51 protein-coding genes, 1 tRNA gene and 4 other annotated features (1 of these 56 only partly in view) are annotated in these 57,671 nt (G+C 48.3%); of the genes, 2 read left to right on the top strand and 50 right to left on the bottom strand.

Features of this window, described 5'->3' with window-relative positions; translation table 11 throughout:
• Positions 1-15: 15 nt before the first annotated feature.
• From radC to G548_RS0105425, 34 genes are all read right to left on the bottom strand, one after another.
• Positions 16-699, bottom strand: coding sequence for a RadC family protein (gene radC / locus G548_RS0105605; protein WP_022793168.1), 684 nt, complete (start codon positions 697-699; stop codon positions 16-18).
• Between the two features lie 43 nt (positions 700-742).
• Positions 743-1,498: a prepilin peptidase gene (locus G548_RS0105600; RefSeq protein WP_022793167.1), complete on the bottom strand. Its 756-nt coding sequence runs from the start codon at positions 1,496-1,498 to the stop codon at positions 743-745.
• A 105-nt stretch (positions 1,499-1,603) separates the two neighbouring features.
• Positions 1,604-2,896: a bifunctional folylpolyglutamate synthase/dihydrofolate synthase gene (locus G548_RS0105590; RefSeq protein ID WP_022793166.1), complete on the bottom strand. Its 1,293-nt coding sequence runs from the start codon at positions 2,894-2,896 to the stop codon at positions 1,604-1,606.
• A 58-nt stretch (positions 2,897-2,954) separates the two neighbouring features.
• Positions 2,955-5,594, bottom strand: coding sequence for a valine--tRNA ligase (locus G548_RS0105585; RefSeq protein WP_022793165.1), 2,640 nt, complete (start codon positions 5,592-5,594; stop codon positions 2,955-2,957).
• A gap of 40 nt (positions 5,595-5,634) precedes the next feature.
• Positions 5,635-5,850, bottom strand: a binding site (T-box leader).
• Positions 5,851-5,899: 49 nt separating this feature from the next.
• Positions 5,900-7,213, bottom strand: a complete 1,314-nt coding sequence (hemL, locus tag G548_RS0105580) for a glutamate-1-semialdehyde 2,1-aminomutase (RefSeq protein WP_022793164.1) — start codon at positions 7,211-7,213, stop codon at positions 5,900-5,902.
• Positions 7,214-7,315: 102 nt separating this feature from the next.
• The gene (gene hemB / locus G548_RS0105575) at positions 7,316-8,308 is read right to left on the bottom strand and encodes a porphobilinogen synthase (protein ID WP_022793163.1); all 993 of its coding nucleotides are present in this window, start codon (positions 8,306-8,308) and stop codon (positions 7,316-7,318) included.
• A gap of 11 nt (positions 8,309-8,319) precedes the next feature.
• Positions 8,320-9,066: a uroporphyrinogen-III synthase gene (locus G548_RS0105570; protein WP_022793162.1), complete on the bottom strand. Its 747-nt coding sequence runs from the start codon at positions 9,064-9,066 to the stop codon at positions 8,320-8,322.
• Positions 9,066-10,001: a hydroxymethylbilane synthase gene (gene hemC / locus G548_RS0105565; protein WP_022793161.1), complete on the bottom strand. Its 936-nt coding sequence runs from the start codon at positions 9,999-10,001 to the stop codon at positions 9,066-9,068. The genes G548_RS0105570 and hemC overlap by 1 nt, the downstream gene beginning before the upstream one ends.
• A 35-nt stretch (positions 10,002-10,036) precedes the next feature.
• Positions 10,037-10,867, bottom strand: coding sequence for a cytochrome C assembly family protein (locus G548_RS0105560; RefSeq protein WP_022793160.1), 831 nt, complete (start codon positions 10,865-10,867; stop codon positions 10,037-10,039).
• A 15-nt stretch (positions 10,868-10,882) separates the two neighbouring features.
• Positions 10,883-12,283 carry a glutamyl-tRNA reductase gene (gene hemA, locus G548_RS0105555; RefSeq protein WP_022793159.1) on the bottom strand — a complete coding sequence of 467 codons (1,401 nt, stop codon included), beginning with the start codon at positions 12,281-12,283 and terminating at the stop codon, positions 10,883-10,885.
• A gap of 211 nt (positions 12,284-12,494) precedes the next feature.
• Complete coding sequence (gene yihA / locus G548_RS0105550; RefSeq protein ID WP_022793158.1) at positions 12,495-13,076, bottom strand: ribosome biogenesis GTP-binding protein YihA/YsxC; 582 nt, start codon at positions 13,074-13,076, stop codon at positions 12,495-12,497.
• A complete protein-coding gene (gene lon, locus G548_RS0105545; RefSeq protein WP_022793157.1) occupies positions 13,063-15,396 on the bottom strand; it encodes an endopeptidase La in 2,334 nt (777 codons plus the stop codon). The genes yihA and lon overlap by 14 nt, the downstream gene beginning before the upstream one ends.
• A 235-nt stretch (positions 15,397-15,631) precedes the next feature.
• The gene (gene clpX / locus G548_RS0105540) at positions 15,632-16,906 is read right to left on the bottom strand and encodes an ATP-dependent protease ATP-binding subunit ClpX (protein ID WP_022793156.1); all 1,275 of its coding nucleotides are present in this window, start codon (positions 16,904-16,906) and stop codon (positions 15,632-15,634) included.
• Positions 16,907-17,232: 326 nt separating this feature from the next.
• Positions 17,233-18,570, bottom strand: a complete 1,338-nt coding sequence (gene tig / locus G548_RS0105535; RefSeq protein ID WP_022793155.1) for a trigger factor — start codon at positions 18,568-18,570, stop codon at positions 17,233-17,235.
• Positions 18,571-18,714: 144 nt separating this feature from the next.
• Entirely contained in the window at positions 18,715-19,734 is a 1,020-nt protein-coding gene (locus G548_RS0105530) for a tetratricopeptide repeat protein (protein WP_022793154.1), read from the bottom strand.
• 149 nt (positions 19,735-19,883) lie between these two features.
• Entirely contained in the window at positions 19,884-20,474 is a 591-nt protein-coding gene (gene leuD / locus G548_RS0105525; protein ID WP_022793153.1) for a 3-isopropylmalate dehydratase small subunit, read from the bottom strand.
• A 12-nt stretch (positions 20,475-20,486) separates the two neighbouring features.
• The gene (leuC, locus tag G548_RS0105520) at positions 20,487-21,902 is read right to left on the bottom strand and encodes a 3-isopropylmalate dehydratase large subunit (RefSeq protein WP_022793152.1); all 1,416 of its coding nucleotides are present in this window, start codon (positions 21,900-21,902) and stop codon (positions 20,487-20,489) included.
• 17 nt (positions 21,903-21,919) lie between these two features.
• The gene (leuB, locus tag G548_RS0105515; RefSeq protein WP_022793151.1) at positions 21,920-23,008 is read right to left on the bottom strand and encodes a 3-isopropylmalate dehydrogenase; all 1,089 of its coding nucleotides are present in this window, start codon (positions 23,006-23,008) and stop codon (positions 21,920-21,922) included.
• Positions 23,009-23,045: 37 nt separating this feature from the next.
• Entirely contained in the window at positions 23,046-24,599 is a 1,554-nt protein-coding gene (locus G548_RS0105510; protein ID WP_022793150.1) for a 2-isopropylmalate synthase, read from the bottom strand.
• A gap of 4 nt (positions 24,600-24,603) precedes the next feature.
• Positions 24,604-25,608 (bottom strand): ketol-acid reductoisomerase, encoded by a 1,005-nt coding sequence (gene ilvC, locus G548_RS0105505; protein ID WP_022793149.1) that lies wholly within the window; start codon positions 25,606-25,608, stop codon positions 24,604-24,606.
• 30 nt (positions 25,609-25,638) lie between these two features.
• Positions 25,639-26,157, bottom strand: a complete 519-nt coding sequence (gene ilvN / locus G548_RS0105500; RefSeq protein ID WP_022793148.1) for an acetolactate synthase small subunit — start codon at positions 26,155-26,157, stop codon at positions 25,639-25,641.
• Positions 26,154-27,881 (bottom strand): acetolactate synthase large subunit, encoded by a 1,728-nt coding sequence (gene ilvB / locus G548_RS0105495; protein ID WP_022793147.1) that lies wholly within the window; start codon positions 27,879-27,881, stop codon positions 26,154-26,156. The genes ilvN and ilvB overlap by 4 nt, the downstream gene beginning before the upstream one ends.
• 128 nt (positions 27,882-28,009) lie before the next feature.
• Positions 28,010-28,261: a binding site (T-box leader), on the bottom strand.
• A 37-nt stretch (positions 28,262-28,298) separates the two neighbouring features.
• Entirely contained in the window at positions 28,299-29,204 is a 906-nt protein-coding gene (gene ilvE, locus G548_RS0105485; protein WP_027847230.1) for a branched-chain-amino-acid transaminase, read from the bottom strand.
• 378 nt (positions 29,205-29,582) lie between these two features.
• Positions 29,583-29,659, bottom strand: a tRNA-Arg gene (locus G548_RS0105480).
• A gap of 72 nt (positions 29,660-29,731) precedes the next feature.
• Positions 29,732-30,262, bottom strand: coding sequence for a metallophosphoesterase (locus G548_RS0105475; RefSeq protein WP_022793144.1), 531 nt, complete (start codon positions 30,260-30,262; stop codon positions 29,732-29,734).
• 41 nt (positions 30,263-30,303) lie between these two features.
• Positions 30,304-30,900, bottom strand: a complete 597-nt coding sequence (locus tag G548_RS0105470) for an XTP/dITP diphosphatase (RefSeq protein ID WP_022793143.1) — start codon at positions 30,898-30,900, stop codon at positions 30,304-30,306.
• On the bottom strand, positions 30,900-31,676 hold the full coding sequence (gene rph / locus G548_RS17415) for a ribonuclease PH (RefSeq protein WP_022793142.1): 777 nt from the start codon (positions 31,674-31,676) through the stop codon (positions 30,900-30,902). The genes G548_RS0105470 and rph overlap by 1 nt, the downstream gene beginning before the upstream one ends.
• On the bottom strand, positions 31,645-32,514 hold the full coding sequence (racE, locus tag G548_RS17410) for a glutamate racemase (RefSeq protein ID WP_022793141.1): 870 nt from the start codon (positions 32,512-32,514) through the stop codon (positions 31,645-31,647). Before racE ends, rph begins: the two co-directional genes overlap by 32 nt.
• A 233-nt stretch (positions 32,515-32,747) precedes the next feature.
• Entirely contained in the window at positions 32,748-34,469 is a 1,722-nt protein-coding gene (gene ptsP, locus G548_RS0105455; protein WP_022793140.1) for a phosphoenolpyruvate--protein phosphotransferase, read from the bottom strand.
• Entirely contained in the window at positions 34,469-34,732 is a 264-nt protein-coding gene (locus tag G548_RS0105450; RefSeq protein ID WP_022793139.1) for a phosphocarrier protein HPr, read from the bottom strand. The genes ptsP and G548_RS0105450 overlap by 1 nt, the downstream gene beginning before the upstream one ends.
• 345 nt (positions 34,733-35,077) lie before the next feature.
• The gene (sdhB, locus tag G548_RS0105445; protein ID WP_022793138.1) at positions 35,078-35,875 is read right to left on the bottom strand and encodes a succinate dehydrogenase iron-sulfur subunit; all 798 of its coding nucleotides are present in this window, start codon (positions 35,873-35,875) and stop codon (positions 35,078-35,080) included.
• Complete coding sequence (sdhA, locus tag G548_RS0105440; RefSeq protein WP_022793137.1) at positions 35,875-37,653, bottom strand: succinate dehydrogenase flavoprotein subunit; 1,779 nt, start codon at positions 37,651-37,653, stop codon at positions 35,875-35,877. The genes sdhB and sdhA overlap by 1 nt, the downstream gene beginning before the upstream one ends.
• Positions 37,654-37,692: 39 nt before the next feature.
• Positions 37,693-38,304 carry a succinate dehydrogenase cytochrome b558 subunit gene (locus G548_RS0105435; protein ID WP_022793136.1) on the bottom strand — a complete coding sequence of 204 codons (612 nt, stop codon included), beginning with the start codon at positions 38,302-38,304 and terminating at the stop codon, positions 37,693-37,695.
• A gap of 388 nt (positions 38,305-38,692) precedes the next feature.
• Positions 38,693-40,042: a TrkH family potassium uptake protein gene (locus G548_RS0105425; protein ID WP_022793135.1), complete on the bottom strand. Its 1,350-nt coding sequence runs from the start codon at positions 40,040-40,042 to the stop codon at positions 38,693-38,695.
• Positions 40,043-40,133: 91 nt separating this feature from the next.
• On the opposite strand from G548_RS0105425, the gene G548_RS0105420 reads away from it, so the two are divergent.
• Positions 40,134-40,535, top strand: a complete 402-nt coding sequence (locus G548_RS0105420; protein ID WP_051143840.1) for a DUF2507 domain-containing protein — start codon at positions 40,134-40,136, stop codon at positions 40,533-40,535.
• A 54-nt stretch (positions 40,536-40,589) separates the two neighbouring features.
• On the opposite strand, the gene uvrC is transcribed toward G548_RS0105420, so the two are convergent.
• From uvrC to G548_RS0105360, 12 genes are all read right to left on the bottom strand, one after another.
• Positions 40,590-42,377 carry an excinuclease ABC subunit UvrC gene (gene uvrC / locus G548_RS0105415; protein WP_022793133.1) on the bottom strand — a complete coding sequence of 596 codons (1,788 nt, stop codon included), beginning with the start codon at positions 42,375-42,377 and terminating at the stop codon, positions 40,590-40,592.
• A 99-nt stretch (positions 42,378-42,476) separates the two neighbouring features.
• A complete protein-coding gene (gene trxA / locus G548_RS0105410; protein WP_022793132.1) occupies positions 42,477-42,791 on the bottom strand; it encodes a thioredoxin in 315 nt (104 codons plus the stop codon).
• Positions 42,792-42,902: 111 nt separating this feature from the next.
• A complete protein-coding gene (locus G548_RS0105405) occupies positions 42,903-43,493 on the bottom strand; it encodes a TetR/AcrR family transcriptional regulator (RefSeq protein WP_022793131.1) in 591 nt (196 codons plus the stop codon).
• 251 nt (positions 43,494-43,744) lie between these two features.
• A complete protein-coding gene (locus G548_RS0105400) occupies positions 43,745-44,143 on the bottom strand; it encodes a DUF350 domain-containing protein (RefSeq protein WP_084687291.1) in 399 nt (132 codons plus the stop codon).
• Between the two features lie 26 nt (positions 44,144-44,169).
• Positions 44,170-46,527: an endonuclease MutS2 gene (locus G548_RS0105395; RefSeq protein ID WP_022793129.1), complete on the bottom strand. Its 2,358-nt coding sequence runs from the start codon at positions 46,525-46,527 to the stop codon at positions 44,170-44,172.
• A 23-nt stretch (positions 46,528-46,550) separates the two neighbouring features.
• Positions 46,551-48,266, bottom strand: a complete 1,716-nt coding sequence (gene polX, locus G548_RS0105390; protein WP_027847228.1) for a DNA polymerase/3'-5' exonuclease PolX — start codon at positions 48,264-48,266, stop codon at positions 46,551-46,553.
• A 137-nt stretch (positions 48,267-48,403) separates the two neighbouring features.
• Positions 48,404-48,976, bottom strand: coding sequence for a CvpA family protein (locus G548_RS17405; RefSeq protein WP_022793127.1), 573 nt, complete (start codon positions 48,974-48,976; stop codon positions 48,404-48,406).
• Between the two features lie 5 nt (positions 48,977-48,981).
• The gene (zapA, locus tag G548_RS0105380; RefSeq protein ID WP_022793126.1) at positions 48,982-49,233 is read right to left on the bottom strand and encodes a cell division protein ZapA; all 252 of its coding nucleotides are present in this window, start codon (positions 49,231-49,233) and stop codon (positions 48,982-48,984) included.
• 117 nt (positions 49,234-49,350) lie between these two features.
• Complete coding sequence (gene pheT / locus G548_RS0105375; protein WP_022793125.1) at positions 49,351-51,774, bottom strand: phenylalanine--tRNA ligase subunit beta; 2,424 nt, start codon at positions 51,772-51,774, stop codon at positions 49,351-49,353.
• 15 nt (positions 51,775-51,789) lie between these two features.
• Positions 51,790-52,824 carry a phenylalanine--tRNA ligase subunit alpha gene (gene pheS / locus G548_RS0105370; RefSeq protein ID WP_022793124.1) on the bottom strand — a complete coding sequence of 345 codons (1,035 nt, stop codon included), beginning with the start codon at positions 52,822-52,824 and terminating at the stop codon, positions 51,790-51,792.
• Between the two features lie 48 nt (positions 52,825-52,872).
• Positions 52,873-53,091, bottom strand: a binding site (T-box leader).
• Positions 53,092-53,146: 55 nt separating this feature from the next.
• Positions 53,147-53,914, bottom strand: coding sequence for a TrmH family RNA methyltransferase (locus G548_RS0105365; RefSeq protein ID WP_022793123.1), 768 nt, complete (start codon positions 53,912-53,914; stop codon positions 53,147-53,149).
• Positions 53,915-54,019: 105 nt separating this feature from the next.
• Positions 54,020-55,108, bottom strand: coding sequence for a M42 family metallopeptidase (locus G548_RS0105360; protein ID WP_022793122.1), 1,089 nt, complete (start codon positions 55,106-55,108; stop codon positions 54,020-54,022).
• Between the two features lie 266 nt (positions 55,109-55,374).
• Between G548_RS0105360 and G548_RS0105355 the strand changes: the two genes are divergently transcribed.
• A complete protein-coding gene (locus G548_RS0105355; protein WP_022793121.1) occupies positions 55,375-55,782 on the top strand; it encodes a hypothetical protein in 408 nt (135 codons plus the stop codon).
• Between the two features lie 44 nt (positions 55,783-55,826).
• On the opposite strand, the gene rplT is transcribed toward G548_RS0105355, so the two are convergent.
• The 4 genes from rplT to thrS all read right to left on the bottom strand — a co-directional run.
• Positions 55,827-56,180: a 50S ribosomal protein L20 gene (rplT, locus tag G548_RS0105350; protein WP_022793120.1), complete on the bottom strand. Its 354-nt coding sequence runs from the start codon at positions 56,178-56,180 to the stop codon at positions 55,827-55,829.
• A gap of 41 nt (positions 56,181-56,221) precedes the next feature.
• Positions 56,222-56,425 carry a 50S ribosomal protein L35 gene (rpmI, locus tag G548_RS0105345; protein WP_022793119.1) on the bottom strand — a complete coding sequence of 68 codons (204 nt, stop codon included), beginning with the start codon at positions 56,423-56,425 and terminating at the stop codon, positions 56,222-56,224.
• 43 nt (positions 56,426-56,468) lie between these two features.
• Entirely contained in the window at positions 56,469-57,083 is a 615-nt protein-coding gene (gene infC / locus G548_RS17400) for a translation initiation factor IF-3 (RefSeq protein WP_245558588.1), read from the bottom strand.
• Positions 57,082-57,224 (bottom strand) — a sequence feature (ribosomal protein L20 leader region). It overlaps the preceding gene by 2 nt.
• 56 nt (positions 57,225-57,280) lie before the next feature.
• Positions 57,281-57,671 carry the end of a threonine--tRNA ligase gene (gene thrS, locus G548_RS0105335; RefSeq protein ID WP_027847227.1) on the bottom strand. Its footprint extends 1,550 nt past the window's final position, so the window shows 391 of its 1,941 coding nt (coding positions 1,551-1,941); the start codon falls outside the window, past its right edge — the gene reads right to left on this strand; the stop codon is at positions 57,281-57,283.

Below are 57,671 nucleotides of genomic sequence, written 5' to 3'. Positions count from 1 at the left end.
TAACATCTTCCTCTTTTACATGAATCCCTGCTCTTTCATGCTCTCAAAGCACTGATCGCCAACAATTACATGGTCGAGCAGTTCGATGCCAAGAAGCCTGCCGCATTCTGCCACCCTTTTTGTCACCTGAATATCCTCGCTGCTCGGAGCAGGATCGCCGGATGGATGATTATGAAGGCAGATAATTGACGCTGCAGATCGCCGCAGCGCTTCCTTGAACAGTTCCCTTGGATGGACAATGCTTGAATTCAGACTGCCGATAAATAACGTCTGCTTATGAATGATTTGATTTTTAGTATTCAGACACAGTACGACAAAATGCTCCTGCTGTAAAAACCTCAAGTCTTCCATCATGTACTCCGCTGCATCTTCAGGGGAACGCACAACGTATCTGTCCGGATACGAATAGCGGAAGATGCGCTTTCCCAATTCGAGTGCTGCCTGCAGCTCCAGGGCTTTTGCTTTTCCAATACCCGGAATTTCCATCAGTTCTTCTCTGGTGGCTTCTTTCAGCAATGGCAGAGCATCGAAACGCTCCATCACCTGTGCAGCCACGTTCAGCACCGGTGCCTGCTTTGTACCTGTGCGAAGAAGCACTGCCAGCAGCTCCTGTTCTGTCAGTGCCTCCGCTCCTTTTTGTTCCATTTTCTCGCGGGGGCGGAACAGCTCTGTCCCGGCGGGGATTACAGTCGTTTTCATCAATGATCGTCTCCTTTATGTGTGGGGGAATTGAAGCGGGGAATTACAAAAATGACAGGTACCATTTCAGGCAGGCTTCTCCGGCAAATAAAGTAAATAAGCTGCCGGCCGCGATGGCAGGTGCAAATGGGAACGGTACTCCTTTTTTGAAAATACCAAATGGATATAGAGCAAAAACAACGATAGAAGCGGTGAACACAGCAGCTATAAAGTTTACGGCAAAAAGGTGCGGTCCAAAGAAAAATCCGAGAACAGTAAATATTTTCAGGTCGCCGCCGCCCATCCCTCCCCTCGTGGCCAGAATAATGGCTGCCAAAAGAAAAAAACCGGCGAGTGCACCTATAAAGCTTTCGTCCCAGGCAGGCTCCTCCAGCCAGAAAAATTTTAAAAGTATGGCTCCAAGAAAAAACAAAAGTGACACCCGGCCCGGGATAAGCATGGCTGTAATATCGCTGATGGTAATAATGAATAGGTAGGAAATAAGAAGTAAAGCTGCAGCGAATTCTGCAGTTAGTCCGAAGCGGACATAAGCGAGGAAAAACAAGACACCACCGGCGCCTTCCATAAGAGGATAAATCGCGGAAATACGGTTTTTGCAGAAGCGGCATTTACCGCCCAGATACAGATACGAACAGCAGGGGACTAAATCTCTTTTTTTAATCGTATGGGTACATACCGGGCAGCTTGACGGGGGCATCCATACGGACCCGCCAACAGCCAGTCGCATCCCTGCGGCATTACAGAAGGAGCTTACTATCATCCCTGCTGCTGTAAAATATACAGCGAGCAATATGTTCATCACAACACCTCTTCCATTTTTTTCTTATTATAGCATGGTTTTCCGATAATTAGCTTAAAAATATAACAAAAAAGCAGAAGCATACGGCTTCTGCTTATCGCTTTCTTATTGACTCCACTCCTGCGTCAACTGGGAGATGAAATACAGGGAGCCGGCAAACACGATCACGTCTTCCTGATCCCGGGCTGTATCTGCTTTTTCCCATGCCTCCTGCCAGCTTGCTGCTTTTTGAACGTCGGCTGTATTCGCTTCAGCAATATCCTCCGGTGCGGCTGCCTGCGGAAAATCAAACGGCACCGCCATGATGGATTCTATCTCCAGGCCGTCCAGCTGATCGAGCACCGGCGCTTGTAATTTGTCCGTTTTCATTCCGACAATAAAATGAAACCGGCTGTTTGGATAATGCTTGGCCAACGCTTCTTTGAGGCTTTTCATCCCCTCTTCATTATGCGCACCGTCGAAAAGAACATATTCTTTGCCAGGCGCTTTTTCAAGCCTCCCCGGCCAGGCTGCTTTTTTCAGACCAGCACGGATGTGCTCGTCCTCTGCGGGCAGTGCGTAATACATTTTCAGGTAACGCGTTGTGATTACTGCTGCTGCCGCATTCTCCACCTGATGCTCCCCGAGCATGGAGACCTCGAGATCCTCCATATCCCCCAACAGGGAATAAAAGGAAAAACGAGTTCCTGACTCTGACGGCTCAAGACGGCGGACATGAAACTGACGACCAAGCTGATAAAATTTCGAGCGCTGATAATCGGCAGCCTCCTCAAAAATGCCGGCAAGCTCCTCATTCTGTTCGCATGTCACCACAGGAACCCCGCCTTTAATAATGCCGGCTTTTTCCCGGGCTACTTCTTCGAGCGTGTCCCCGAGGATCCCCTGATGGTCGTGACCAATGTTTGTGATAATGCTCACCATGGGGTGAATGGCGTTTGTAGCGTCCAGACGGCCGCCAAGGCCAACCTCCCATATTACTACGTCCGGAAACGTTTTTCTGGCAAAATACATTGCCGCGATAACAGTAATCACTTCAAACTCCGTCGGTGATCCAAACGGCGTGCGGGCGATGCTTTCCACTACCGGACGAAGAACGGCAGCCAGCTCCAGAAAATCCTCTTCGCTGATCGGCTCTCCGTCTGTGGCAATCCGCTCACGGAAATGGTGAATATACGGTGATGTGAATGATCCGCAGACAATACCTGCTTCTGTCATAATATTTCTCGTAAATGCCGCGGTGGATCCTTTGCCGTTCGTTCCGCCAATATGAATGCCTTTCAGCCGGCGTTCCGGGTTGCCGACAGCTTCAAGCATCATGTTCATCCGGTCAAGTCCCGGGCGGATACCGAACGTTTCGAGTGAGTGCACCCATGCTTCTGCTTCCTTGTATGTGTGCAAAGTAGACCTCCCTTTAAACAGCCATGCAGCAGGCCCCCTGCCCGGGGGCGTCTTGTGCCTAGCTTTTTTGCAGTTCTTCCATTCTCGCTGTTACTTTTTCTCTTTTTTGTTCGTAATCCTTCTGTTTTTCCTTTTCTTCCTCGACGACGTGTGCGGGAGCTTTGCTGACAAACCCTTCGTTGTTCAGCTTTTTCGTGACCCGTTCCACTTCTTTATCGAGCTTGTCTTTTTCCCGCTGCAGCCGCTCTATTTCTTCGTCTATATTAATCAGGCCTTCAAGCGGCAGAAAGATCTCCGCCCCGCTCAATACGTGGGATATGGATTTTTCCGGAGCCTCCATCGCTGCATCAATCGTCAGCGTTTCCGGATTTCCAAACCGTACAATATAGTCACGCCCCCGTTCGAGTCGTTCCGAAGCCTGGCTGTGGGACGGCTTCAGACTCATCGGCACCGCTTTGCTCGGTGGAACGTTCATTTCCGCCCGCGTATTCCGGACCGAACGAATAACCTCCTGGATTAATTCCATATCGCGTACCGCTTCCTCGTCAAACAGCTGCGAATCCGCTATCGGCCAGGAAGCACTCATGATTGACGTTCCTTCGTGAGGGAGATGCTGCCAGATTTCCTCCGTGATAAACGGCATCATCGGGTGAAGCATGCGCATCGTCTGATCAAACACATGAACAAGCACAGACTGGGCCATGCGTTTTGGCTGTTCATCTTCACCGTACAGCGGCAGTTTGGCCATTTCAATATACCAGTCACAAAGATCATCCCAAATAAAGTTATAAAGCGTCCTTCCGGCTTCCCCAAACTCGTATTTTTCCATCAGCTGGGTGGCATTCTGCTTTGTTTCCTGCAGCCGGTGTAAAATCCAGCGGTCCGCAATCGTTTTTGCGCCTTCAAGCTCGATGTCTTCTGCCGTTACCCCTTCCACATTCATCAGCGTAAACCGGGCGGCATTCCAAATTTTATTGCCGAAATTCCAGTTGGCCTCTACTTTTTCCCACTGGAAACGGATATCGTTGCCCGGGGTTGTACCTGTAGCGAGCAGAAAACGCAGAGCATCCGCACCGTACTGATCGATGACATCCATCGGGTCCACCCCGTTGCCGAGGGATTTACTCATTTTCCGTCCTTCACTGTCACGTACCAGGCCGTGAATAAGCACGTCCTCAAACGGGCGTTCGCCGGTGAATTCCAGTCCCTGAAAAATCATCCGCGACACCCAGAAGAAAATAATATCGTAGCCGGTGACAAGCGCACTGGTCGGGTAGTAGCGCGCATAGTCCGCGCTTTCTTCCGGCCAGCCCATGGTCGAAAACGGCCATAAAGCCGAGCTGAACCATGTATCAAGCACGTCCTCGTCCTGTTTCCATTCCTCCGGATTTTCCGGTGCCGTGCGTCCGACATAAATTTCGCCTGTTTCTTTATGGTACCAGGCTGGGATACGGTGCCCCCACCACAGCTGCCGGGAAATACACCAGTCCCGGATATTTTCCATCCACTGCAGATACGTCTTTTCAAAACGTTCCGGCACAAAGGTAACCTTTTCTTCCTTCTGCTGAAGCTCTACCGCCTGCTTTGCAAGCGGCCCCATGTGTACAAACCACTGCGTGGAAAGATAAGGCTCAACTACCGCGCCACTCCGCTCGGAATGGCCGACAGAGTGCATATGTTCTTCAATATCAAACAGAATGCCCTCTGCCTGCAGATCCTTTGTCAGCTGCCGGCGGCAGGCAAAGCGGTCCATGCCTTCGTAAATTCCGGCATTTTCATTCATGCTGCCGTCTTCATTCATCACAAGCACGCGCGGCAGGTCATGACGGTTGCCCATTTCAAAATCATTTGGATCATGCGCAGGCGTAATTTTTACTGCCCCGGAACCAAAATCCATGTCCACATAGTCGTCTGCGATGATTGGAATTTCTCTTCCGATGACCGGGAGCACGGCTGTTTTCCCGATAAGATGCTTATAGCGCCCGTCCTCCGGATGTACTGCGACTGCCGTGTCACCGAGCATCGTTTCCGGCCGGGTCGTCGCTACTTCGATCGAAGTGTTTTCGCCTTTAACCGGGTAGCGCATATGGTAAAAGTGACCCTGCACTTCTTTATATTCCACTTCGATATCTGAAAGCGCCGTCTGTGTTTGCGGGTCCCAGTTGATAATGTACTCACCCCGGTAGATAAGCTCCCTTTTGTACAACGAAACAAAGACTTCCCGTACCGCTTCCGACAGACCTTCATCAAGCGTGAAACGCTCTTTCGAATAGTCGAGCGAAAGTCCGAGCTTGGCCCACTGGCTCCGGATGAAATCGGCATATTCCTCCTTCCAGCCCCACGTTTTTTCGAGGAACGCTTCCCGTCCGAGCTCGTAGCGGCTCGTGCCTTCTTCCTTCAGCTGCGCCTCAACCTTGGACTGGGTAGCAATCCCGGCATGATCCATGCCCGGCAGCCATAAAGTGTCATATCCCTGCATACGCTTCATCCGGATTAAAATATCCTGAAGCGTCGTATCCCAGGCGTGGCCAAGGTGAAGCCGTCCGGTCACGTTCGGCGGCGGAATAACAATTGTATACGGCGTCCCGTCTGTCTGGCCTGCTTCAAACTGTCCAGTTTCTTTCCAGAAGTCATACCAGCGGTTCTCCGTTTCTTTCGGATCGTACTTTTTCGCCATTTCCGTTTCTTGTTTTCCCATACAAATCCCCTTTCTTCTCATAAAAAAACTCTTCATCCCAAGTAAGGACGAAGAGTTTTCGCGGTACCACCTTAATACCTGCTCTAAAGCAGGCACTTTCCCATAACGGCGGCTACCGTCTTTTCTTACTGTATGCGTTCAGAAAAGAAGCTCGAGGGCGACTTTCCACACGGGTCGTTAAAGAATCTCTCAGCCCTGGATCCTTTTTTCTGTACAACGGACCTTCGTGCGTACTCCTCCCTGTTTCTGCATTTATTATTAATATTGAGTGAGTGTCTTTATTTTACGAAACGAAGACGCATGCGTCAACTATCTTCCCCGTGCTCTTTATTTGCAGCAAGGCTTGCAAAGACGCGGTCAGCCGCTTCAATGGTCTTATCGATATCTTCTTCGCTGTGCTCTGTCGATAAAAACAGTCCTTCAAACTGCGAAGGTGGAAGCGATATGCCCTCTGCCATCATTCCCCGGAAATAACGAGCGAACATTCCCAGATCTGATTTTTTCGCAGAAGCAAAATCCACTACAGGTTCATCGGTAAAGAACAGGCCGATCATCGCTCCGGCACGGTTGATTTGATGAGGAATCCCGTGCTTTGCGGCCGCCCGGTTCAGCCCATCTTCAAGCTGTGCTGCCCGGGCGCGGAACGTTTCATAGCTGCTTTCATCCACCTGTCTGAGTGTTTCAAGTCCGGCTGTCATCGCCAGCGGATTGCCGGAAAGGGTACCTGCCTGATAAATAGGTCCGTCCGGGGCAATCTGCTGCATGATATCGGCACGGCCGCCGTAGGCTCCCACCGGAAGCCCGCCGCCGATCACCTTTCCAAGACACGTGAGGTCCGGAGTCACTCCGTAGTGTCCCTGGGCGCTGTTATAATCCACCCGGAAGCCGCTCATAACTTCATCAAAAATCAGCAGACTGCCGTACTGATTCGTAATGTTACGAACGCCTTCCAAAAATCCTTCACCCGGGGTGACAACCCCCATGTTCCCGGTGACAGGCTCGAGGATAACACCGGCGATTTCATCTCCGTATTCATCAAACGCCTTCTGCAGGCTGTCGAGATCGTTGTACGGAACGGTAAGCGTGTTCTGCGCAATCGACCCAGGGACGCCCGGGCTGTCCGGCAGGCCAAGAGTAGCGACGCCGGAGCCGGCACGAATGAGAAGAGAGTCTCCGTGGCCGTGATAGCAGCCCTCCATTTTTACAATTTTGTCCCGGCCGGTAAACCCGCGGGCAAGACGCAGCGCACTCATCGTCGCTTCCGTGCCGGAATTCACCATCCGGACAACTTCAATGGAGGGCACCCGGTCCACAACAAGCTCTGCCAGACCGGCTTCTGTTACGTGCGAGGCACCAAAGCTCGTTCCTTTCTCGGCTACAATTTTTAAGCTGTCAACGACATGCTCGTTTGCATGCCCGAGCAGAAGCGGCCCCCAGGACATCACATAATCAATGTATTCATTGCCGTCGATGTCTTTAATGCGGGACCCCTTGCCTTCGTCCATATAAACAGCCGGATGGCCGACAGATTCATAGGTCCGCACGGGACTGCTGACTCCTCCCGGCATTACTTTTTTTGCGCGTTCATGTGCATGTATTGAATTATGATACGATTTCATGTCATACCTCCTGGATACTTAAAAGTTATCTTTTTTTCTATTCCCGTCCTTAGTATAACGAAAACAAGCCCTGGACTGAACACCTTCCAGAGCTTGTTTCCATCATTTATTGTCTTCCTGCATATAACGAACAGCATCTTTGGCGAAATACGTCACAATCAGGTCAGCTCCGGCACGCTTCATACTGGTGAGCTTTTCCATGACAATATCCTTTTCATTCACCCATCCGTTCTGGGCGGCAGCTTTAATCATCGCATATTCCCCGGAAACGTTATACGCTACCACCGGATATCCGGTGCGCTCTTTTACTTCTCTTACGATATCGAGATAAGCAAGGGCCGGCTTCACAATAAGAAAATCGGCTCCTTCTTCGACATCAGTTTCCGCTTCTTTTAACGCTTCAAGCCGGTTCGGTGGATCCATCTGGTAGGTTTTCCGGTCCCCAAACGAAGGAGTGCTGTGAGCTGCGTCACGGAACGGACCGTAAAAGGCACTGGCATATTTAACCGTATAGGACATCAGCGGCACTGTAACGTGCCCTGCTTTATCGAGCCCTTCCCGGATAGCCGCTGTAAAGCCGTCCATCATGTTCGACGGCGCAATAATGTCTGCCCCGGCTTCTGCCTGGGAGACCGCGGTTTCTGTTAGATTCCTCAGCGATTCATCGTTATCCACGTAACCGTTATGAATAACCCCGCAGTGCCCGTGGTCTGTGTACTGGCACAGGCAGGTATCCGCAATCACCGTCAATGCCGGATGATTTTCTTTAATCTGCCGAATAGCCCGTTGGACAATCCCGTCCTTCAGAAAAGCCGGCGTTCCTTCAGCATCTTTTTCTTCCTCATGAGGCACGCCAAATACGATGACGCTCGGAATACCGAGAGATTCCAAGTCGTTCATTTCTGCATCCAAATGATCCAGGGAAACGTGATAGACCCCCGGCATGGACGGCACTTCTTTGCGCACATTTTCCCCTTCGACGACAAAAATAGGATAAATTAAATCGTTGGGTCTTAATTCGTTTTCTCTTACCATTGCTCGTATACCAGGCGTCGTCCGCAATCTGCGGTGCCGGCGGAAATGTAAATCAGCCAATGTAAAGCCTCCTAAATAATTTCCTTTGTTTTTTCTATTATTCCCTCCACAGAATGAATCTCTGCTTCGTAGACATACTTAAATCCGGTTTCTCGGGCAGCTTTTCCGGTCGAAGGGCCAATTACTACTACAGGAACAGCTAAAAGCACCTGCCGGTAAGCTCCTGCAAGCCGGTACAGAGCATTTATAGAGGAAGGACTTGCAGCCGTCAGTACGTCAATCTCCCGGTTTTTTAAAACAGCCTGGAGAAGAGACTCATTTTTTTCTTCCGGAACCGTAGTATACAAATGCCACACCCATACGCTTAGGCCCCGGGCTGCAAGCGACCGGTAAAGGGTGTCAGCCGCCTGGTCACTTTGAGGAAGAAGCACGTTTTCCCGGTCTCCGATTACCCGTACGGCTGCTTCAGCTAACGAAACGGCTGTATATTTTTCTGGCATCATCTCTACCTGAAAGCCTTCCTGTTCCAGCGCCTGCTTGGTCTTTGGCCCGACAGCAGCTGTTTTTAAGCCGGCTGGAATACCCAGATTATACCGTTTTTGCCATTCTGCCAGATAATAGACGGTATTTACGCTTGTTACAATCATCCAGTCAATATTACCGTTCCGCCACCGCTCTGCCATTGCCTTTTCCCTGCTCCGTACCGGTACAGTGGTAATAGCCGGCACCGCTTTGACACAACAGCCTGCAGACTGAAGACCCTGCACCAGACTTGCGTTCTGGCCGGCTCCTCGTGTCACCAGTACTGTTGCTGGCACTACTCTTCCCCCATCTCTTCCCGGGCCTGTTCCAGAATTTCTTTACCACCCCGGCCAAGCAGGGCGTGAGCGGCCTGTCTGCCCATTTCTTCCGGATTATCACCCGTGAGCTTTTCTTTTAGTATTTTGCGTCCATCCGTAGAACCAATCATTGCGGTTAATTGTACATTACCCTGTTTATTAAGAGTAGCATAGCCGCCAATCGGCACGGCGCATCCTCCCTCTACAGCCTTCAGGAAGGCCCGTTCGGCAGCCACACATACCGCTACCGGCTCGTCGTGAAGGTGTTGAATAATTTTTAATATATCTTCGTCCCCGCTGCGGCACTCAATACCAAGTGCGCCCTGTCCTACGGCCGGCACACACATATTCGGCTCGAGGAATTCCGTTACAATTTCGTCGCTCCAGCCCATTCGCTCCAGGCCGGCGGCGGCTAAAATAATGGCGTCAAAGCTTTCCTCACGAAGCTTCCGAAGCCGGGTTTCAATATTGCCCCGAATCCAATGGACATTTAAATCCGGACGCTCTGCTTTAATTTGGGATGTACGCCGCAGGCTGCTCGTACCAACTACTGCCCCGAGCGGCAGATTATGAAACTTCACATGATCGTTTGCAATATAAGCGTCTCTTGGATCCACCCGGTTTGTGACAGCCCCGACTTCGAATCCTTCTGCCATTTCTCCCGGAAGATCCTTCATGCTGTGTACAGCTATATCAATTTCGCCATCTGTAAGCGCCTGCTCAATTTCCTTTACAAACAAGCCCTTTCCACCAACTTTAGATAGCGTCCGGTCCAGCACACGGTCACCTTTTGTGGAGATTTTTTTCACTTCAAAACGATAGGGCAGATCCAGCTTTTCAAGCTCCTGCTGTACCCACTCCGTTTGTTTTAATGCCAGATTACTTTTTCTAGTGCCGAGGGTAATTGTGCGCATGCGTTTAGCCCTTCCTTTCTAAGCATCCATAGTTATTATAAGTACCATATATGAAACTGACTCAAATCACTCGAAATAAAATAATTAATGAGTAAAACGACAAAGCAGGCAACGTTCAAAAGTGCCATCCGGTACCCACGCCAGTGATGAACAGCCAGTAAATATATATACGTACTGTAAAAGCCAAGCAGAATAATCGAACCGATGACTTTGGCGTCCTGCCACGGGAGAGAGTCGTACCATCTGCCTGCCCAGAGAAAACCAAACACAAGGCCCGCAAATAAAAGAGGAACTCCAATTACAGTAGTCGTGCCTGCCAGCTTTTCCATTTTCGGCAGATTCTCCATTCTGATTAACCGTTTGCCCCACTGCTTTCTTTTTAAAAGCTGATGCTGCAGTACATACATTGCGGAGAATACAAACGCCAGTGTAAACGAAGCATACGAGAGCAGAATAAAAATAATATGCACCACAAGTGTCTCAGACAAGAGCAGCGTTTCAAGCTCGTTTGGAATATCGCCGTTAAACGAAAAAGAGCTGAACGTCATCAAAAGAAATCCGATCACATTTAAAAAGAAAACCAGTACATCCATTCGAAAAAACCAGTTCACGATAAGTGAAATGGTTACAAGCGACCACGCATAGAAATACATGCCTTCAAAAGGCGTGATTACCGGTGCACGATCATACATAAATATTCTAAGTACTAAAAAGGCCGTCTGCGAAGCCCAGACAATAGAAAGCAACCAGAAGGCGAGTCGGTTCACCTTCCGGTTGGTTTGAGAAAAATCAACGAAGTAGCAAAGGACGCTAAGGCCGTATAGTACAATCGTTACGATATAAATAGTTCCTTCGGCTGCAACCATCCTGACGCCCCTCTCTTAGGAACGAACAGCGACATCTGTCGCGTAAGCATATGGAAGGCGGAACCCGCGTGCTTCCCGGGAGGAATTCCACTCCTCCTCCGCTTCTTCCTTGCGTATCTGGCGCTCCTCTGCTGCCCTGGCTTCTTCTACTTCCTCTTCAAGAGCAAAGATTTCGGTAAACAGCTGCAGCATTTCTTCTGCATCGTTGTTATCAGCCATTTCTTTAGCTTTAGTTATTGGATCTCTGATCATTTGGTTGATGATGCTTTTCGTGTGCTTGCGAAGCACTTTCTTCTCCCGTTCGGTAAGCTCCGGAAGCTTCCGTTCCACACTATCCATGGTATCTGCCTGAATAGCCAGAGCTTTTGTCCGAAGAGCTGAAATTACCGGTACAACTCCGAGAGTATGCACCCAGTCCTTGAAATCCGAGACTTCGGCATGAATCATTCTCTCCATCAGTGCTGCAGCTTTTTTGCGTTCTTCCATGTTGGAATTAACAATATCCTGCAGATCATCAATGTCATACAAAAAAACATTATCGAGCTGGTTCAATGCCGGATCCAAATCTCTTGGAACAGCAATATCAACCATAAACAACGGTTTGCCTTTTCTTTTTTTGTTGGCAGAAGCCACCTGTTCTTTATTCAGCACATATGAATCCGAGCCGGTGGAAGAAATTAAAACATCCGCCTGTGAAAGCGCATCAGTCAATTCCTCCATTGGTTTAGCTTTCCCGTTAAACTGCGCGGCAATCTGTTCTGCTTTTTCATACGTCCGGTTAAAAACCGTCACTTCAGCAGCACCGCCGGAGTGCAGATGCTTAGCTGTCAATTCGCTCATTTTCCCGGCACCCAAAACAAGCACCCGTTTGTTTTTAAACGAACCGACTACTTTTTTTCCAAGTTCAACAGCTGCATAGCTGACTGATACAGGATTATCGTTAATTTCTGTTTCGTGGTGGGCCCGTTTGGAATACGTGACTGCACGTTTAAACAGTTCATTAAAAATCGTGCCGGTCGTTTCATTTTCATGAGCTGTAGCAAGGGCATTTTTCACCTGTCCCAGTATTTGTGTTTCACCAATCACCATGGAATCAAGACCGCTTGCGACCTGAAACAAATGCTGCACTGCTGCATCATTTTCGCGTATATTTAAAAATGGGCCAAAATCTTCCTGTGGCATTTCGAACCAGCGGCCCAGAAATTTTTTCACAAAGTGTCTCCCTGTATGCAGCTGGTCGACGACTGCATACACCTCTGTCCGGTTACAAGTAGATACGATGACGCATTCCAGGATACTTTTCATGTCACGAAGCTCCTGCAGTGCCTGAGGAAGTGTATCCTCTTGAAAGGCCAATCGTTCCCTCGTTTCAACTGGAGTTGTTTTATAGTCTAGTCCAGCGACAATAATATGCATGTTCGTATCTTCACCCCCTGCGTCATCAATACCATGTTTAATGCAACCACCAAATGTTCAGCTCTATTTATACGTTCCACTCTTCACACAACCCATTGTATCACACAACTATTTATCTTTTGGCATCAATTTGTGAACAAGGGCTGACAGTTTTTTCTGCTGTATCTGTCTTTTACTCACCGTTCCAATGTATATCTTCCACGTACCGTTTTCAAATAAACTGCTCAATGGCCCGCCAGGCTTCATCCTTACCCTGTGCAGTTTCTGCAGAAAACACCACCGTCTGGTCCTCCGGTTGTAGCTTAAGTGTTTCTTTAACACGTTTTAAATGACGGGGGCGTTTATTTTTCGTGATTTTGTCTGCTTTTGTTGCAATAATAACTACCGGCAGCTCATGGAATTTCAAATAATCGTACATGGCAATATCATCTTTGGTTGGTTCGTGGCGGAAATCAATAATCATAAAAGCAGCTTTCAGTACGTCTCTGCTTTTAAGATACTCCTCCATCATTTCGCCCCAGGCTGCCCGTTCGCTTTTCGATACTTTCGCATAGCCGTAGCCGGGAACGTCTACGAACAAAAAGCGGTCTTCGATATTATAAAAATTGAGTGTGCGCGTTTTACCGGGCTTTGAAGAGGTCCGGGCCAGGTTCTTTCTTGCTAACAGGGAATTAATAAACGAAGATTTCCCCACATTGGACCTTCCGGCCAGAGCTATTTCCGGAAGTCCCCCTTCAGGGTACTGCTTAGGGCTGACCGCACTTATAACCAGCTCCGACTTATGAACTTTCATTTTTCTCCTCCAATGCTTCTTTTAACACTTCATCGAGATGCTTCACCGTGATAAATGTAATATCTTTTTTAATGCTTTCCGGTATATCTTCCAAATCCTTTTCATTATCGGCTGGTATCAGGATCGTCGTCAGTCCTGCACGGTGGGCACTCATTGATTTTTCCTTCAGTCCGCCGATCGGGAGCACTCTGCCGCGCAGAGTAATTTCCCCGGTCATTCCTACTTCCTTTTTCACTTTCCGGCCGGACAGTGCAGACACCAGGGCTGTTGCAATTGTGATGCCCGCAGAAGGCCCATCCTTTGGCGTGGCTCCTTCCGGCACGTGAATATGAATGTCCCATTTTTCCTGAAAATCCGGATCAACGCCCCATTCATCCGCCTTTGACCGGATATAGCTGAAGGCTGCCTGCGCGGATTCCTTCATAACATCGCCGAGCTTCCCGGTTAACTGAAGCTGACCGTTGCCTTTTGCGAGAGATACTTCAATAGATAAAGTCGTTCCGCCGGCCGACGTATAGGCAAGGCCGGTAGCTGCGCCCACCTGGTCTTCTTCTTCCGCACGTCCGTAGCGGTACCGCGGACGTCCAAGCAGTTCTTCGATTTTCGCCGGCGTGACTACTACTTTTTTGTTTTCACCCATAACGATCAGCTTTGCTGCTTTCCGGCACACCGCGGCAATTTCTCTTTCCAGGCCACGGACTCCTGCTTCTCTTGTATACTCGCGTATCAGCTTTAAAAGAGCTCCCTGCCGGAACTGGATGCTTCCTTTGGTTAAACCATTTTCTTTAATCTGCTTTTCCACAAGGTGGTTTTTGGCAATACCTTCTTTTTCAATTTCCGTGTATCCGGCAATGCGAATAACCTCCATCCGGTCGAGCAGTGGCTCAGGGATGGTGTTCATGTTGTTCGCCGTAGTAATAAACATCGTTTTGGAAAGATCGTAAGGCTCTTCCACATAATGATCTTCAAACGTATTATTTTGTTCCGGGTCAAGCACTTCAAGCATTGCTGAAGAAGGGTCTCCCCGGAAATCACTGGCCATTTTGTCGATTTCATCAAGCAGAAATACCGGATTAACGGTCCCGGCTTTTTTCATTCCCTGAATAATGCGGCCGGGCATAGCACCGACATAGGTTTTGCGGTGGCCGCGGATTTCTGCTTCGTCCCGGATCCCTCCAAGACTCATTCTGGTGAAATTACGGTCAAGCGAGCGCGCAATGGAACGTGCCAGAGACGTTTTCCCCACGCCCGGTGGTCCGGTCAGACATAAAATCGGGCCTTTTACTGATTCTGTCAGCTGCTGCACGGCTAAGTGCTCAAGTACCCGGTCCTTTACCTTTTCAAGCCCATAATGATCTTCATCAAGCACCCGCTGGGCACGTTTAATATCGAGCTGGTCTTCAGTTTCCTCATACCACGGTATATCCACCAGCCATTCGATATATGTTCGGATAACGGACGTTTCTGCAGAAGCCCCTGGCATTTTTTCGTAGCGGCGGAGCTCCCGCTCGGCTTTTTCCTGAACCTGTTCCGGCATTTTTGCCTGCTGGATTTTTTCCCTGAGTTCATCTACTTCGCTTTCTTTCCCGTCAGTTTCTCCGAGTTCCTTTTGGATTGCCCGCATTTGTTCGCGCAGATAGTATTCCCGCTGCGTTTTTTCCATCGATTTTTTTACGCGCTGGCCGATCTGGTTTTCAAGACCTAATACTTCCTGTTCTTTCTGCAAAATATCGATAATTTTACGCAAACGCTCTGAAGCAGTGAACTGTTCGAGCAGCTCCTGCTTCTCTGCCACTTTTAGCGGCAGGTGTGAACTGATCATATCAGCGAGCCGGTCCGCCCCTGCAATATCCTGCACCGACTGGATCGTTTCACTGGAAATCCGCTTGGAAGCGGTCGCATACTGTTCAAAGGCTTCCAGCGCCTTTCTCATTAGTGCCTGTTCCTCAGCCGAATCCGCGTGTTCTTCTGTAGGCAGGACTTCCATTTCCACTTCGAAAAAAGCATCCTGATCGATAAATTCTTTTATCTCTGCGCGCTCCAGGCCTTCCACAAGTACGCGGATGGTTCCATTTGGAAGCTTCAGCATCTGCTTAATTTTTGCCACTGTACCAACATGGTACACATCAGATTCGCCCGGATTATCTACTGATAAATCTTTCTGCGTGACGAGCAGAATCCGGCTGTCCTTAGCATTTGCCTGCTCCAGGGCCTCTACGGATTTATCTCTTCCCACATCCAAATGAAGCACCATCGACGGAAACACAAGCAGTCCGCGAAGCGGCAGCATCGGTATGGAAATCGTCGTTGTATTTGGCATTCGCTAACACCTCTATTGTCAAATTATATTCGTTTACTGTTATGCAGTGATGCGGTTGTTACGTACTAAAGGTATACTATTTATTTTATCCTATTTATAAAATTACTGTCTATGAAACATTACTCATTGACAGGAAGTTGTCTATAAATGCTATGTATAAATAATCAGAACCCCCGCACCATACGGATGCGGGGGTTTCTGTATAAGGTCCCTTTTCATTCAGGCGAAAAACCGTTTATGCACTTTCTTTTGGTTTGTACTGTTTTAACGTTACTTCTTTGCCATCTTTTGTTTTCAGAAGAGGCGATCCGTCACTATCTACGCTTTCTGCTGTAATAGTGCAGGAAACAATTTCTTCTTTAGAAGGCAGATCATACATTACATCAAGCATGATGCCCTCGATGATGGAACGCAGTCCACGTGCTCCGGTCTTTCGTTCGATTGCCTTGCGCGAAATCGCACGCAGCGCATCTTCGGTGAATTCGAGCTCGACTTCATCCATTTCGAGCAGCTTCTGATACTGCTTGACGAGCGCGTTTTTCGGCTGGGTCAGGATCTCAATCAGTGCTTCCTCGTCTAATTGTGACAGGCTGGAGATAACAGGGATCCGGCCGATAAATTCAGGAATCAGACCATAGCGCAGCAGGTCTTCCGGAAGAATCCGGCTCATGTATTCATCGTGGCCCATTTCAGCATTTTCAGATTCTGCCCCAAAGCCGATAATTTTACGGCCAAGGCGTTCTTTTACAATCTGTTCGATGCCATCAAATGCACCGCCGCAGATGAACAGCACATTGCTCGTATCGATCTGGATAAACTCCTGATGAGGATGCTTTCTGCCACCCTGCGGAGGAACACTGGCTGTTGTGCCTTCCAGAATTTTCAGAAGCGCCTGCTGAACCCCTTCGCCGGATACGTCACGGGTGATGGAAGGATTTTCTGATTTACGGGCTACTTTATCAATTTCATCGATGTAAATAATACCCTTTTCTGCTTTTTCTGTATCATAATCAGCTGCCTGGATAAGCTTCAGCAGAATATTTTCCACGTCTTCACCCACATACCCTGCTTCTGTTAAAGAAGTTGCGTCTGCGATTGCAAACGGCACGTTCAAAATACGGGCCAGTGTCTGGGCTAATAGCGTTTTTCCGCTCCCGGTCGGGCCTAATAGCGCTATATTACTTTTAGCCAGTTCCACGTCGTCGGTTTTCTTTGTGGAATTTACACGCTTATAGTGGTTATAAACAGCTACAGAAAGTGATTTTTTCGCTCTTTCCTGGCCGATAACATAATCATCGAGTGTTTCATTGATTTCGTATGGCTTCGGAATTTCTTCGAATTCCACTTCTTCTTCTGAACCTAATTCTTCTTCCACGATCTCCGTGCACAGTTCGATACATTCATCACAAATGTATACACCGGGCCCGGCGACCAGTTTACGAACCTGATCCTGAGTTTTTCCACAGAAGGAACATTTCAATTGTCCTTTTTCTTCATTGAATTTAATCAACTGGTTCACCCCTCACCTAAATATGAAACATTTGAAGCAGTGTAATGTATACAATCAATCCGTCTGATCAAGCCCTTCGATGACTTTCTCAACGCGGCATATTCTCTGCTCTGTCTAAACACAAATATTAATTCTTCGTTTACTATATAGGAAGTTTTTAAATAACACAATTATTGCGCTTGAGTTGAATTGTATCATACTTTCCTATGGAAATCGAAACAATAGCCTTTAGTCTGAGCGGCCGGGATATGCTGATTTTTGACCCTTTCAGGCGGAAAAATCCTGAAGGCATACTTCACCCTCAGGATTTTTTCAGCATTTATGCCTTATTCGTTTTCTGCTTCTTCAGCTTCCGGTTTTTCTTTCTTTGGTACAGTTTTGCTGTGCTCAACAAGATAGTCGATAGCACGCTGCAGACGAAGATCCTGCTTCAGCATGTCTACGCCGCCCTGCATTTCGATAAGGCTGCGGATTTCTTCTTTATCGCGCTGATACATATCAGCCATTTTCTGAAGTTCGTTTTCCACATCTTCTTCACTTGCTTCGAGGTTTTCCTGCTCAGCTACGGCTTCAAGAGTCAGATTCATGCGGACGCGTTTTTCAGCTTCCGGCTGGAACTGTTCTTTCATGCCTTCTTCGTCCGTACCGGTAACCTGCTGGTACATTTCAAGAGTCATGCCCTGGGACTGAAGGCGCTGGCTGAATTCCTGAAGCATGCGGTCCGACTCTGTGTTGATCATCGCCTGTGGAATTTCTGCAGAAGCTTTCTCCGCTGCTTCTTCAACTACAGCGTCGCGCTCGTGATGTTCTTTTTCATGCTCACGGTCGTGTTCCAGCTGATGACGAACTGCCTGTTTAAGCTCGTCGAGTGTTTCTGCTTCATGCTCTTCTACGTCCTTCGCAAATTCATCGTCGAGCTCAGGAAGCTCTTTACGCTTGATTTCGTGAAGTTTTACATGGAAGACAGCTTCCTGCCCGGCAAGGTTTTCAGCATGGTACTCTTCCGGGAAAGTAACCGTAATATCTTTTTCTGTGCCCGGCTGCATACCTACAACCTGCTCTTCAAATCCTGGAATGAAGGAATTAGAGCCGATTTCAAGCGAGTGGTTTTCCGCACTGCCGCCTTCAAAAGCTTCTCCATCCACGAAACCTTCGAAGTCAAGTACAGCGGTATCTCCGTCCTGCACTTCGCCTTCTTCCACTACGGCTAGATCAGCGTATTTGCCCTGAAGATTTTCAAGCTCCTGGTTCACTTCTTCTTCTGATACAGAAGTATCAAACTCTTCTACTTCGAGACCTTTAATTTCGCCGAGTTCTACTTCAGGTTTTACAGTTACTGTAGCAGTGAATTTCAGGTCTTTGCCTTTTTCTACTTCTTCTACATCGATTTCCGGGCGATCCACTGGCTCAATACCCGCTTCATCAACTGCTTCGGCATAAACGTCTGGAAGCAGAATGTCCAGGGCATCCTGGTATAAAGATTCTACTCCAAAACGGCTTTCAAAAAGCTTCCGTGGTACTTTCCCTTTACGAAATCCTGGAATAGATACATCGTTTTTCACTTTATTAAATGCTTGATCCAGAGCTTTGTCAAACCGTTCCGATTCTACGTCTACGGTTAAGACTCCCTGGTTTCCTTCTTTCTTTTCCCAACTGGCATTCATTCAAATTCCCTCCAAATAACTAGGTTCTACCGTGTAAACAACTACCCTATTATAACATAACACTAAACCATTTCAATGAATGATTCATTTTCCGCTAAACTTACTCCCACAAGGGATTAAACAACACTCTCAAATGGGGGCCTTTCAGATTTCCTGAATGAACCCCTGGATTCTTTCGTATTCCTGCTGCATTGATTTAAAGCCTGGTTCAGCCACCCCGTAAAAATCCCTGATACCCTGTTCGTCCGGAATCGGCTCAAACTGCCGGAGCGTCTCGAAGTGCAGAACTGCCGCCAGTACTTCAATCTGAACCGAAGGAGGAAAAGGATAGTAATACAACAGCAGCTGCTGCAGCAGCTCTTTTGCATGCTGAAGCAGAACTGGATCTTTATCACCAAGTGAACGGTCGAGCAGAGACGAAGACTCTTTATACGAACTGCTCTCTTCCAGAGCCGGTAGTGTTGACGGGGCGAAGTCCCCTTTCCTGCCCAGCTTCTGTACCCAGACAGCGTCTTCGATCTGCCAGTCCTTCAGAAGCAGAAGAAGGAAGCTTTTCATTAATGGCGATGTTTCCGGGCGGGCGAGCAGTTCTCTTATCGCAGGCATCCATTTTTCCGGGCCTTCTTTTCGAAGCACGTTCAATACGTGCAGCTTCTGGTCCTCCGTTCCCATTTGAAGCACCATTTCCCATTCCACGGGAAGCGAAGAACGTTCCTCAAGCGTTGCATCGTATTCTTCCGTTTCCACGTCCATCTGCATCATGCCGTCGGCAAGGGTATATAATTCCTGAAACTGTTCCTTCAGATGGGCAGGCACTTCCTTTGTCTTCTGTACTTCATCCAGTGTCTCAACTACCTGGTCATATCTGCCAAGCTGTGCCAGCACCGGTACGTATACGTGCAGAATCTCGAGAAAGTCACCAGTATTATCTTTAAGCAGTTCTTCTGCCCACCCGGCTGCTTCCTGCAGATGTCCTGCTTCCGCATAAGCTAAAAGAAGTCCATAGGAAGCGTCGGGATTGCCGCTCTCATGAATCAGTGCCTGGCGAAAAACGTGCACAGCCTCCTCTTTTTCCCCCGACTTCAGCTGTTCGAGCCCCTGCTTAACCAATTGCCCGGCTGCTCCGGGGAAAGAAACAACCTTTTGATTCAGCCTTTTATTCATCCGAGGCCTCCTTCTTTACAAATCCGCTATGCCAGTAAATCATAAACCTTTTGTATGGGCAGACCAAACAGTATATGTATGTATGAATAACTGCCTTCATTAGAGCTTAATGTAAAAATGAAGACGGCCGCTGTGGGCCGCCTTCCCCGTTAAACTTTGACCCGTTTTTCATACGCCTCAATATCTTCTTCATATTGAAGCGTAATACTAATTTCATCCCATCCGTTTAACAGCATTTCCTTCCAGTACGGATCTATCTCGAATGTCGCCTGAAAACCCGCATCTTTATCAGAGATCTGCTGGTTCTGTAAATCTACTGTCAAGTGGTATTCTTTATCATTCCCATTCTGCATCAGCTCATAAACCTGATCTTCGGGCAGCCGTACTGGCAATATTCCGTTTTTAACACAGTTATTGTAAAAAATATCTGAATAGCTGGGAGCTATAATAACGCGAAACCCATAGTCCTGCAGGGCCCACGGAGCATGCTCCCTCGAAGAGCCTGAACCAAAGTTGTGATCAGCAATCAAAATCGAAGCATTGGCTGCTGACGGGTAGTTCAGCTCAAAGGAAGGGTCTTCTTCCCCATCTGACTTGAAGCGCCAGTCAAAAAATAAAAACTGCCCGAACCCGGTACGTTCTACGCGTTTTAAAAACTGCTTCGGAATAATCTGGTCTGTGTCCACGTTTGCCCGTTCAAGTACTGCCGTATTGCCTTCGTGCACTGTGAGTGCTTCCACGGTGCCACCTCCCTATGAAGAAACTGTTTGATCTAATTTTCGTACATCCACAAAGTGTCCGTAGATAGCAGCCCCTGCTGCCATAGCCGGGCTGACCAGGTGCGTTCTTGCACCTTTTCCCTGTCTGCCTTCAAAGTTTCTGTTGGACGTGGAGGCACAGCGCTCTCCCTCCGGCACAAAGTCAGGATTCATGCCAAGGCACATGCTGCACCCGGAGTCCCTCCACTCAAATCCAGCTTCCTTAAATACCTGGTCGAGCCCTTCTTCCTCTGCCTGCAGCTTAACCTGCTGGGACCCTGGGACCACCATCGCGCGGATGCCATCGGCTACTTTGTTGCCGCGGATAATTTTAGCAGCTTCACGAAGATCTCCGATCCGTGCGTTGGTACAGGAGCCAAGAAATACGTGCTGCACATGAATATCTGTGATTTTCGTGCCCGGCTCTAAAGCCATATAATCAAGCGATGTTTTGATCACTTTTTTCTCCGTAGCACTTTTTCCGTCTTCCGGATAAGGAACTGTACCGTGAATGCCTACGCCCTGAGACGGATTGGTACCCCATGTCACCATCGGTTCGATTTCATCTGCTGGGATCACTACGCGTTCGTCGTATTCGGCGCCTTCATCAGTAGCAAGCTGACGCCACTGCTCCACTTTTTCATCGAATTCTGCGCCCTCCGGTACAAACCGGCGGTCTTTCAAGTAATCGAACGTCACCTGGTCCGGGCTGATCAAACCAGCACGAGCCCCGGCTTCGATAGACATGTTACAGATTGTCATCCGCTCTTCCATCGTCAGACCGCGAATCGCTTCACCAGTGTATTCCAGTACATAGCCACTGCCAAAATCAACGCCGAATTTAGCGATGATCGCCAAAATAATGTCCTTGGCTGTAACCCCGGTGCCCAGTCTTCCATCGACATGGACCTCCATCGTTTTTGGAGGAGACTGCCAAAGCGTCTGGGTGGCAAGCACATGTTCCACTTCACTTGTGCCGATACCAAAGGCAAGGGCTCCAAAAGCTCCATGGGTTGACGTATGGCTGTCACCGCACACGATGGTTTTCCCCGGCTGGGTCAGCCCGAGCTCCGGGCCGATAATGTGGACAATACCATTGTTCGGGCTGTGAATATCAGCAAGCTCCACTCCAAATTCTCTGCAGTTGTCAAACAGCGTATCAATCTGCTTTTTCGAAATGGCATCTGTAATAGACTCCCGGTTCAGCGTCGGTACATTGTGGTCCATCGTCGCAAAGGTCAGGTCCGGGCGCCTCACCGGGCGCCCACTCAGCCGAAGGCCTTCAAACGCCTGCGGGGACGTGACTTCGTGGACCATATGCAGATCAACATACATTAAATTCGGTTTGCCCGCTTCGGCACGAACAGCATGTTCGTTCCAGATCTTATCAATGATTGTTCTCGGCTTCATGGAACTTCCTCCTTTTATTATTTTCCTGCCAGCCGTGCAATGTGACTGCATACGGCTTTTGTGACTTCTTCCGTTGTGGCAGCAGACGTTTTATCCCTGCTTAAGTCTGCCGGAAAGAGCCCTTCTGTGAGAACCTGTTCAATAGCTTCCTCCAATACGTCTGATTCCCGTTGGAGTCCGAAGGAATATTTCAGCATCATAGCACTTGAAGCAATCGTGGCCAGAGGATTCGCTGTGCCCTGTCCGGCAATGTCAGGGGCCGATCCGTGGACCGGCTCATACAAAGCGGGCTTTTCACTGCCCATACTCGCAGACGGCAGCATACCGAGCGATCCTGTCAGCATCGACGCTTCATCGCTTAAAATATCCCCGAACATGTTTTCCGTGACGATGACGTCCAGCTTTTTTGGATCATACATAATCTGCATGGCCGCGTTATCTACAAGCATATGCTCAAGCTCCACATCCGGGTAGTCTTTGGCTGTCTCTTCAGCTGTTTCCCGCCACAGGCGGCTTGATTCAAGAACGTTAGCTTTATCAACTGATATTACTTTTTGCGTGCGTAAACGGGCAATTTCAAAGGCCTGCTGAACAATTCTTTGGATTTCTGATTTTTTATAAACCAAGGTGTCCACCGCTGCTTCTTCGCCGTCGATCGTCCGGCGTTCTCTCGGCTCTCCGAAGTAAAGTCCTCCGGTCAATTCCCGGACAATCATTACATCGACTCCGTCGATAACTTCTTCACGCAGGGGTGAACTGTGCAGCAAACTTTTGAAACTGCGGACCGGGCGCAGATTGGCAAACAGTCCTAACTCTTTCCGAATGCGGAGCAGTCCCTTTTCCGGGCGCTTCTCTCCCGGAAGGTGGTCCCACGCCGGGCCTCCGACTGCACCGAGCAGAATGGCATCGCTTTTTTTGCAAATATCGAGCGTGTGGGCAGGAAGCGGATCATCGTAATTATCCACTGCTCCTCCGCCAATATCTGCATATTCAAATGTGAATGAATGGTGAAACGATGTTTCAATCTGCTTCAATACCTGTACTGCTGCCTCTACTACTTCCCGTCCGATACCGTCACCGGGCAGGATCGCAATCTTTTTTTCCATCTCGATCTCTCCCTTGTCCGCTGCTTCAGTAATTATTTTATGGCGTGGATATATTTGCTACTTTAGGCTGGTTTTCTGCACGACGCTGGTTTAATACACGATTCACGGCGTTAATATACGCTTTTGCGGAGGCTTCAAGTACGTCGTTATCTGTTCCGCGTCCACTCGATTCCGTTTCCTCAAACGCCAGCCGCACAAACACTTCTGCCAGCGCATCCCGTCCGCCGGTAGTGGACTGGATACGGTAATCCTGGAGCGTAAATCCTTCCCCCACAATTTTTTCAAGCGTATTGTAGAGAGCCTCTACGCTGCCTGAACCAGTACCTGCGTGTTCGATACGCTCTCCTGCCTGGTCGAGCACCGTAACGGTGGCTGTCGGGATATTTGAGGTGCCATACGTCACCTGCAGTGTCTCAAGAGAATAATATTTCATTGCATCGCCGGCTTTTTCGTCGGCCATCAAAGCAAAAATATCTTCGTTTGTAATCTCTTTTTTCTTATCTGCAAGCTCTTTGAAGGATTTAAATACTTTATTAATCTCCTCTTCAGTCGCATTGTAGCCAAGAGAAATAATCTTTTCTTTAAAGGCGTGACGCCCGGAAAGCTTGCCGAGCACCATCCGGTTCGCTTCTACACCGACGAGCTCCGGCGTAATAATTTCGTACGTGGATGTTTCCTTCAGCACGCCGTCCTGATGAATCCCTGATTCATGGGCAAAGGCGTTGTCGCCGACAACAGCTTTATTGTTTGGAACCTGCATACCCATCAGTGAACTGACAAGGCTGCTTGTGCGTTTGATTTCGTTTAGCGTAATGTTGGTGGATTTACCGTAGAAATCATTCCGGATATGAAGCGCTACAGCAATTTCTTCTAATGAAGCATTGCCGGCACGTTCACCGACGGCATTAATCGTGCATTCCACCTGCTCTGCGCCGCCTTCTACAGCAGCCAGCGAATTGGCAGTCGCCATGCCGAGATCGTCATGACAGTGCGCAGATAGTACAGCTTTGTCTGCATTTGGCACTTCGTTTTTAATATAGCGGAACATGCTGCGGATCTCTTCGGGCATAATAAATCCGACCGTGTCCGGCAGGTTTACTACGTCTGCTCCGGCATCAATGACTGCTTCGACAACTTCCGCCAAAAACGGAAGCTCTGTCCGGCAGGCGTCCTCTGCAGAAAACTGCACTTTGGCAAAGCGCTCTTTTGCATAGCGTACCGCGTTAACTGCTGTCTCAATCACCTGTTCCTGAGTCATGTGGAGCTTATGCTCACGGTGGATGGGGGAGGTGGCCAAAAATACGTGGATTCTTGGCTCTGCCCCTCCTTTTAACGCTTCCCAGCAGGCATCGATATCAGAAGTCAGCGCCCGGGATAATCCGGTTACTGAACTGTTTTTGACAGTATCCGCAATTTCCTTCACAGAACGAAGATCGCCTTTAGAAGCGGCTGGAAATCCCGCTTCAATAATATCAACACCCAGACGTTCGAGCTGTTTCGCAATTTGAAGCTTTTCTTCAAAGTTCAGGTTGACGCCCGGCGTCTGCTCTCCATCTCGAAGCGTCGTATCGAAAACGTTAATGTTTTTCACAGCATTACACTCCCTTGGAATTTGGGTTAACAAACGGCATCATTTCGCGGAGTTCGCGGCCCACCTGTTCTACGAGGTGATTTCTTTCACGGGCGTTGGTAGCGTTGAACTCTGGACGGTTCGCCTGATTTTCTGCGATCCACCCTTTAGCAAAGCGGCCGGTTTGAATGTCAGTCAGAATGCCCTTCATGGCCTGTTTAGTATCTTCCGTTACGATGCGAGGTCCAGCCTGGAAATCTCCCCACTGGGCTGTGTCTGAAATGGAATAGCGCATACCTTCAAGTCCGCCTTCATACATTAAATCCACAATCAGTTTCAGCTCGTGCAGGCATTCAAAATATGCAATTTCGGGCTGATATCCGGCTTCAACAAGCGTTTCGAATCCGGCTTTAACAAGCGCGGACGTTCCGCCGCAAAGAACAGCCTGCTCTCCGAAAAGGTCCGTTTCTGTTTCTTCCTGGAACGATGTCTCCAAAATCCCGGCACGTCCCGCACCGATTTGTTTTGCATAAGCAAGGGCGGAATCTGTGGCTTTCCCGCTTGCATCCTGGTACACCGCATACAGAGCAGGTACTCCGGCTCCCTGTTCAAATGTCCGGCGCACGATATGTCCCGGCCCTTTCGGTGCTACCATGAACACATCCACGTCTTCCGGCGGCACGATCTGGCTGAAGTGAATATTAAAACCGTGGGCAAAAGCAATTGCTTTTCCAGCTTTGAGCTCCGGCTTGATCTCTTCTGTGTAAATCGTCGGCTGATACTCATCCGGAAGCAGGATCATGATGACATCTGCCTTCGCCGATGCTTCTTTTACCGAGTATACTTCAAAGCCATCTTCCGACGCCTTGTCCCAGGACTTTCCTTTACGCAGCCCAATAATAACGTGCACGCCGCTTTCCCGGAGGTTTTGTGCGTGAGCATGCCCCTGGGAGCCATACCCTACGATTGCTACTGTTTTCTCCTGAAGTGCTGCCTCATTTACATCGTTGTTATAAAATACCTTTGCCATTGCTGGAACCTCTCCTTTTATGAATGCTCATTAATTAATAATGGAATACCTGGTTTGATCACTGCTTTTTTTCGTAGCTCGTTGGAAAGCCGTTATACCCGTGCGGGCCATTTCTTTAATGCCGTAAGGCCTTAACAGATCGATGAGTGCTTCCACTTTCGGCGTGTCTCCGGTCACTTGAATTGTGACGCTTTCTCTGCCTACATCGATAACTGTGGCACGAAACGGGGCAATTAAATCCGATATTTCTCCACGCTGGCCGGAGACTGTCATGACTTTAATCATCGCAAGTTCTCTGGCTACAATCGCTTCATCGGTAATATCACGGACTTTTAATACATCCACCTGCTTATTCAGCTGCTTGATGACCTGGTCAAGCCCCCGCTGGTCGCTCACATTCACCACAAATGTCATCCTCGACACTTCCGGGTTTTCCGTCATTCCGACCGTAATGCTTTCAATATTAAAATGACGGCGGGCAAACAGGCCCGTAATGCGGTTCATCACTCCTGTTGTATTGTTTACTGTCGCTGTAATGGTCCGCCTCATGGTTTCACTCCTTCCATTTGATGGTGCCCCTGCCCGGGAGCGATCATCGGATACACATTTTCTTCTTCGTGTACTCTGCAGTCGATAAGCACCGGACCGTTGTAATTGAATGCTTCTTCAAGCACTCCCGCCACTTCATTTTCGTCGGTAATTTTATATCCTTTAATATCATATGCTTCCGCCATCTTCACGAAATCCGGCTGGATTGGAAACAACGAGTTGGAATACCGCTCTTCATAGAAGAGCTGCTGCCACTGGCGGACCATGCCGAGGGAGGCATTGTTGACCAGAAGCACCTTCACCGGCAGGTTCAGCTCCTGCAGAATGGAAAGCTCCTGCATCGTCATTTGGAAGCCGGCATCTCCAAGAATAGCTACCACCTGGCGGTCCGGCTCGGCAAACTGGGCACCGATAGCGGCCGGAAAGCCAAATCCCATCGTTCCAAGACCTCCGCTTGTTACCCAGGCGTTTGGATGATCGAATTTGTAATACTGGGCAGCCCACATTTGATGCTGGCCGACATCCGTCGTAATAATTGCTTCGCCGTTGGTTTTTTCGTAAACAAGCTCTGTAAGCTTCTGCGGTTTAATATACTCCGAGCCTTCCTTGTACCAGAGTGGGAATTCCTGCTGCCATTCGTCCACTTTCATTCTCCAGCGCACGCTTTCACCTGGCTTTGGATTCACTTCATTTAACAGGCGCAAGGCTTCTTTGGCATCTCCTACTACCGGAATATGCGTTTCGATGATTTTACCGATTTCCGCCGGATCAACGTCAATATGGGCAACTGTTGCCTGCGGGGCAAAGTGCTCCAAATTACCGGTGACACGGTCGTCGAAGCGGGCGCCTATATTGATAAGCAGGTCGGCTTCATGGAGAGCCATGTTGGCTGCGTACGTCCCGTGCATACCCGCCATACCGAGCGCGAGTTCATGAGTACCGGGGAAACCGCCAAGACCAAGAAGCGTAGAAGCGACCGGGATTTGCTGCTGTTCAACAAATTCAAGCAGTTCCGGGGAAGCTCCGGCATGCAGAATGCCTGCTCCCGACAGAATAACCGGGCGTTTTGCTTTCGTTACCGCTTCAGCAAGCTTGCGGATCTGAAGCTTGTTTGGTGTATACGTCGGCTGGTACCCAGGGAGATCCGGCTCATCATCGTAATGAAACATCCCGGAGGCAATGGATACGTCTTTAGGAAGGTCGATCACGACGGGCCCCGGCCGGCCGGTAGTGGCAATATGGAATGCTTCCCGGATAATTCTCGGAAGGTCTTCCACCGTCCGTGCCTGGAAATTATGCTTTGTGATCGGCATCGTAATACCCAGAATATCCGCTTCCTGGAAAGCATCCGTCCCAATCACCGATGTTGCCACCTGGCCGGTCACAACCACAAGAGGGAGAGAGTCAATCATGGCGTCAGCAATGCCGGTTACCACATTTGTAGCTCCGGGCCCTGATGTAACTACACACACACCGGGCTTTCCTGAAACTCTTGCGTACCCCTCTGCTGCATGAATGGCACCCTGCTCATGCCGGGAGAGGATATGACGGATACCGGTACGGTAGATTTCATCGTACGTTGGAAGAATGGCACCGCCGGGATAGCCGAAAATGGTGTCTACATTTTCCCGGGCTAAAGCCTGGATCAGCATGCTTGAGCCACTCATTTCCTGGTTTTCGTCTTTCAATTCGCGGCCTTTAACTTCTCTCACTCTTGTGTTCATACTCGCTCCTCCTTTTATACTCAAATCATTTTTTCTCCATGCCTGCGTCAATGCCGCCACCCTTAAAAAGGACCTCTCCGGATAATAAAAAACGCCCTTTCACCTCCAATAGACAGCTGCTGCTGCTCTAAAGGGGCGAAAAGACGTCTGCTCTTCACGGTACCACCCTTTTTTACAATAAGCTCGCACTTATTGCCTTAAGAACCGTTTTCCGGTTCGGTTTGCCATAACGGAGGCCCTGTCGGCATCCGGCCTTCCTTACTTGGGTTCAGGAAAGCTCTCAAGGGGGAGTTCAATACGATTTCCTGCTGCTCTTTCAGCCACGGCAGCTCTCTGTGAAGGAAAATCCATTATTTACTGGTCCCTGTCGTCGATTTATCAATACTATTTAATTATATTGTACATCTAATCAGGCAATTAGCCAATCTCTATGCGGGAATTGTCTGAATAAACTTTTACTCCGTCTTCCACTACCTTTTGTCTGAACGCACGCAGAAGCCGGTTTGTCTCTTCTCCTGGCTGGCCATCACCGATCACTCTTCCATCTACCTTAATCACGGCAATAACCTCTGCAGCTGTGCCGGTCAGAAAAACTTCTTCTGCGGTATAGACGTCATGCCTCGTAAATGCTTCTTCACGAACGTCGTACCCCATGTCCTCGGCCATTTCCAGAATCGCCTGCCGGGTGATGCCCTCTAAAGCCCCAATGTAACCTGGCGGCGTCATCAGCACCCCGTTTCTAATAATAAAGATATTGTCTGCGGAGCCTTCCGCGACATAGCCCTGGTCGTTAAGCATTAATGCTTCGCTGACCCCAGCAAGGCTTGCTTCCATCTTCACCAGTATATTATTTAAATAATTTAATGATTTCACTTTCGGGCTTAACACATCCGGCCGGTTCCGCCGGGTAGCAACTGTCACAATTTCAAGCCCGTGCTCGTAAAACTCTTTCGGATAGATTGCAAGCTCTTCTGCAATAACTATAATAGAAGGGTTTGCACAAGATGCCGGATCCAGGCCAAGATTCCCTACACCTCTTGAAACAACAAGCCGGATATAAGCATCTTCCAGTTTATTTTTCTGCAGCGTCTGCCTGATGATTTCCGTCATCTCTTCTTTTGATTGAGGGATATCAAGCATAATCGATTTCGCAGAGTGATATAAACGCAGGAGGTGTTCATCCAGTTTGTAAATATTCCCGTTATATACACGAATGCCTTCAAAGACACCATCGCCGTATAAAAAACCATGATCATATACGGAGATTTTGGCGTCTTCCTTTTTGACGAACTCTCCGTCCATAAATATCCATTGTTCCGCCACTGATATCACCTCTGCGTCTCTTCAATCTATCGTCTGCCCTCTTAATGAACAGGGTAACGTGTACACCCTCAAAAGGCAAATGTTCTTTCTCTGAATACATTTTTGACGTTTGACGTATATATTACGCCGAATACAGTTTATGGTCAACCATTTTGTATAAACTTTTTAGATAATTTGTACTTCTGCATCATATATAATCTTTATTGTCCACTGCCCTGAAATATAACCTGACAACTTTTTTAATTAACGCCGGAGAAAAAGCCCCCTGAAGCATTTTCTGCTTTCATTCCGCCCCGCCTTCCGAATACCTGAAAATAAATAAAAAGAGACAGAAAAGGAAGCCCTCTTCTGTCTCTGAACATATTATTAATTAGGAAATGGTGTCCCAGGCAGGACTCGAACCTGCGGCCTACAGCTTAGAAGGCTGTTGCTCTATCCAGCTGAGCTACTGGGACATCTGTTTTTTGCGACATTCATTATGTTAAAATATTTCTTCTTAAAAGTCAATAAAGGTTTCCGGAGGGATTTTATTCTCCCTCTGGAAACGGAAAGCTTTGCGAAAGATCAAGAAGCTCGCTGCCTGACTCTCTTTCATAGAAATGGACATTGATCGACTGGCCCTGGTTAGAGACATTTACGATAGCATAGGTCTGCTCGGGACGCTCCTGCGGGAGCAGCAGGCTTCCTGGATTCACAAAAATCGTTCCATCCTCCTCGAATGCTCCCGCTACATGAGTATGACCGGAACAAACCAGATCCGCATTGATCTCTTCAGCCTTGGAAAAGAGCGAAGCATAAGATGTTTTCACCTGGTACAAATGTCCATGGGTAAGGTACGTTTTAATGTGACCTACATCCACTGTTAGTTCATCAGGAAAATTCCCCGGACTGTCCACATTGCCCTGGACGATATGCACGTTGTTTAACAGCTTGTTGTCCGGCGCGGCTTCCGAATCTCCGCAGTGCAGTACAGCACTAACCCCATTCTGATGGCGGTCAAGCACCTGCTTTAATACTTCTTCACTTCCATGGTTATCGCTTACCACTAAAATGTCCATTATTTCTGCCTCCAACTCTCTATGATTCTTAAAAATTATTTTCAGTCGTCTTCGAGAAGATTTTGTCCCTGAACCCGGAGCCTTTCAAGAGCCCTGCCCCGATGACTGATGCGGTGCTTTTCTTCTGCAGGCAGCTCTGCCATTGTTTTCCCGTAGTCCGGCAGATAAAAAACAGGATCGTAGCCGAAGCCGTTATCGCCAGCTTTCGCTTCTGCTATTTCCCCTTCACATGTTCCCGTAAATGTGTGCACACTGCCGTCCGGAAATGCTACAGCCAGTACACACACAAAGCGGGCACTGCGCCCGCTTCGGGGCACCTGCTTCATTTCATGTAACACTTTCTCTATATTCGCTTCATCATCTTTTTCTTCTCCCGCATAACGTGCGGAGTAAACACCCGGACGCCCGTCTAAGGCGTCAATCTCCAGACCGGAATCGTCTGCAACCACCGTGCAGTTGAGGTGGTCCCGCACAGCCTCTGCCTTAATAATCGCATTTTCTTCAAAGGTATCGCCGGTTTCTGGAATATCATCAATATTTTTCTCCAGTAACGATTCCACTTTGTACCCGCTGCCAAACATGTGTTCAAACTCTTTCACTTTTCCCGCATTCTTTGTAGCTATTACTACTGTTTTCATTATAACTCCCTTCCATTTTCGTTCTCTGAAAATTTCTCCTGGATAGAAGCTGCCGCGGGCCCGATAACCTGCTTTTGAAGCTGAATGATCTCATGCATTCCTGCCTCTGCAGAGTCGAGCATGTTATTGAGCTGCTCTCTCGTATAGGAGGCTTCTTCGCCTGTTCCCTGCACTTCTACATACTCGCCTTTTCCCGTCATTACAACATTCATATCTACATTCGCCTGTGAATCTTCTGCATAGGCAAGGTCAAGAATAGTCTCCTGTTCAGCGTTAAGGCCTACGGAAACAGCTGCTAAGTAATCTGTAATGGGAAAGCCTTTAAATTTCCCCTGCTCATGGTAGGACTGCACAGCCATAGCTAGAGCAATAAAAGCTCCTGTTACTGAAGCCGTGCGGGTGCCTCCGTCTGCCTGGATGACGTCGCAGTCAATCCAGACAGTGCGTTCTCCGAGAAGCTTCAAGTCCACTACCGCCCGGAGAGCCCGACCGATTAAGCGCTGGATTTCCATCGTCCTTCCGGTAAGCTTACCCCGGGCTGCTTCGCGAATATTACGGGTTTCTGTCGCTCTGGGCAGCATCGAATATTCGGCTGCGATCCATCCCCTTTTCTCTCCGCGCATAAAAGGAGGGACCCGTTCTTCAATACTTGCTGTACAAATTACCTTTGTTTCTCCAAAGGAGATCAGTACCGAACCCTCCGGGTGCTTTAAATAATCCGTTTCAATTTGAATAGAACGAAGCTCATTCCATTTCCTTCCGTCCAATCGATGCATGCAATCTTCCTTTCTTTTCACTTCCGACAAACTGGTCATCATTATCGAGTTGAATGGAGACCACCTGCTCTATCTGCTGGTCCATCCACTGGTTTGCTATGCTCCGAAATTCTTCTTCGGGGCCCGTAGTGTAAAACCTGTGAAACGGAGGGATTTCCCCCGCGTTTAACGTTTCATGATAATTAAGCAGCGTACTTACTTCCCTGGCTGTTTCATCGCCGGAGGAAATCAACTGAATCTCCGGCCCGACCGCCTCCTGGATGACACCTTCAAGCAGCGGATAATGAGTACAGCCTAAAATCAGCGTATCATATGAAGCTTGTTTTAACGGCAGGAGCGTCTGCTTCACAATATCAAGAACGGCTCTGCCCTCGCACTGCCCCTGCTCTACAAGCGGTACGAAGGGCACACAGGCAAGTGACGTAACTTCCACATCTTCATTAATAGATTTTAACGCCCGTTCGTAGGCACCACTGTGAATGGTTCCGCTGGTGCCAATCACGGCCACCTGATCTGTTTTGGTTACCTTTAACGCGGATATAGCCCCAGGTGTAATCACCCCTACGACCGGAATATCCAATGTTTGTTTTACTTCCTCAAGCACTACAGCCGTTGCCGTGTTGCACGCAATTACAAGCATTTTGATATTTTCAGACTGCAGTCGTGCGATCATCTGCCAGGTAAACTCCCTTACTTCTTCAATCGGACGGGGCCCGTATGGACACCTGACAGTGTCTCCTATGTATATCATTTCTTCTTTCGGCAGCTGCCTCAAAATTTCACGGGCAACAGTCAGGCCGCCAAGACCCGAATCAATAACGCCAATAGGTTGTTTCATGTTTGCTTCTCTCCATTTTCAGACCTTGTTATTCAGCTTGTTGGAGCCCTTCAGGTTTTTATGTCTTCTGCGCGGCACCAGAGCTGCTGACAATTTTACAATTTCCGCTCCGAAGCTTATTCAGCTGTAGAACATCAACTTTTTCAGTATACAAGAAAATACACGTTTCATCACCCACAAAAAAGCCTGGAACCTACGAACGGTTCCAGGCTTTTCGCTTTTCTGATTTCAGCTTATTGAATAACAAAGCCTTTACTCTCAACAAGTTCAGCAATTTCATCTGCTGTGGAACATTTCATCGCTTCCTCTACGAGACCCTCTGCGTCCGTTTTTTTCAACGAGCGGAGCTGGGTTCTTGCCGGAAGCACTGAGGTAGCACTCATGCTGAATTCATCCAATCCGAGTCCTAAAAGAAGAGGGACCGCTACAGGCTCTCCGGCCATTTCACCACACATACCTGCCCATTTGCCTTCTTTATGAGCAGCATCGATCACGTTTTTAACTAAACGAAGAATCGCCGGGTGATAAGGCTGGTACAAATGAGCTACTTTTTCGCTCATCCGGTCTGCAGCAAGAGTGTACTGGATCAAATCGTTTGTGCCAATACTGAAGAAATCCACTTCTTTAGCAAAAATTTCTGCTGCTGCCGCTGTGGAAGGAATTTCTACCATAATTCCCACTTCAATATCTTCGGAGACATCAATGTTTTCATCCTGAAGCTCTTTTTTGGCTTGTTCAAGCATCGATTTCGCTTCACGCACTTCTTCTACTGTTGCCACCATCGGGAACATTATTTTTAATTTCCCATAAGAGCTGGCCCGCAGCAGAGCACGGAGCTGTGTACGGAACATATCCTTTTCTTCGAGACAGAGGCGGATTGCACGAAAGCCGAGAAACGGATTCATTTCTTTTGGAAGGTCCAGATAAGGGAGCTCTTTGTCACCGCCGACATCAAGCGTCCGTATAACGACCGGCTTTCCTTCCATACGCTCCAGCACTTCTTTGTAAGCTTCAAACTGCTCTTCCTCGGAAGGAAGTTCATTTCTGCCCATATACAAAAACTCTGTCCGGTACAAACCGATACCTTCAGCACCGTTCGATAAAACACCGTCGAGGTCATTTGGAGTGCCGATATTAGCTGCTAATTCCACCGTATGACCGTCTTCAGTTTTCGTCGGCTCGTTGACCATTTTTGCCCACTCTTCTTTTTGACGGTTAAACTGCTCGAGCTTCTCTTTATACTCCTGCACTTCCTCGTCGCTTGGGTTGATGATAACCCGGCCCTCGAGGCCGTCAACAATCAAAAGATCATCCTGATTAATCGTACCCGTTGCTTCTTTGGTGCCCACTACAGCCGGGATTTCCATTGATCTGGCCATAATCGCAGAGTGGGACGTGCGCCCGCCGATGTCTGTAGCAAAACCCCGCACATATTCGTTCAACTGTGCAGTATCAGACGGCGTCAGGTCATCAGCAATAACGACTACTTCCTGGTCAATCGTTGCCAGACTGGTGTTTTCAAGACCAAACAAATGCATGAGAACACGCTTTGATACGTCCCGGATATCTGCAGCACGTTCTTTCATGTATTCATTATCCATGTTCTCAAACATATCTACATACATGTTCGCTACTTCACTGAGAGCATACTCTGCATTGGCACTTTCCTCCGTAATTTTACTGGAAACGCCGTCCATGATCTCAGGGTCTTCCAGTACGAGCAGATGTGCAGAGAAAATCTCCGCCTGGTCTTCTCCCATATCCTGTAGTGTTTTTTCTTTAATAACCTGAAGTTCCTGCTTGGACTCCTGGACTGCTTCTTTAAATCTTGCAATTTCGTCCTGGGCGTTATCCACCGGTTTTTTACTTACGTCCAATTCCGGTTGTTCCAAAAGGAAAGCTTTTGCAATCGCTATCCCCTTTGAGGCAGCAATTCCGGTCAGGCTGGCACTCATTATTCTCCAAGCCCTTCTTTAATCACTTGATCGACTGCTTCCATTGCCTCTTCTTCGTCGTTACCTTCAATTTTAACTGTAACTTCGGAGCCTTTTCCAACGCCAAGAGACATAACACCCATGATGGATTTAAGGTTTACCGATTTGCCGTTATATTCTAAAGAAATATCTGAAGAAAACTGGCCGGCTTTGTTTACGAGCTGCGTTGCTGGGCGCGCGTGGATTCCTGTTTCGTTTGTAATAGTAAATGTTTTTTCCTGCATGATTCATACCCCTTTTCAATATAGATCGCTTTCACTATGAAATACGCAGCGTGTGCGTTTTTCTCGAAAGCAGGCTTTTTATATTGTACTTCACCCTTAATAAAGTCGCAACTGCGAACTGCTCCGTAAATTCAGAGCATCCAGTGCACTGCTATTATTAGCGGTTTCAGTATGTAAATACTGTTACATTGTACCACTCTGATTTAAGGGAAACAAGAACAGACCCAGCGGTTCCCTCCTTCAAGACCTCGCCAGGCTTTCCCGCCCTTTTTGCCGGGTACTGCATGCCTGTAATTTTCATAAGACACAAATAAAAAGACAGCCCGGAGGCTGCCTTTTTCTCAATTAGTTCCCGCCGCCAAAGAAGTTTTTAAACGACTGGATATTTGTTTCACGGTTCATAGCGGCAATGGAGGTTGTTAAAGGAATGCCCTTCGGACATACTTCCACACAGTTCTGGGCGTTGCTGCAGCCACTGATCCCGCCTTCACCCATCAAGGCTTCCAGACGCTCGGATTTGTTCATTTCCCCTGTTGGATGGGAGTTGAACAGGCGAACCTGGGAAATAGCTGCTGGACCGATAAATGAAGAATCATCGTTTACGTTCGGGCAGGCTTCGAGGCACACGCCGCACGTCATACACTTGGAAAGCTCATACGACCACTGGCGTTTATTTTCCGCCATTCTCGGTCCCGGACCAAGATCGTACGTCCCGTCGATCGGAATCCATGCTTTGACCTTTTTCAGGGAATCAAACATCCGGCTTCTGTCTACCTGGAGATCTCTCATCACCGGGAATGTTTTCATCGGCTCCAGACGGATCGGCTGTTCAAGCTGATCAATCAGGGCCGTACAGGACTGGCGGGCTGTACCGTTAATAATCATCGAACAGGCGCCGCACACTTCCTCAAGACAGTTCATATCCCAGATAACCGGATTAGCCTGGTTACCCTGGCTGTCGACCGGATTTCTGCGGATCTCCATCAGGGCGGAGATAACGTTCATGTTTTCTCTGTAAGGAACTTCAAACTCCTGATCATAGGAAGGACTGTCCGGGTCATCCTGACGGGTGATAATAAACTTCACTTTTTTTGTGTCGGTTTCTTCTGCGTTACGCGTTTCTTGCGCTTGTGCATCACTCATTAGTTACTTGCTCCTTTCTCAGAAGATGCTTTTGCCTGGGAGTAATCCCGTTTTCTCGGCTTGATCAGCGATGTGTCAACATCTTCGTACTCAAATTCCGGATGATTGGTCTCCGGGTTGTACTGGGCCTTCGTGGTTTTCAGGAAGTCTTCATCATTACGTTCCGGAAATTCCGGCTTATAGTGGGCACCGCGGCTTTCATTACGGTGATAAGCTCCGAGCGTCATCACGCGGGCCAGGTGGATCATTCCTTTAAGCTGGCGGGTGAACATTGCCGCATGGTTATTCCATTTGGAGCTGTCGTGCATATTAATGTTCTCCCAGCGCTCAAGAAGCTCCTGGAGTTTGTCGTCCGTTTCAAGCAGCTTATCGTTGTGCCGAACCACGGTCATGTTGTTTGTCATCCATTCGCCGAGTTCGTTATGAAGCGCGTAGGCATTTTCGGTGCCATCCATGTTCATAATTTTATCGAACTCCTGCTGTTCTTCCTGTTTCTTTGTCTCAAAAAGTGTAGAAGAAAGGTCTTCTGCTGATTTTTCCAGGCCGTTGGCATACTCTACCGCGTTCGGACCGGCAACCATGCCGCCGTAAATAGCGGAAAGCAGGGAGTTGGCTCCGAGACGGTTACCGCCATGCTGGGAGTAGTCACACTCACCGGCAGCAAAAATGCCGGGGATATTTGTCATTTGGTTATAGTCAACCCACATGCCGCCCATCGAATAGTGTACGGCTGGGAAGATTTTCATTGGCACTTTCCGCGGATCGTCACCCATGAACTTTTCATAGATTTCCATAATTCCGCCAAGCTTTACGTCGAGTTCATGCGGATCTTTATGGGAAAGGTCGAGATAAACCATGTTTTCCCCATTAATACCCAGTTTTTGGTTAACACAGACATCAAAGATTTCACGCGTTGCAATGTCCCGCGGAACCAGGTTGCCGTAGGCCGGATATTTTTCCTCAAGGAAGTACCAAGGCTTGCCGTCTTTATACGTCCAGATACGTCCGCCTTCCCCACGCGCAGATTCACTCATCAGCCGGAGCTTATCATCGCCGGGAATGGCAGTCGGGTGAATCTGGATAAATTCACCATTGGCATAATTGACGCCCTGCAGATAAAGCGATGAGGCGGCAAAGCCGGTGTTGATCATGGAGTTCGTGGATTTACCGAAAATAATGCCAGGGCCGCCCGTAGCCATAATGATTGCGTCAGCCCGGAACGTTTCAATTTCCATCGAACGAAGGTTTTGGGCAGCGATCCCTTTACAGGTCTGCTCCTCGTCAAGAATGGCCGAAAGAAACTCCCATCCCTCGTATTTATTGACAAGCCCTTCTACTTCATAACGGCGAACCTGCTCGTCCAGCGCGTACAACAGCTGTTGACCGGTCGTTGCTCCGGCGTAAGCTGTACGGTGGAACTGGGTGCCGCCGAAACGACGGAAGTCGAGCAGCCCTTCCGGTGTCCGGTTGAACATAACGCCCATGCGGTCCATCAGATGAATGATCCCCGGAGCCGCTTCTGTCATAGCTTTTACCGGAGGCTGATTTGCCAGAAAGTCGCCTCCGTATACAGTATCGTCAAAATGCTCCCACGGGGAGTCCCCTTCCCCTTTTGTATTGACGGCACCGTTCATGCCGCCCTGAGCACAGACAGAGTGAGAACGTTTTACCGGTACAATTGAAAACAAGTCCACCTGAGAACCTGCTTCAGCGGCCTTGATTGTTGCCATCAGTCCTGCCAGTCCGCCGCCTACGACAATAACTTTTCCATTACTCATGCGGATGTTTCACTCCTTTAGTTTATTAAAAAACCGATCTTATACGAATGCGAAAATAGCGCGAAGGCCAATCACAGACATTGCTACGAAAACGGCTAAAGTGAAGTATGTTGCAGCCAATTGGGCTTTTGGCGTAACCGTAATCCCCCATGTAACCAAAAATGACCATAAACCGTTTGAAAAGTGGAATGTGGCAGACAAGATACCTACGATGTAAAATGCGAGCATCCAAGGATTCGCTACGATATCAGCCATCATCTGATAGTTTACTTCAGCGCCGAAAAACTGCGCCTGTACCCACGTATCCCAGACGTGCCAGGTAATAAATACTAACAGGAAAACCCCGGTGATACGCTGGAAAATGTACATCCAGTTACGAAAGTAGCCAAAGCGCTTCGCATTCGCCTTGCCCTGAAATACGATAAAAAGTCCGTAAATCCCGTGAAACAGTATAGGAATATAAATGAGAAACATCTCTAAAAAGATACGAAACGGTAAGTTTTCCATAAAGTGAGCCGCTCCGTTGAACGCTTCAGCACTCCTGGTCGCGAAATGGTTTACTACGAAGTGCTGCATCAAAAATAGTCCAATTGGAATAATACCAAGAAGCGAGTGCAGCCTCCGGGCGGCAAATTCCTTATTTAAAGCCATATTCATCCTCCTCCATTAGCATAAAAATTCTCTCCATCCTGTTTTTCTGCCTTGCTTTCTTTTCCGGCTCCATTACCCCCTTGCTGAACTTTCCGCCACCCGCATACTAAACAGAATTACAGATTTCTGTTTCCTATGTACTTGTATGCCGGCCGCGCCTCCTGCTTCTTTTCCTTTTCGCAAAATGCATATGCATGCACGATACAACCAATTAGTCACAAAATGGAAAAGAAATATTCAAGGAATTGTACGAAACGTTACGTTAATTGTACTCCCCCTAAAATTGCCCGTCAAGAAAACGTATACAGCATCTTAAATGTATATTATTCATCGTTTATACGGTTCACTTCCCCCGGCAATAGAGAGAGCCGGAGAACCATCTCTCCGGCTACCCAATAATTATGCGCTCTGTTGGATATCTATAATGTGATTTCGTTTCTTTCTTTTTCACTGAGAATAAAAATACCAATATCCCCACCCGCCCGATGAACATCAGGCACATGAGCAGTACTTGGCTCGGGGTGGAAAAATCATCCGTCAGTCCGGTCGAAAGCCCGCAGGTTCCAAAGGCTGAGCTTGTTTCAAAAATAATATCAATTAATTCCACTTCCGCATTCCCGCGTTCGAATGCGCTGATTAGAGTAATTGCAGCCAATAACCCTACAATGAAAAAAGAAATAACAATAAATGTCCGCTGTTTATCCTCCGGATCGATCTGGCGGTTAAACACTTTTACATCCGAACGTCCAAGCGCAAAGCTCCGAATCGTTAAAAACATTACAGCAAGTGTAGTCGTCCGGATGCCTCCCCCAACACTCGACGGACTCGCCCCGATAACCATCAATCCCGACATCAGAAGAAGCGTCGGCAGGGAAAACGCCGAAACATCCATTACCGACAGCCCGGCACTCCTTGTGGTCGCTGAATTAAACATCGAGAAGAAAAACTGCTGATGCCAGGCCATACCGTCATAATAAAAGCCGAATTCAAGCGCCCATATGCTGACGGCTCCAAGCACAAACACGAGAAAATAAGTCGTAGTCGTCACTTTCGTAAACAGACTGAAATTAAACCGTTCCCTGTTGGTTAAATATTCCCTGACCTCCATCAAAACCGGAAAGCCAATTGCTCCGGCAAAGATCAGAGTTATGACGACAAACAGGACATAGTAATCTTCAGCAAATGGAATCAGCGACTGTCCTGTGACATCAAAGCCTGCATTGGTAAAAGCACTCAGAGCGGCAAAGCCGCCCTGATAATACGCCTCCCACGTTGAGTCAAAGTAACGAAGAAAGTATGTACCGAGTATCAGCATGCCCATCGCTTCAATTCCTAAAGCAAGAAGCAATATGTTTCTCATCAGCTTCACCATTCCCGAAAACTTATACTGATTTTGGTCCACCATAATCAGTAACCGCTGGGACAAATTAATTTTTCTTCCAAAAACCATCCACACGAATGTGCCCAGAGACATAATTCCAATGCCGCCTACCTGCATCGCCAGTGCTAAAAACGCAATTCCAACAGCGCTCAGGGTGTCAGATACCTGGATGACTGTCAGACCTGTTACGCTCACGGCGGATACTGAGGTAAACAAAGCTTCTATATATGTTAATTCATGCCCCGGCTGATGCGAAATCGGCAGCCAGAGCAGTAAACTGAACAACAGCATTGAAAAAACGTAGGCACCGATGATCATGCGAAATGGTGTCATTTTTTCTGCAAAAATATTTTTCATATCGGTCCCTCCGTCATAATCGTGCATTAGTATATCATGTATGATTTTGGGAATCTATAGAGATTTCCAACTCCAGCGTGTATAATATTAGATGAAGAAAGTGGTGATGGAAATGGAAGAAGAAACAAATAAACCGGCTTCCTTCGGATATGAATTACTGCGGAAAAATGTTCTTCCTGATATTTTAGGCTCTGACGAGCATGCGATATTGTACTGGGCCGGCAAACAGCTCGCCCGCCGCTATCCATGCAGTTCCTCCGGAGAGGTGGCTGATTTTTTCCGTGATGCCGGGTGGGGAGAAATCGTCTGGAAAAAAGAAAGAAAAAAAGATGTCATTGCTGAGCTGTCCGTTGACGAAAAGGCAAATTCGTTCACGAAAGCTTTAGAAGGCGGCTTTTTAGCAGAGCAGTGGTCCCGGATGAAGAATACATACGCGGAAACTTACATAGAAGAAAAGAAAAAATCCACGACTATGCATATTAAATGGGAGTAGCCTGACCTGCGTTGCATAGCAAAACGTTCGCTGATGTGTATCAGCGAACGTTTTTTACTTCGAAGGTGCCGAATCTTCCTCCAGCTTTTTCATCAGCTCCGCAATAACATCATCCGGGAGAGACAGCTGTTTAAAATCCTCAAAGGATGCTTCCTTCATTTTTTTCACTGAACCAAAATGCTTTAAAAGCATCTGTTTGCGCTTCTGCCCGATCCCGTTGATGTCGTCCAGCAGAGAGGAAAACATCGTTTTCCCGCGCGTCTGGCGGTGAAAGGTGATTGCAAAACGGTGCACTTCGTCCTGAACACGCTGCAGCAGATAAAAGGCGGAGCTGTGCCGCTCAAGAGGAACTCTGATGCCCTCTTCTCCTATTAAAAGCTCCGAGGTGCGGTGCTTATCGTCTTTGGCAAGTCCCGCCACCGGAATATTTAAGCCAAGCTCATCCTCGATAACGCTGACGGCCGCACTTAACTGGCCTTTCCCGCCATCAATAAGAATCAGATCCGGCAGCTCCGCTTCGTCTTTTAAGAGACGGATATACCTCCTGCGCACAACTTCCCGCATGGATGCATAGTCATCCGGCCCCTTTACATCCCGGACCTTATACTTTCTGTATCCTTTTTTCCAGGGTTTGCCGTCCACAAAAGTAACCATTGCCGCTACCGGGTCTGTGCCCTGGATATTCGAGTTGTCGAAGGCCTCCATGCGGTAAGGAGTATCGATGCCCATCGCTTCACCGAGCTGTTCCACCGCATTTATTGTCCGTTCTTCATCCCGTTCAATCAATGCAAAGCGATCGCTGAGCGCCTGTCGGGCATTCTTTTCTGCCAGGTCAAGGAGCTCTCTTTTTTGTCCCCGCTTTGGCTGCTGAACCCGCACGTTTACGAATTGTTCCGCCATGGACGCATCCACCGAGTCCGGAATAAATATTTCTGACGGCTTCATATGCTGCTCCTGCATGTAGAACTGGCCTAAGAATGTAAGAAAATCCTCCTCCGGCTCCTGATACATCGGGAAAAGGGAAACGTCTCTTTCTATCAATTTCCCCTGTCTGACAAAGAATACCTGCACACACATCCAGCCTTTGTCATAGCTGTAGGCAAACACATCGCGGTTCACCTGGTCCTTCACAGACATTTTCTGCTTTTCCATTACGGAATCAATATGCTGAATTTGATCCCTCAGCTCTTTAGCGCGTTCAAATTCCAGCTGTTCGGAAGCAGTTTCCATTTTAGTCTGAAGCTCCGCCCGGATTTCATGGTGGCCGTTGTTTAAAAACCGGGCAATCTGCTGAATCATATCGTCGTACTGGTCTCTTGTCACCGTAAACTCGCAGGGGGCCAGACACTGGCCGATATGATAGTACAAACAGACCCGGTCGGGCATTGTCCGGCATTTACGCAGCGGATATAATTGGTCAAGCAGCTTCTTCGTTTCATTTGCCGCCCCGGCGTTCGGGTACGGGCCGAAATATTTCCCGCCGTCCTTTTTAACTTTTCTCGTAATAATCAGACGGGGATGCTCTTCGTTGGTGATTTTAATATACGGATACGATTTATCGTCTTTAAGAAGCACGTTGTATTTTGGTTCATACTTTTTAATCAAATTCATTTCAAGGATTAATGCTTCCAGGTTGGAAGAGGTCATTATATATTCAAAATCGGTAATTTCCATTACGAGCCGTTGGGTCTTCCCGTCGTGCGACCCTGTAAAATAGGATCTCACCCGGTTTTTTAAAACCTTTGCCTTGCCTACATATATAACAGTGCCGTGTTTATTTTTCATTAAATAGCAGCCAGGCTGATCCGGCAGAATAGCCAGCTTTTCTTTTAATTGAGTCATGCGCTCAACCCCTCTTGGCATGTAATATCTATGGTGTTCCTTTTTTAAAAGAAGGAGAAACAAAAAACTGCCGGCCCAGAGACCAGCAGTTTCGTGTTTTTACAAATGTTTGTTCAAAAGCTCCACCAGTTGTTCCTTAGGCTGAAAGCCGACTACCTGCTCGACTACTTCGCCATCTTTAAAGATCATTAGTGTTGGAATACTCATCACACCGTATTTTCCGGCTGTTTCCTGATTTTCATCAACATCTAATTTAGCAATTTTAATCTGTTCGCCCATTTCAGTGTCGATTTCTTCGAGCACCGGAGCGATCATTTTACAAGGCCCGCACCAGGGCGCCCAAAAGTCCGCAAGTACTACTCCATCGGACGTTTCGCCTGCAAAGTTTTGGTCCGATACATTGACAATAGCCATGAATGGTTCCTCCTTTATATCTCTATCTTTGCATTTATTCTTCGTTATTATAGCATTCCCTTGCTTTACTGGCTAACGTTTAGCTTAAAATTTTTCATCGGTTCTACCTGACTATATATCCGCCTGCAGCGCCTGATAAACTATTTCCGCAAGTACCGGTCCCTGCGCCGCCAGCGAATAGCTTCCCTTTTCCATGACCCACGTAGTAATCGCTTCATTGAGTATGCCGACAAAACAAATTCTTCCGATTTCTGTGGGAAGCGAGGAAGAGAAGACCCCTTCCTCGCTTCCCCTGTTTACAATATCGATAACCGCCTGAAAAAACGGAGACAGTATGCGCTGCATATTGTCATGAATCTCGCCCTTTGTCTGCAAAAGTTCAAAGTGGGCAAGCGTAGCGAGCTCCGGCCGGCCCTCCATAAATTCAAGCTGTAGCTGGGCCATTTCAAACAGCTGCTCTTTAACAGAAACCTCCCTTTGCATGATGGTCTCGAGCTTCTGCATGAACTCCTGCATTTTTTCTTCAAAAATGGAAATTAATATATGCTCCTTGTTATTAAAATACAAATAAATCGTTCCGTCTGCTACCTTTGCCTCTTTAGCAATATCCGACACCTTCGCCTGGTGATAACCGTGTTCAGCGATTACCTTGATCCCCGCCTCGATAATCTGTGCATGTTTCCTGTTTGGATTTTTCCCCATACGTATCTGCCGCCCTTTCAAACAAAACCAACCATCATGCCGGTTTCTGTTTTATCCCGCCTGAATAATGCCTTTAAAAACGCCTCACTCCCGTAACAGAGTAAGGCGCTTCATTGCGTTCAGGTAATACTGGCATAGTATTTTAGTTAGTTATAAATGTACATAATCCGTACAGAGATGTCAACCTTAATGCACGTATATAGTCCTAATAAATTAACTGTTTGTGGCTTTTATATTACATTTTTTTCTATTTAAGTGATAATTCCGGCACCTATTACAAAAGAAATCCCCACTGAGATGATAAAGGAAATAATTCCGACTGCACGATTATCCTGGCTGATTTCTTCATCCACCTTAAACATAGGAGTAAGAAATTCAAAAATTAAATAGCTTAAAATCAATAATATAAAACCATAAAAACCCCATAGAAGCATAAACAGAATGCCGTCGTTATGCATGATGGAATAATGAAGAATGTTGGAAACCCCAAATAGTTTCCCACCGGTCGCCAGAGCGACAGCGATATTTCCTTTCTTGATTTCTTCCCAGTTACGGTAAGGAGTGATAACTTCAAATATCCATAGAAAAATCACCAGGAAGAGCACAGCAACGCTAAAGTTGCCGGCTGTATTTATAAAAGCATTATCCATCCACGCATCCACGTGCACCCCTCCGCTTACTTAAGTTCTGCCACCGTGTTACCGATGCCGCCTTCATTCATACCGCCATCCCTGGTTGATTTTACACTGGGATGGTTTTTCAAATATTCTTTCACGCCCTTGCGAAGAGCGCCAGTGCCTTTTCCGTGAATAATATGAACTTCCCGGTAACCAGCGAGCACCACTTCATCGAGGTATTTTTCAAGGCGCTGAACGGCGTCTTCGTACCTTTCACCACGCAGGTCCAGTTCGGGCTTCGCCGGGGCCGCTGTAGAAGTCGTGGCGACCTGCCGTTTAGGCTCTTTTGCGGGCTCTGATTTGAGCTTTTCCATTTCTTCAGGCTTCGCTGTCATTTTCATAATGCCAAGCTGCACCTGAAATTCCTTGTCATTTATCTTTTCCACAATGTGTCCGCGCTGCCCGAAGCGAAGCACCTTCACCTCATCTCCTACTTCAAAGGTACGTTCTTTCTGGGCTTTTTGTTTCACCTGTTTCTGCTTTTTAGTCATCACAGGGGCCGCCTGTTCCATCTGCCTGCGGGCTTCGATCAGGCGGTGCTCTTTAATTTCCGCGCCTTCCTTCTGCATTTCCTTCAGCTCGGCAATAATTTCTTCCGCCTGAGCTTTCGCCTTATCGACTTCACTTTTTGCTTTGCCTTCCGCGTTTGCAATAATCTGATCCCGTTTTTGCAGCACTTCATTCCAGGCAGTGTTCAATTCCTGCCAGAGCCTGGATGCTTCCTGCCGGAGGTCATCTGCCTCCTGCCACGCCGATTCTGTTTCTTTTCTCTGTTCATCCAGAGAAGCAATCATCGTTTCGACCTGCTTTGTATCTGTGCTCATTTCTTTTTCCGCATTGGAAATAATAGAATCCGGCAGGCCTATCTGCCTGGAAATAGCAAACGCGTTGCTTCGACCCGGTACGCCGACGAGCAGCCGGTAGGTTGGCCTCAATGTTTCCACGTCAAATTCAACGCTTGCATTCATTACTCCTTCGCGGTTATACGCATATCCCTTCAGTTCACTGTAGTGGGTTGTCGCAATTAACCTGCCTCCGGCTTCCTGGACATAGTCCAGTATGCTGACGGCAAGGGCCGAGCCTTCCTCCGGGTCGGTGCCAGCGCCTATCTCATCAAAAAGCACGAACGATTCACTGTCCACCTGTTTAACAATATCTACAATATTTGTCATATGGGAAGAAAATGTACTTAAGCTCTGCTCAATGGACTGTTCATCCCCGATATCGGCAAACACTTTCGAAAATACAGCGGCCTCTGCTTCTTCTTCTGCGAGAACAAACAGCCCTGACTGGGCCATCAGCGTCAGCAGACCGGCCGTTTTAAGAGTCACGGTTTTCCCCCCGGTATTGGGCCCGGTAATGACAAGCGTTCCAAACTCTTCTCCAAGCTCCAGGTCAAGCGGTACCATTTCTTCCGGATCAATGAGCGGATGCCGTGCCTCCATGAACCGGAATCTCCCCTCATTGTTCAGCTCCGGCTGCACCGCTTTCTGGTCCCTTGCATAGTAGGCCTTGGCAAAGGTGAAATCGAGCTCGGTCAGCGTATTCATATTCACCAGAATCTCCTCCCCGTCTTCAGCAATATACGAAGACAGCTCCTGGAGAATCCGTTCAATTTCCCGCTGTTCTTTCAGCCTGGCTTCTCTTAATTCGTTATTCATCGAAACGACCGCCTGGGGCTCAATGAAAAGAGTAGCCCCTGTTGAAGACTGATCGTGGACAATACCGCCAAAGGATGACCGGTATTCCTGCTTCACCGGCAGTACATACCGGTCATTACGTATCGTTACGATGGAATCGGAGAGGCGTTTTTGCTGGTCCGGCGACCTGGTATACTGTTCAAGCTTCGAACGCACCGACGATTCGAGACTTCTCATCTGCTGCCGGAGTCCACGCAGAGCGGAGCTTGCGCTGTCGAGCACCGCCCCGTTTTCATCTATACAATCCCGGATCTGCTTTTCCACCTCCGGAAGCGCCACTATCTGCCGTACCAATCCCTCAAGCAGCGGGAGATCCACCGTCTCTTCTGTCATATCCAGAATAAACGATCGTATCCGCCTGCTGGCGTACAGCGTGTCCGAAACCTCTTTAAGCTCGCCCGCGTTCAGCATGCCCCCGATTTGTGCGCGGCGCACGTGGGCATGGATCTGGCGAATGCCGCCGAGTGGCGCCTGGCCCCGAAGCCGTATTACTTTGGCCGCTTCTGCGGTGAAGTTCTGTGCTTCCTTTGCTTCTGCGAGCTCCCGGTAGGGCTGAAGCTGTTCAATTCGTTCTTTAGCAAGAGTGGAGCCGGCATGAGCCTGCAGCTGCTCTTTCATTTTTTCGTATTCCAGCACACGGAGTGTTCTATCATTCAACAATGCTCACCTCTTTGGTTGTTCTATTGTTTCTTACGCTTCAGCCATTCTTTTAACTGCTTCGCTGTCATCGTGTTTATGACCTGCTCCGGCTGCAGAAGTGCTTTTTTAGCGATGGAGACGCCCACCTCCATGTGTTCAAGCATGCCAGGATTATGGGCGTCCGTATTGATTGCAATACGCACATTATGCTCAGCAGCTTTTCTCAGCCAGTCGGCCGAAAGATCAAGGCGATTGGGATTGGCATTCAGCTCGAGAGCCGTGTTCGTTTCGCCTGCCCGCTTCATCAGCCGGTCTATATCCACTTTGTATCCGTCCCGGCGCCCTAAAAGTCTTCCTGTCGGATGGGCAATAACGTTTACTTCCGGATGCTCGAGCGCCTGCTCAAGCCGGTTCATAATTTCTTTTTCCGTCTGGGAAAAGGAGGAATGGATGGAAGCAATCACAACGTCGAGCTCTTCGAGAACTTCCTCCTCAATATCGAGCGTTCCGTCCGGCCGGATATCCATTTCAATTCCGGCAAAAATTTGAATATCCTTTTCTTCTTCCCTGACGTTTCGTATTTCTTCTATCTGCCTGCGGATTCTTTCTTCGTCCAGTCCGTGGGCAATGCGGAGATATTTGGAATGGTCTGTAAGAGCCAGCCACTCATAGCCGTGCTTCTTCACTTCCTCCACCATTTCGCGGATGGAAAGAGAGCCGTCGCTCCACGTTGTGTGCATATGAAGATCACCGCGAATGTGTTTCTTTTCGATATATGGATACGGCTGCCGGAATTTATCCGTCTCATCTCTCCCTAGTCGTGCTTCGGGAGGAATAAAGTACAGACCAAAGTGGTCGTAAAATTCGGTTTCATTCTGAAACGTTGTTTTGCGTCCATGCTGATCTTCAATACCGTATTCACTTAATTTTTCATTTCGTTCCTTTGCCAGCTGGCGCATTTGTACATTATGGTCTTTAGATCCGGTGAAATGATGCAGGGTGCTCGCAAAATCTTCTTCCTCTACCAGGCGAATATCTACTTGAACATTAAATTCCCCTTTAATTTCAACACTGACCTTGCTTGTACCATCGTTAATCACCTTCGTTACTTCGGGCAGCTCCACCAGCTGTTTACGGACATTTTCTGCATCTTCCACACTCATAATATAATCCAGGTCCTTCACCGACTCTTCCACCCGTCGCAGGCTGCCTGCACGCGCATATCTTTGGACACCTTCCACTTGATCCAGAGACGCTTCAAGCTTTTGGGCCATTTCCAGCATATAAGCAATTGGCAGTCGTTCCGGACGCTTGCCTTCTTCCGCGAGCGCTTCGAGTATTTTCTGCTCGGTTTTCGCCCCGAAGCCTTCGAGATTCTGTACTTCATGGGTTAAACACGCCTGTTCCAGCGAGTCCCGGTCTGTTATGTCCAGCTCCTGATAGAGCTTCGACACTTTTTTTCCGCCGAGTCCGGGCAGCTTCAGCAGCGGGATCAATCCCTCCGGCACTTCTTCTGTCAGCGTCTGCATCAGTTCTGTTTCCCCGTTATTGTCCCGCCATTCCTGTATCAAAGCCGCTGTTCCTTTACCGATGCCCTTTAGGCTGCCTGCATCGTCAATTTCACTCAGTGAACGCTCATCATATTCAAGCGCCTGAGCCGCTTTACGGTAGGCAGAAATTTTAAATGGGTTCTCACCCTTAATTTCCATATATACAGCGATTGTTTCCAAATGGCCAATAAGATCTTTTTTATTCATGCTATTCTCCTCCACATGTCAGCTTTAATCATGCTAGGCATTCTTTTTTGAGTATAACGGGAGTTAATAATTCTGTCTAAGCTCACGCCGCCGGGCTGAAGACATAAAAACAGACTCCCCTGTGAAACACAGGGAAGTCAGCCTTCATTCTCTATTGGGCCGTCCATGTTCCCGGGGTCTGCCGGCATGATTTGCTCGTACCAGCCGGAAAGCCATGGGGTTTCATGTAATATAAAACTGGCAATTACCGAATTGTTCACTACCGGCTCAAGAGCCGGAAACGGCATCAGCATAGCTGCTGCCAGTACAACGAATAAAATCACGTACGCCTCCAGCACGCCGAGCACACCGCCAAGCCAGTAATTGATCGTTCTAAGCACCGGAAGCCTGGCGATGCCGCCTGCTGCTCCGGTCAAAAAGCCGGCAACGATACGGGTGGCGATAAATAAAAGAAGAAAGGCAATCGAATAATAAAACAAGCTGCGGGTATCAAAAGCAGCAAGAAATGTCCCTTCCGCCTGCTGGCCGAATGGATAGGGGATCCATTGCTCTAAAAACTGTGCCACTTCTTCATAGAATAAAAACGCAACAATAAACGCTGCCACCAGACTGACCAGGCGAAGCAATTGATGAACAAAGCCTCTTTGAAGTCCTGTGAAAAAGCTTCCGATTAAAATCACAACAAGCAGAACGTTTATTACTATTTCCATAGCCATTATCCTTCAGAATCTTTGTCCTTGTTTACTTCTTCTTTGAGTTTGATATAGTCATCTACTACGTTTAAAGCCGTCAATACCGCAAGGCGGGTCGTATCCAAATAAGGATTGTATGCTTTATACTCTTTCATTCTCTTATCTAAATAATTGGCGACCTGATTAATATGCGAGGGTTGTTCATCACCGACAATCGTGTACTGCTGGCCGTATATCGTAACCGTAGTGCGTTTTTTACTTTGATCATCAGCCACGTCTTCCGCCCCCTGTTCTTGAATGTGCCTTTTCTTTAATAGTAACAGAATAAAATGACTCTGAATATATTTCCCTGTACAGGCCATTTATTAAACCGGCAGATGCCCGGCAGCTGTTTACTGCCTGAGCTCTGCCCCGGTTTTTTCTTCAAGCATACGAAGCACCTGGTCATGTGCGGAGCTGACCTCTTCATCTGTCAGCGTTCTTTCCGGATCCAGATACACCAGGGTGAACGCCAGGGATTTTTTGCCGGGCGTCAGATTCTCGCCCTGATAAACGTCAAACAGGGAGGTGCTGTACAGCGTACTTCCGCCCGCGGACTCAATAACCTCTTTCACTTCAGCTGCAGCCACATTTTCATCCACCACGATCGCGATATCACGGGTAGTGGAAGGAAACCGCGGCAGTGTTTGATAACGAACCGGCGTTTCCACCGCCTGAAGCAGGGAGGTTAAATCGACCTGCAGGGCATACGTTTCAGCAATGTCCCAATCCCCCGCCGTCGTTGGATGAATCTGGCCGACATATCCCACTGTCTCTCCGTCGAGCAGTATATCTGCGGTACGACCAGGGTGCATATCACTGCGCTCTGCCAGAGTGAACGAAGCACGGCTTTCTACGTGCAATTCCTCAAGAATGCCTTCAGCAATTCCTTTCATCACATAAAAGTCTGCATTTTTCGTTTCTCCCTGCCACAGGTGGCTTTCCCATCTGCCGCTTACTACTGCAGCAAGCATAATACGCTCTTCCGGCTGTACAGCAGCATTCGCTTCTTCGGAAAGAAATACGGAGCCCATTTCAAAAAGAGCGATATCTTTCGTCTGGCGGTTGCGGTTATAGCTGACTCCTTCAAGAAGCTGAGGAATCAGGCTCTGTCGCAGCACTCTGCGGTCTTCGCTCATCGGCATGGATACTTCCATCGTATACTTTTCCGGGTAAAGGGTGAAACGGGACGCTGAACTGGCGGTCGTCAGAGAATAGGTGACAGCTTCACTCAGGCCGGCACTTTCTAGAAAGCGACGTACTGTCCGTTTTCTTTTCTGTTCGGCGGTTAAGCTTCCGGCGGTCGTAGCCCCTTTAGGCAATGTACTCGGAATATCCTGATAGCCGTGCATCCGTGCGATTTCTTCTGCCACGTCCTCTTCGATACGAATATCCGGACGGCGGCTTGGGATATATACTTCGATACTGCTCGTTTCCTTATCTGCGGTCTGAAAGCCGAGACGTTCGAGAATACCGACCATTTCTGAACCGCTGAGCTCCATTCCAAGCAGCTGATTGATCCGGCGGTCACTCACCCGGACCCAGCGGCCACCCGGTTCCCGATGATCCTCCTGCTCGATGCCCTGAAGCACAGAGGCTCCTGCGTATTCAGCGAATAAGTGCGCTGCCCGGTCTGCTGCCTGCTCGACTCTCTCAGTGTCCAGCCCCCGTTCGTACCGGACACTTGCATCACTGCGTATCCGTGTGTCCTTGGACGCCTGGCGAATCAGGGACGGGTGAAAAAGAGCTGCTTCAAGCAGAATATTTGTTGTCTGGTCGCTGACCTCTGAGTGCTCTCCGCCCATCACTCCTGCGAGAGCTGTCGGCTTTGTGCCGTTGGTTACAACCAAATGCTCCGTGGAAAGGTGGTGCTTATTGCCGTCGAGCGTTTGTATTTCTTCATCTTCAAAAGCTCGTCGCACGAGTACTTCGTCAGAACCAAAAGCATCAAAATCAAACGCATGCAGCGGCTGCCCGTATTCAAGCAGCACATAGTTGGTAATGTCTACAACGTTGCTGATTGGCCGGATGCCTGCTGCCATCAAACGGTTCTGCATCCAATAAGGGGACGGCTTTATCTCAATGTTTTCAGCGACTCTTGCTCCGTAATAGGGAGTGTCCTCCCCGTTTTCGATTTTCACATTGACCGCTGCCGATGCGGGCTTTTCGCTTTCCTGTACTGAAGTTACGGGGAGCTGAACGGTCCGATCCAGCTGGGCCGCTACTTCATAGGCAACACCGAGAATGTTGAGACAGTCGGCGCGGTTTGGCGTAATGTCGAGATCCATTACCGTGTCGTCCCAGCCAAGAGCTTCTACTGCATCCGATCCCGTCTCTGGATCCTCATCAAAGACGAAAATACCTTCAGCCACGTGTTTAGGAACCAGTTTGGCTTCCACACCGAGCTCCTGGAGAGAGCAAATCATGCCGTTGGATTCCTCGCCGCGTATTTCCGTTGCTTTAATTTCCATACCCCCGGGCAGCAAGGTGCCCGGCTTTGCCACTACGACCTTCTGTCCGGCAGCCACGTTGTCAGCTCCGCAGATAATCTGCACAGTCTCTGTTCCCTGATCCACCTGGCAGATGTTTAAATTATCCGCATCCGGATGCTTTTTGGCTTCGGTAACGTACCCGACGACACAACCCTCAATTGGTTCGGCACGCCGGTACAGGGCGTCTACCTCCACGCCTCCCGTAGTCAGACGATCAGCAATTTCCCCGGGAGTAATATCTTCAATATCTACATAATCTTTCAGCCATTTATATGAGATCAACATGTCTGCATTCTCCTTCTATACTCGAGTGAATTGTTTTAAAAAGCGCATATCGTTCGTGTAAAAATGCCGGATATCATCAATGCCGTACTTCAGCAGGGAGAAGCGTTCCACTCCCATTCCAAAGGCAAAGCCGCTGTATACTTCCGGATCAAAACCGCTCATCTCCAGTACCCGCGGATGCACCATTCCGCACCCGAGTACTTCAATCCACCCGGTATGCTTGCAGATGCGGCAGCCCTCCCCGGCGCAGATGCCGCACGAAACATCAAGCTCTGCAGACGGCTCGGTAAACGGGAAGTAGCTCGGGCGTAGGCGGATTTCTCTTTCCTCCCCGAAGTATTTTTTCACAAATGTTTCGAGCACCCCTTTTAAATCACTCATCCGGATATTTTCATCAACCATCAGTCCTTCGATTTGCATAAACTGGTGGGAGTGAGTAGCGTCATCGTCATCCCGGCGGTAGACCTTGCCCGGGCAGATAATCTTCACCGGTCCTTCGCCGTGGTGGCGTTCCATCGAGCGGGCCTGCACAGGCGACGTCTGCGTACGCAACAGCAGATCACTGCTGACATAAAAAGAATCCTGCATATCCCGGGCCGGATGGTCTTTTGGCAGATTCATGGCTTCAAAGTTGTAATAATCGGTTTCGACTTCCGGTCCTTCAGTCACTTCGAATCCCATGCCGATAAAAATATCTTCAATCTCCTCCACCACGCTCGTCAGCGGATGCTTCGCCCCGCGCTGAACTTTACGCCCCGGAAGTGTTACATCCAGCGTCTCTTTTTTGAGTTTTTCCTTTAATGCTTCATCGGCAAGTATTTTCGTCTTTTTCTCCAGACGCTCCTGAATGGCTTCGCGTACCTCGTTCCCTTTTTGACCGACAACAGGACGCTCCTCCTTGGACAGCTGCCCCATCCCCCGGAGCACTTCCGTAATTGGGCCTTTCTTTCCTAAATATTTTACTCTCACCTGCTCTAATTCTTTTGTGTCGCCAGCTTCTTCAATCTGCTGCAGCGCTTCCTGCTGCAGCTCCTCCAAACGTTCTATCATATCCTGGTTCCCTCCATTTTTATGCCAAATAAAAAGAGCCCTCTCCCTGAAAGGGACGAAGGCTCGCGGTACCACCCTTGTTAGCTGCAGTGCACAGCTCACTCTCCTGTAACGACAGGTTCCGGCACGCTTTTCTTCCACGGGGAATACTCCAGCGGCTGCTCCGAAGCGAATTCACAAATCCTTACTGTAAGGTATTTTCAGTCAGCGATACCTTTTCCCTGTTCAGCAGGAAGCAATGCTACTACTCTTCATCTGCGCATTTGTGTTTATATGTTTCAATATGCATTATTATAGAAAAAGCCCGGCCCGATTGCAACCATCACCAATCCGTCTGCTTCAAATGATACAGCAGGATGCCGGCAGAGACAGCCGCATTTAGTGATTCTGCCTGGCCGGGGATCGGAATGTACAGGTTCTGGTCGGTCCGCTCGAGCCATTTCTTTTGTACACCGGCTCCTTCATTGCCGATAATTAGCGCAAAGTACGGCTGTGGCTCAAGTGCCGAATACGACGTTCCTTCATCAAGCGATGTGCCAAAGCACGGAATGTCCGTTTCCTGCAGCCATTCCAGCCATTCGCCAAGATCCTCCTGCAGGACCGGAACATGAAACAACGAGCCCTGCGTCGCCCGGACCACCTTTTCGTTGTATGCATCCACCGTTCCTGTGCCGAGAACGACTACGCCCTTTCCAAGCGCGTCCACCGTCCGGATGATCGTTCCCAGATTACCCGGATCCTGAATGCTGTCGACAAGCACAAAAAAAGAATATCCGCCGCTTCTCACATTAGAAAATTCAGGAATTCTGCATACAGCTACGATATTTTTCGGCGTTTCCGTAGAACTGATTTCTTTCATCACGCTTTCTGTTACTTCTGTCGCTGGTGTTGGTATTTCATTAAAAACCTCAGGCCACTCTTTATGCTCTTCGATAAAAATTTCTTCAATCCAGGCCTGTGACCGCACAGCTTCTGTCAGCGCATGGTCTCCCTCAATTAAAAAAAGTCCTGACCTTTCCCGTTCCTTACGTTTATGAAGTTTTTTTATCTCTTTTACTTTCGGGTTTTTTGCCGATTCTATCCGCTTCACTTCGCTGTCTCCCCCAGTATTTTCTCTTATCGTAGCACACTTTGCCCCACGGCAGAAAGAAAAGAAACAGCCCTCCCGTCCGCCGTGGACAGAAAGGCTGTGTTTTTACGTTTCGTACGTTAATGACTCCACTGTTTCCCGGTCTAAACGCTTCGCAATTTCTACGATTAACTGCACGGCATGCTCAAAGTCGTCCCTGTGCAGAATAGCCGCATGGGTATGAATATAGCGGGTCGGAATCGTAATGGCCATAGCCGGCACTCCTTCACCGGACAGGTGAATAGACCCTGCATCTGTACCTCCGTTTGCCATCATGTCGAACTGAAAAGGAATTTCTTTCTCTTCAGCCACCCCGACAACGAAATCACGCAGACCTTTGTGTGCGATGACGGAAGCATCCATCATTAGAAGCTGCGGGCCTTTGCCGATTTTCGCCCTGGCGTCGTTACTTGTAACACCCGGCGTATCCCCGGCAATCCCTACATCGACTGCAAAGCCGATATCCGGCTGAATAAGGTTGGTTGCTGTTTTCGCTCCGCGCAGGCCAACTTCCTCCTGTACAGCCCCGACACCGTAAATTTCATTCGGATGGGATTCGTTTTCGAGGCGCTTTAGCACCTCAATCGCGATAGCACAGCCAATACGGTTGTCCCAGGCTTTCGCCATCAGCAGTTTTTCATTATTCATCACTTCAAAGTCACACACCGGCACGACCGAATCTCCCGGACGTACACCGAATGATTCTGCTTCTTCCTTACTTGAAGCACCAATATCGATGAACATATCTTTAATTTCCATCGCTTTCTTGCGCTGCTCCGCCGGCAGAATATGCGGCGGCTTTGAGCCAATGACGCCGGTGATGTTTCCTTTTCTGGTCATCACCTTCACCCGCTGGGCGAGCATCACCTGGCTCCACCATCCCCCGAGGGTCTGGAATTTCAAAAAGCCATTCTCATCGATTCCCGATATCATAAAACCAATTTCGTCCAGATGTCCGGTAATCATTAATTTCGGGCCGCCGGCCTGGCCGGTTTTTTTAGCAATCAGGCTTCCCAGCCGATCGGTGCTCATTTCATCAGCGTAAGGAGAAATATACTGGGTCATCACTTTTCTCGGTTCCTGTTCGTTCCCCGGAACGCCGTTTGCGTCCGTGAGGTCCTTTAGCATCTGCAATGTTGGATCTAATTCTGCCATTTCATGCTGCCTCCTTTATGTACGGTTGTTTTACACACACATGCAAAGGGAAAATATTATTAACGCTCTGAATTAATATTCTCATCAGTACAAGCGGTGTGGTGCGGGTTCTTCCATATTCAGTATAAAGAACTTTGCCGCAGGGCTCAAACATAATCTATCGTACCCTGGCGCCTGTGAAACTTTTTAGTAAACTGTGCGTATATATTAGAAATGACGAGGCTTATGTACGCTTAATCCGATAGATGCAGAGGAGGGTGTAAAGATTGGGTATTCTTTTACGGGTGCTGCTGTTGATCGCTCTTATTATTATCATTTACTCGTTCTGGAGGTACTGGAATAATTCAAGGAGAAAACTGGAAGCAGCCCACCACAAAAAACAATTCTACCTGCTGGATGACCAGCAAAACGTACGGAAAAATTTACTGGCTACCCATAAAGGCGTCATGTTTGAAGGCGAAAAATACGTAGGTACAACCGAAAAAGCGTTTGAAGTAGTTACGATTTCACTGTGGGTAATTGAAAGCGAGCATTTGCGCGGCTTCCAGCGCGAGGATTTCACATTTCTCGAGCGGGAAATTCTTTCTCTCTATCCGGAAGCTGCCATTGAGTGGAACAGTCCGGTGAAAGAGTTTATGCAGCAGCTTGAAGCAAAACAGCCCGAAAAACAATAAAAAGCGGAACGCCTTATTACCGGGCGCTCCGCTTTTTTGTTTAATTATAAGTTTGATTTCGCCTTTTCAGCAAGCTCTGCGAATGCTTTTTCGTCATTTACCGCAAGGTCTGCGAGCATTTTACGGTTCATTTGGATATCGCCCTGCTTCAGGCCATGCATCATGCGGCTGTAGGACAAGCCGTTCAACCGCGCTGCTGCATTAATACGTGCAATCCACAGCTTACGGAATTCGCGTTTGCGCTGGCGACGGTCCCGGTAAGCATACTGCAGGGACTTCATTACCTGTTCCTGTGCTGTTTTAAACAGTCTGTGCTTAGAACCTCTATAACCTTTCGCGAGTTTTAATACTCGTTTACGTCTGCGACGTGCCACATATCCGCCTTTTACTCTTGGCATCGTCAACCCCTCCTTAGCTTATCTCAATTATTTGGTCGTGCTTATTTTTTCGTTTTCGGCAGTAGTGTCTTGATACGCTTGTAGTCGGACTTGGAAACAAGCTCCGGCTTACGAAGGTTACGCTTTTGCTTTTGGGATTTATGCGAAAACATATGGCTCGTGAATGCGCGTGCGCGTTTTACACGGCCGCTTCCTGTTTTGCGAAAACGTTTTGCTGCTCCGCGGTGAGATTTCATTTTTGGCATAAGTGACATCCTCCTTTTTTAATATAACGGAAAAAACCGCTGTCTATTCTTCTTTGCTGGATTCTTCTTTTTGCTCCCGTTCCTGCTCCGCTTTTGGAGCGAGCATGAGGAACATGCTGCGGCCATCCATTTTCGGCTTCGTCTCAATCGTACTTACGTCCTCACATTCTTTAGCAAACCGGTCAAGTACCTCTTTACCGATATCAGAGTGTGTGATCATACGACCGCGGAAGCGGATAGCTGCTTTTACTTTATCGCCTTTAGACAAAAACTTGCGTGCGTTACGCAGCTTTGTATTAAAGTCGTGTTCTTCAATGCTCGGGCTCAAACGAACTTCTTTCACGTTGATCGTTTTTTGCTTTTTCCGGGCTTCTTTATCTTTTTTCTGCTGTTCAAAACGATATTTACCGTAATCCATAATACGGCAGACAGGCGGTTTCGCGTTTGGAGCGACAAGAACAAGGTCAAGGTTTTCTTTCCCGGCCAGCTCTAAAGCTTCGTTCCTTGATTTCACTCCAAGCTGCTCTCCGTTAGCGTCGATGAGTCGAACTTCACGGGCACGGATGCCCTCGTTTACCTTTTGGTCCTTACGAATAATAAGCCACCTCCAGAAATTTAGTGCGCGGGGCTTCCACGCAAATACATACCATTGGCACAACGAAAAAAACGTGCAGACACCCTCTGAAACAGAGAAGCGCCCACACGTATACAGAATATATGCTCTACACATTCAATATATTGATAATAACCAGCCAACGTTTGTCGGTCAGGTGAGAAGCGGGCGCTTCTTCTTTAGGGATTAATTATTTTCACACTAGGACATCTTAGCACGGGTCCATTAGGACGTCAACCATTTTACCGATATTCATTAATAGCCGCTGTTACATTTTCCACAAAATCATTCAGCGGCTGTGATTCTGAATCCTGCTGACCGTATCTGCGTACATTTACGGCGTTTGCTTCCTGTTCTTTGTCGCCAAGCACAAGCATATAAGGAATTTTCTGCGTCTGGGCTTCACGGATTTTGTAGCCGAGCTTTTCATCCCTCGTATCCACTTCCACCCGGACATCTGATGCCTGCAGCGCCATTTCTACTTCTTTCGCATAGTCGAGATGAACGTCAGGCGAAACCGGTATAATTTTCACCTGAACAGGAGAAAGCCACGTCGGTAGAGCGCCTTTGTATTCTTCAAGCAGAAAAGCGATAAAGCGCTCCATCGTGGACACTATGCCCCGGTGGACTACT

This window comes from Marinococcus halotolerans DSM 16375, assembly GCF_000420725.1.
GTDB classification, from domain to species: domain Bacteria; phylum Bacillota; class Bacilli; order Bacillales; family Marinococcaceae; genus Marinococcus; species Marinococcus halotolerans.
Note: the sequence above shows the minus strand (reverse complement) of the source record. Positions and strands in the feature narration are given on the sequence as shown.

Coding starts and splice junctions, on each gene's coding strand:
- sdhA (WP_022793137.1), bottom strand. CDS start 37,653: ATGAGTAATGGAAAAGTTATTGTCGTAGGCGGCGGACTGGCAGGACTG.
- trxA (WP_022793132.1), bottom strand. CDS start 42,791: ATGGCTATTGTCAATGTATCGGACCAAAACTTTGCAGGCGAAACGTCC.
- G548_RS0105360 (WP_022793122.1), bottom strand. CDS start 55,108: ATGGCAGAATTAGATCCAACATTGCAGATGCTAAAGGACCTCACGGAC.
- rph (WP_022793142.1), bottom strand. CDS start 31,676: ATGCATCGATTGGACGGAAGGAAATGGAATGAGCTTCGTTCTATTCAA.
- lon (WP_022793157.1), bottom strand. CDS start 15,396: ATGCCAAATACAACGACGATTTCCATACCGATGCTGCCGCTTCGCGGA.
- pheT (WP_022793125.1), bottom strand. CDS start 51,774: ATGTTGATCTCATATAAATGGCTGAAAGATTATGTAGATATTGAAGAT.
- G548_RS0105530 (WP_022793154.1), bottom strand. CDS start 19,734: ATGAATAAAAGGCTGAATCAAAAGGTTGTTTCTTTCCCCGGAGCAGCC.
- rpmI (WP_022793119.1), bottom strand. CDS start 56,425: ATGCCAAAAATGAAATCTCACCGCGGAGCAGCAAAACGTTTTCGCAAA.
- ptsP (WP_022793140.1), bottom strand. CDS start 34,469: ATGAGTGCCAGCCTGACCGGAATTGCTGCCTCAAAGGGGATAGCGATT.
- radC (WP_022793168.1), bottom strand. CDS start 699: ATGAAAACGACTGTAATCCCCGCCGGGACAGAGCTGTTCCGCCCCCGC.
- G548_RS0105400 (WP_084687291.1), bottom strand. CDS start 44,143: ATGGATAATGCTTTTATAAATACAGCCGGCAACTTTAGCGTTGCTGTG.
- G548_RS0105420 (WP_051143840.1), top strand. CDS start 40,134: ATGAAGAAAGTGGTGATGGAAATGGAAGAAGAAACAAATAAACCGGCT.
- G548_RS0105405 (WP_022793131.1), bottom strand. CDS start 43,493: ATGGGGAAAAATCCAAACAGGAAACATGCACAGATTATCGAGGCGGGG.
- ilvB (WP_022793147.1), bottom strand. CDS start 27,881: ATGAACACAAGAGTGAGAGAAGTTAAAGGCCGCGAATTGAAAGACGAA.
- leuC (WP_022793152.1), bottom strand. CDS start 21,902: ATGAAGCCGAGAACAATCATTGATAAGATCTGGAACGAACATGCTGTT.
- hemA (WP_022793159.1), bottom strand. CDS start 12,283: ATGCATATTATTGTCGCTGGACTAGACTATAAAACAACTCCAGTTGAA.
- ilvN (WP_022793148.1), bottom strand. CDS start 26,157: ATGAGGCGGACCATTACAGCGACAGTAAACAATACAACAGGAGTGATG.
- yihA (WP_022793158.1), bottom strand. CDS start 13,076: ATGAAAGTTCATAAGTCGGAGCTGGTTATAAGTGCGGTCAGCCCTAAG.
- pheS (WP_022793124.1), bottom strand. CDS start 52,824: ATGATAGAACGTTTGGAGGAGCTGCAGCAGGAAGCGCTGCAGCAGATT.
- G548_RS0105600 (WP_022793167.1), bottom strand. CDS start 1,498: ATGAACATATTGCTCGCTGTATATTTTACAGCAGCAGGGATGATAGTA.
- sdhB (WP_022793138.1), bottom strand. CDS start 35,875: ATGAGTGATGCACAAGCGCAAGAAACGCGTAACGCAGAAGAAACCGAC.
- rplT (WP_022793120.1), bottom strand. CDS start 56,180: ATGCCAAGAGTAAAAGGCGGATATGTGGCACGTCGCAGACGTAAACGA.
- G548_RS17405 (WP_022793127.1), bottom strand. CDS start 48,976: ATGGAAATAGTAATAAACGTTCTGCTTGTTGTGATTTTAATCGGAAGC.
- uvrC (WP_022793133.1), bottom strand. CDS start 42,377: ATGACTCAATTAAAAGAAAAGCTGGCTATTCTGCCGGATCAGCCTGGC.
- hemC (WP_022793161.1), bottom strand. CDS start 10,001: ATGCGCACAATTACCCTCGGCACTAGAAAAAGTAATCTGGCATTAAAA.
- G548_RS0105425 (WP_022793135.1), bottom strand. CDS start 40,042: ATGAAAAATATTTTTGCAGAAAAAATGACACCATTTCGCATGATCATC.
- G548_RS0105470 (WP_022793143.1), bottom strand. CDS start 30,900: ATGAAAACAGTAGTAATAGCTACAAAGAATGCGGGAAAAGTGAAAGAG.
- ilvC (WP_022793149.1), bottom strand. CDS start 25,608: ATGGCAAAGGTATTTTATAACAACGATGTAAATGAGGCAGCACTTCAG.
- hemL (WP_022793164.1), bottom strand. CDS start 7,213: ATGAAATCGTATCATAATTCAATACATGCACATGAACGCGCAAAAAAA.
- tig (WP_022793155.1), bottom strand. CDS start 18,570: ATGAATGCCAGTTGGGAAAAGAAAGAAGGAAACCAGGGAGTCTTAACC.
- G548_RS0105475 (WP_022793144.1), bottom strand. CDS start 30,262: ATGGACATTTTAGTGGTAAGCGATAACCATGGAAGTGAAGAAGTATTA.
- G548_RS0105560 (WP_022793160.1), bottom strand. CDS start 10,867: ATGGTTGCAGCCGAAGGAACTATTTATATCGTAACGATTGTACTATAC.
- G548_RS0105585 (WP_022793165.1), bottom strand. CDS start 5,594: ATGGGAAAACAAGAAACGGAAATGGCGAAAAAGTACGATCCGAAAGAA.
- G548_RS0105435 (WP_022793136.1), bottom strand. CDS start 38,304: ATGGCTTTAAATAAGGAATTTGCCGCCCGGAGGCTGCACTCGCTTCTT.
- polX (WP_027847228.1), bottom strand. CDS start 48,266: ATGAATAAAAAAGATCTTATTGGCCATTTGGAAACAATCGCTGTATAT.
- racE (WP_022793141.1), bottom strand. CDS start 32,514: ATGAAACAACCTATTGGCGTTATTGATTCGGGTCTTGGCGGCCTGACT.
- G548_RS0105450 (WP_022793139.1), bottom strand. CDS start 34,732: ATGCAGGAAAAAACATTTACTATTACAAACGAAACAGGAATCCACGCG.
- leuB (WP_022793151.1), bottom strand. CDS start 23,008: ATGGAAAAAAAGATTGCGATCCTGCCCGGTGACGGTATCGGACGGGAA.